Here is a 56257-nt window from a genome sequence, read left to right as displayed (position 1 = left end):
AGGTAGGCGACGAACGCCGAGGTGGCCAGGCCCGAACTGAAGTTGTCGAGCGAAATGGTCACCACCAGCATCTTCAGGTTCGGTCCCATGTCGGCCAGCATCACGAACAGCAGGTTGGTGGCTGCCGAGGCGGCGCCACCGACGAACAGGATCGGCAGGATGCCGAAGCGCACGATCAGCAGGCCACCGGCACCGGCGCCGACCAAGGTCATGATCAGCCCGAAGATCTTGCTGACACTGGCGATCTCGTCCTTGGTGAAGCCCATGTCGATGTAGAACACGTTGGCCATCACGCCCATCACCGTGTCCGACATGCGATAGGTGGCGATCAGCCCGAGCAGCAGCAACGCCTGCCAGCGGTAGCGGGTGATGAAGTCGTTGATCGGCGTCAGTACCGGGGCCAGGCCGCGACGGCCCATGCCCGACAGGCACGCCCAGGTCAGCGATACGTAGAGGATCAGGCGCAGGAAGGCGCGGTCCTCGAGCAGCAGGTCGAGCGGGGTGGCATCACCCGAGATGACGCTGGACCAGCCGGTGTTGAACATCTGCGTGAAGCTGGCAGGCACCGATACCAGCAGGATGATCAGCACGAACACCGACGCCATCTGGTGCACCAGGCCGTAGCGCGCCGCCGAGATCTGGGTACGCATCGGCACGTCGGGTTCGCGCATGACCAGGGTGGTGAACAGCGCGGGCAGCATCATCACGCCAAACAGCATGTAAGTCCCGGCCCAGGCCTTGTGCAGGTAGGCGAAGCCCGTGGAGCCGAACCATTCGGCGAAGAACAAGGCACCGGCAGTGGCGAGCAGGGCAGCGATCCGGTAGCCAGCCATGTAGCTGGCGGCCAGGGCAGCCTGGCGTTGATCGTCGGCGATTTCCAGGCGATAGGCATCGACCGCGATGTCCTGGGTGGCCGAGGCGAAGGCCACCAGTACCGCCAGGGCGATCAGCCAAGACAGGTGCTGCTGCGGGTCGCACAGGCTCATGCCGAGCAGCCCCAGCACCACCAGCGCCTGCGATAGCAACAGCCACGAGCGGCGCCGGCCGAGACGGCCAAGCAGCGGCAGGCGCCATTGGTCGAGCAGTGGCGACCACACCCACTTGAAGGCGTAGGCCAGGCCGATCAGGCTGGCGTAGCCGATGGTCTCGCGGGCCACCCCGGCCTCGCGCAGCCACACCGACAGGGTCGAGAACACCAGCATGTAGGGCAAGCCGGCGGCAAAGCCGAGCAGCAGAAGCACCAGGGTTGACGGGCTGGCATAGGCGGCGAGCGCAGCGCGCCAGGTTTTACGGGGCATGGGCCAACATCTGCCTCAAGTTTACGAAAACAAAGCGCGCACTCTAACCGCTGTGCTCCATTGGGCGCCAGCCATGGCGGGTCATATCCACACGATTATTGGCCACATTCACACCTTCTGCGCGCAGCCGCGCACGCTGTTCGTCGCCGCCTGGGGTACCCAGCGCCAAGCTCAGGCGGCCACCGGCGCCGAGCACGCGGTGCCAAGGCAGACGGGTATCGGCTGGTAGTTGGCTAAGGGTGCGGCCCACCCAGCGCGCGGCACGCCCCAGCCCCGCCAACTCGGCCAGTTGGCCATAGCTCACCACCTTGCCGGCAGGCACTTGGCCGAGTACCGAGTACAGCGCCGTTCGTCGGGCTTCGGGCGTTTCAAGTGCGGCGTGAAAATCATCGGACATCAGGGCCCCCCTGGGCTGAGGATGAAACCGGACGAGCGGTTGGGCAAATGAGAGTTGAACTCAACAGCAGGGTCGTGGGTCTGTCCTTGCTCTGGTCGTCGGTATCTGGATAATGCCCGGCTTTTTTCGTCAAATCGAACCTGTAGTCCGCTTATGTATTCTAGATTCCTGCTGTCCCTGCTAGCTGTTTCCGTGTGTGCCGCCCCTGCGTTCGCCGATACCGTCTGGATGAAGAACGGTGACAAGCTGAGCGGCACGATCAAGGTCTTCGATGGTGGCAAACTGGTGCTCGACACCCCATACGGGGGCACCATCTCGCTGGACTGGAAGCAGGTTCAGACCCTCGAAAGCGACCAGGAATTGCTGGTCAAGCAAGACGCCTACACGGGTGAGAAGGCCAAGTCGCTCAGCGCCGCAGAGGCGGGCAAGGTGACGCTGGCCAATGGCGAGGCGCCCAAGACCGTCGACCTGGCCAGCATCCAGCAGATCCTCAAGCCCAAGCCGCTGGTCGAGGACTTCTCCTGGAAAGGCAACGTCGACGTGGCCATGGACTACAAGCGCGCCGAGACCGATACCGACGACTACGACATCAGTTTCAAGACCACCGCCCGCCACGGTCGCTGGCGGCACAATGCCGAAGGCGAATACAACCGCGAGAACCAGGACGACGTCACCACCACCGACAACTGGAGTGCCGAGTATGCCCTCGATCGCTTCATCACCGAGAAGTGGTTCTGGCAGGGGCGGGCGGAGTACAAGCGTGACAAGATCGAAGACCTGGCCCGCCAGCGTACCGTCGGTACCGGCCCTGGCTACCAGTTCTGGGACGACGAGCTGGGCGCGTTCTCGCTGGGCTCGCTGATCAACCGTACCGACTTCGAGTACCAGGACGGGGCCAAGGACAACTTCTATTCGGCGGCGGTGAAGTGGGACTACACCCGTTACCTGATCGGCAAGAACGTCCAGCTGTTCACCAATGGCGAATTCGCCAAGCCGTTGGGTGGCGCCGCCGATTACTCGGTGGATGCCGAGGTCGGTCTGCGCTACAAGGTCACCGAATGGGCCTCGCTCAACCTCAAGGCAGAGAAGGACATCATCAGCGGCACGCGTGACAGCGATCTGGACAAGACCCGCTATACCGCAGGCTTCGGCGTGACCTGGTAAATCTTTGGGGGGCGCAAAGCGCCCCATTGGCACTGGCGGGTGATAATGCTTATCTTGTCAGCCATCCAGTCCGTCGCCAGGAGCACCCTTCGTGAGTACCAACGCCCTTCGCCCCGCCCGGGAACTGCTGCTCAAGGAATACCGCGGCGTGCTCTCGACCCATTCCAAATCGATGCCCGGCTTCCCGTTCGGCTCGGTGGTGCCGTATTGCCTGGACGCCCAGGGCAACCCGCTGATCCTCATCAGCCGGATCGCCCAGCACACCCATAACCTGCACAAGGACCCCAAGTGCTCGCTGCTGGTCGGCGAGCGCGAGGCCGAGGACGTGCAGGCCGTCGGCCGCCTGACGGTGATGGCCGAGGCACACAAGCTCGAGACGCCGGAGGCCATCGAAGCCGCAGCCGAGCGCTACTACCGCTACTTCCCCGACGCGTCCAACTACCACAAGGCCCACGACTTCGACTTCTGGGTGCTGCAGCCGGTGCGCCATCGCTACATCGGCGGTTTCGGCGCAATTCACTGGCTCGACCAGGTCACCCTGGCCAACCCCTTCGCCGGCAAGGCCGAGGCGAGCATGATCGAGCACATGAACGCCGACCACGCCAATGCCATCGGCCACTATGTGGAGCTCACGGGCCTGCCGCGCCATGCGCCGGCCGAAATGGTCGGCATCGACAGCGAAGGGATGCACCTGCGCATTGGCCAGGGCATCTACTGGCTGCCGTTCCCGGCGGCTTGCAACACACCGACACAAATCCGTGAAGCCCTGGTTTTGCTGGCCCGCGCCGACCAGTGGCCGGCCGCTGAGGCTGCCGAGGCTTGAAATCCGGAGCGCGCGCATCCATCTGAGGTCTTATTGGAAGGTTCTCTTCCGTCGAGGAATCCTTGATGCGTGCTTTTCTACTGCTGTTTCTGATTTTTCCGGTGCTGGAGTTGTTCGTCTTCGTCAAAGTCAGCGCCGCCATCGGTTTCTTCCCGGCGCTGCTGCTGATCATCGCCGGCTCCGCACTGGGTGTGCTGGTGCTGCGCGTGGCCGGCCTGGCCACCGCCCTGCGTGCCCGTGAAAGCCTGCAACGTGGCGAACTGCCTGCCGAAGACATGTTCCAGGGCATGATGATGGCCGTCGGCGGTGGCCTGCTGCTGCTGCCGGGTTTCATCAGCGACGTGCTGGGCGTGCTGTGCCTGCTGCCGTTCACCCGCCACCTGGCCGCGCGCAAGATGCGCCAGCGCGCCGAGGAGCAGGCCATGCGTCAGCGGGCGTTCCAGGATGACCCGCTCCAGGCCCAGCCGCGCGATGCTGGCCATCGGCCTAATGTCATCGAGGGCGAGTACGAGCGCCGCGACAAGTGACCATTCCGTTGCAAACGGCCCCGTGAGGGGCCGTTTTTCGTTGAGCCTGTCGTGGGTGAAACGTTTCGATGAAAAATTTTATATTCAAGACCTTGTAATCGTTTCGGGCGACCTCATGTATGTGGTCACCGCAAGGTTTCTGGTGGCGACACCAGACATGACACAAGTGGCTCGCCCGTCGCGGGCCACTTCCCGGCAACGCCGGACCGCATCAACCCGCCGGTGTCGATACCGGCCGATGAAAACCACAATTTGGGAGAGATCGACAATGAAGCTTCGTCCTCTGCATGACCGCGTAGTCATCCGTCGCAGCGAAGAAGAATCGAAAACCGCTGGCGGTATCGTCCTGCCGGGTTCGGCCGCTGAAAAACCAAACCGCGGCGAAGTCGTCGCCGTTGGCACCGGTCGCATCCTGGACAACGGCGAAGTACGTGCGCTGGCCGTCAAAGTGGGTGACAAAGTGGTTTTCGGCCCTTACTCGGGCAGCAACACCGTGAAAGTCGACGGCGAAGACCTGCTGGTAATGAGCGAGAACGAAATCCTCGCCGTTGTCGAAGGCTGATTTTCCCGACTTCCCGTTACTCCAAAGAATTTCAAGGATTAAACGATCATGGCTGCTAAAGACGTAAAATTCGGCGATTCCGCTCGTAAGAAAATGCTGGTTGGTGTCAACGTTCTGGCTGACGCGGTAAAAGCGACCCTCGGCCCGAAAGGCCGTAACGTGGTTCTGGCCAAGAGCTTCGGCGCGCCGACCATCACCAAGGACGGCGTTTCCGTCGCCAAGGAAATCGAGCTGAAAGACGCCTTCGAGAACATGGGCGCCCAGTTGGTCAAGGAAGTCGCTTCCAAGGCCAACGATGCTGCCGGTGACGGCACCACCACCGCTACCGTCCTGGCCCAGGCCATCGTCAACGAAGGCCTGAAGGCCGTTGCCGCCGGCATGAACCCGATGGACCTGAAGCGCGGTATCGACAAGGCCACCGCCGCGGTCGTCGCCGAGCTGAAGAACCTGTCCAAGCCATGCGCCGACTCCAAGGCCATCGCCCAGGTAGGCACCATCTCCGCCAACTCCGACAACTCCATCGGTGAAATCATCGCCGAAGCCATGGAAAAAGTCGGTAAAGAAGGCGTGATCACCGTTGAAGAAGGCTCGGGCCTGGAAAACGAACTGTCCGTCGTAGAGGGCATGCAGTTCGACCGTGGCTACCTGTCGCCTTACTTCGTCAACAAGCCGGACACCATGGTTGCCGAGCTGGAAGGCCCGCTGCTGCTGCTGGTCGACAAGAAGATCTCCAACATCCGCGAACTGCTGCCAGTTCTGGAAGCCGTTGCCAAGGCCGGCCGTCCGCTGCTGATCGTTGCCGAGGACGTCGAAGGCGAAGCCCTGGCCACCCTGGTGGTCAACAACATGCGCGGCATCGTCAAGGTCGCTGCAGTCAAGGCCCCGGGCTTCGGCGATCGCCGCAAGGCCATGCTGCAGGACATCGCTGTCCTGACCGGCGGCCAGGTCATCTCCGAGGAAATCGGCCTGACCCTGGAAACCACCACCCTGGAGCACCTGGGTAACGCCAAGCGCGTCATCCTGTCCAAGGAAAACACCACCATCATCGACGGTGCTGGCGTCGACGCCGACATCGAAGCACGCGTCAAGCAGATCCGTGCCCAGATCGAAGAAACTTCCTCGGACTACGACCGTGAGAAGCTGCAAGAGCGTCTGGCCAAGCTGGCTGGCGGTGTTGCCGTGATCAAGGTCGGTGCTGGCACCGAAGTTGAAATGAAAGAGAAGAAAGCCCGCGTCGAAGACGCCCTGCACGCTACCCGTGCAGCCGTCGAAGAAGGCGTGGTGCCTGGCGGTGGCGTTGCCCTGGTTCGTGCCCTGGCTGCCATCACCGACCTCAAGGGTGACAACGAAGACCAGAACGTCGGTATCGCCCTGCTGCGTCGCTCGGTCGAAGCCCCGCTGCGCCAGATCACTGCCAACGCCGGCGACGAGCCAAGCGTTGTGGCTGACAAGGTCAAGCAAGGTTCGGGCAACTACGGCTACAACGCTGCTACCGGCGAATACGGCGACATGATCGAGATGGGTATCCTCGACCCAGCCAAGGTCACCCGTTCGGCCCTGCAAGCAGCTGCTTCGATCGGCGGTCTGATGATCACCACCGAAGCGATGATCGCTGATGCTCCGAGCGAAGCCCCAGCTGGCGGCGGTATGCCAGACATGGGCGGCATGGGTGGCATGGGCGGCATGATGTAAGCCAGCCTTACCCCCTGCTCCATGAAGAAGCCCCGGTTCGCGAGAACCGGGGCTTTTTCGTGACTGTGGTCTTACCCAACTCCTGGAATCCAGCGCAACTCCCTGTGGGAGCGGGCTTGCCCGCGAATCAGGCGACGCTGCGCTCGCCGGCTGGCACTTCAGCCATGCCCCTGCGATACAGCACCAGGTAATACGACCCCAAGCCGATCAACCAGCAGAACACCCCTGTCCACACGTTATGCGACAGGAAGTGCGCACCCTGTAGCATTCGCCCGAACCCCAGGGCTGAACCCGCCACCAACGCCACCACGAACGCCAACCGCGCCAGACGCGGGCGCCGGTCGCGCAGCATGAAGAACAGCCCGAACAGGCAGAACCCGGTTGCCGCGTGGCCGCCCGGCCAGCACAAGCCTGGCTTGTCGGTGGCCGGGCGCGGCTCGAGCAACTTGCTGTAGGTTTCCTTGCCGCCGAACTGGGTCAGGCTCCATGGGCACTGCACCTGGGTGACCTTTTTCAGGGGTGTGACGAACGCCGTGGACAAGCCCAGTGCCAGCACCAGGCAACCTAGCTCGCGGCGCCAGCCGAACAGCCTTTTCCAGAAGAAGCTCAGGGCGAACACCACCAGTGCCAGCACGCCGAGCAGGATCACCCCCTGCTTGACCCGATCATGCAGGATGTTCTCCAGCCAGTAGCTGTGGCGGCCGATGAAGGCGCCGGCCACCGGGTCGTAGAACAGCTTGGCGATGTCCATGTCGACCGAGGTCAGCTCCAGCAGGATCAACGCCACGGCAGTCGCGACAGGTATGCCCAGGTACAGCCAGAGGTTGATCGGACGGGGGCGAATAGGCGTTTGCATGACAGCTCCAGGGCACGGTTGAGACCGCGCATTGTCGAGTGGCCGCTATGCTGGGTGCGTGAAGGATGAGTGAAAAAACCGTCAAGGCCGGCGTTTTTCCCTCAGGGCTGGCACCATGCAGGCAATGGCCTTAAGCTGCGCCTGCCGCGCACCACTGCGAAGCGCCGCACAGGAGACCTCGATGCGCATTCTTTTGGTTGAAGACAACCGCGATATCCTCGCCAACCTGGCCGACTACCTCGGCATGAAAGGCTACACCGTCGACTGCGCCCAGGATGGCTTGTCCGGCCTACACCTGGCAGCCACCGAGCACTACGACCTGATCGTGCTCGACATCATGCTCCCGGGCATCGATGGCTATACCCTGTGCAAACGCCTGCGCGAAGATGCCCGGCGCGATACCCCGGTGATCATGCTCACCGCCCGTGACCAGCTGGACGACCGCCTGCAAGGCTTCCGTTCGGGGGCCGACGATTACCTGCTCAAGCCGTTCGCCCTGTCCGAACTGGCCGCGCGCATCGAAGCGGTGCTGCGCCGGGCACAGGGAGGAGGGCGGCGGACCCTGCAGGTCGCCGACCTGAGCTACGACCTCGATACCCTCGAAGTGACCCGCCAGGGCCGCCTGCTCAAGCTCAACCCGGTCGGGCTCAAGCTATTGGCGGTACTGATGCAGAAAAGCCCGCACGTACTGCGCCGCGAGGTGCTCGAAGAAGCCCTCTGGGGCGATGACTGCCCCGACAGCGACAGCCTGCGCAGCCACGTTCACCAGCTGCGCCAGGTGATCGACAAGCCCTTCGAGAAACCCTTGCTGCATACCGTCCATGGCGTCGGCTATCGCCTCGCCGAGGGCCGCGATGGAGTTTAAGCAAAGCCTTGCCCAGCGCATCATCATCGCCTTCGCGTTGATGAGCGCCCTGGTGGCCGGCGCCTTCGCCTTCGGCATCGTCGGTACCGTGCACCTGGTCGAGGAACGGCTGATCTCCTCGGTGCTCGGCGGCGACTTGCAGCGCCTGCTGCGCATGGACAGCATCAGCGACTGGAGCCACCGGCCACGCCCTGACCAGCTGTTCTACTTCAGTGGCGGGCGTGACGACTTCGAACTGCCCAAGGACCTGCGTCACCTCGACGAGGGCTTCCACGAGGTGTTCCGCGACCAGCTGTCGTACCATGCCATGGTCGAGATCGTCGATGGCCGGCGCTATGTATTGCTGCAGGACCAGAGCGACTTCGAGGAACGCGAGCGGGTGCTGTTCGCCGTGGTGGTGGTGGGCTTCGTGCTCAGCCTGGCGCTGGCGGTGATTCTCGGCTGGCTGCTGGCCCGCCGGGTGATGGCACCGGTCATCCGCCTGGCCCGCCAGGTACGCCACCGCGACCAGTTGCTCGGCCTGGCCCCGCCCTTGGCGCCAGACTACGCGGCCGACGAAGTCGGTCAGCTGGCGGTGGCCTTCGACGACACGCTAGGCCGCCTGCGCGATGCCCTGACCCGCGAGCGTCTGTTCACCAGCGATGTCAGCCACGAACTGCGTACGCCGCTGATGGTGCTGGCCACCTCCTGCGAGCTGTTGATGGAAAACCCGGGGCTGGACAGCCGCTCGCGCAACCAGGTCGAGCGCATCGCCCGGGCCACCGAAGAGATGCGCGAGCTGGTCAAGACCTTCCTGATGCTGGCCCGCGCCCAGCGCGACGAGGGCGCGGTGGCCTCACGCGCGACCTTGCGCGAGGTGGCCGACGAACTCATCGGAGTGTGGCGCGACACCATCGAGCAGAAGGGCCTGGCCCTGTATTTCGACGGCCGCGTCAGCGCCAGCCCGGTGCTGTACAACGCTACCTTCCTGCAGTCGGTGATGGGCAACCTGCTGCGCAATGCCGCGCACTACACCGACAGTGGGTATATCCGCCTGAGCCTGGAAGCCACTGGTTTCAGTGTCGAGGACAGTGGGGTGGGCATTCCCGAGGAGCAGCGCGAGGCGATGTTCCAACCGTTCGTGCGCGGCAACGAGCGCCGCGGCGAAGGCTTGGGGCTGGGGCTGTCGCTGGTGCAGCGGATCTGCGATGACCAGGGTTGGCGCGTGACCCTCACGGCCACCTCGCCCCATGGTTGCCGCTTTCAGGTGGACTTGAGCCAGGGCGCGGCACAGCCCGACCGAGGCGGCCCAGCGGAGTAACACTTGGCAACATACCGTGGGGCACATGACGGAATTTTCACACGCGCATGACCTGATTCCTACGCCCACCTGCCTAAGGTGAGCGCCATTGGAGTCAGGAGATGCGTAATGCCAACCCCCATCAAGCTCGAATTTTCCGACAAGTATGACCAGCAGCACGCCCGCGAGTATTTCATCAAGCACCAGGATGGCCTGGCCCGGCGCCTGTCCCACAAGCGCGATGAACAGCTGGCGCGGCGCGCCCTGGCCCTGGCTGGCGAGCCGGGGCTGGTGCTCGACCTGCCCTGCGGCGCCGGTCGTTTCTGGCCATTGCTGGCGGAAAAGCCGAATCGGGTGATCATCGGCGCCGACAACTCCGAAGCCATGATCCAGACCGCCTGTGCCTCGCAACCGCGCGAAGTGGTGGAGCGGGTACGCCCCTTGCAGACGTCTGCATTCGCCATCGACCTGCCGGACAACGCGGTGGACAGCATTTTCTGCATGCGTTTGTTCCATCACATTGGCGAAGCGGCCCATCGTAGGACTATTCTGTCGGAGTTTCAGAGAGTTAGCCGCGACAGTGTGATTTTGTCGCTATGGGTCGATGGAAATTTCAAAGCCTGGCGCCGGCGTAAGCTCGAGCAGCGGCGCAGCGCCAAGGCCCAACAGGACAGTTACCAGAACCGCTTCGTGTTACCGGCGGAAACTGTCGAGCAGGAGTTCGTTGACGCGGGCTTTCGCATTCAGGAGCGGCTGGATTTCCTGCCGTTCTATGCCATGTGGCGAGTCTACGTATTGCGCAAGGGGTAGTGTTTGATGGCGGTAGCCCACAGAGGGGAGTCCCAGTTCGATCATTACTGGGCTCAGCAAGGCGAATGGGTCGAGGAACCCAACCAGCGGCGCGGTGGCGAGAGTGGCGTGCAGCGTTTGAACGACGACAACGGGCTGACGCTATATGCCAAGCGTCAGGTCGGGCACATCTATCGCAGCCTGCGGCACCCGTTCGGGCGGCCCACCGTGCTGCGCGAACTGGATGCGCTGCACAGTTTCGAGCAGCTCGGCGTGCGCGTGCCACGCATCGTGTTCGCCGGTGTCCAGCGCGATGCCGATCACCAGTGGAGGGCCTTGCTGGTCAGCGAGGCCCTGGACGGTTTCGTCGACCTCGACACGTGGATGGCCGAGGGCGCCTGGGAGCGCTACCCACAGGCTGTGCACGAGCGCATGCTCAAGGACCTCGCCGACAACCTGGCGCGCATGCACCTGGGCCACTGGCAGCACGGCTGCCTGTACGGCAAGCATGTGTTCGTCAAGGTGACCGGTGATGGTGAACAAGCCAGGGCCGAAGTCGCCTTGCTCGACCTGGAAAAGTGCCGCCGGCGCATCAGTTGCCAGCGCGCGGCCGGCAATGACCTGCGTCAGTTGCGCCGCCACTCGTCGTTGAATGAAGCGCAATGGCATTCACTGCTCTACTTTTACCAGATGGCGTTTGGCAGCGCTGTCAAAGGGTTAGAGTGATGAAACTAGAAATCGCACGAGCTTTGTTTCTGTTGGCCGGTCTGGCGGTGACCACCGTGGCGGTGGCGGCCTGGGAAGAACCGCGGCCAGTGGTGTTCAGCAAGGCGGCGATGGCCGAGCAGTGCCCGGTGCCTCGGGTGGTGAAGGAGCAGGTGCAGGCCCAGCCTGACCATGATCTGTTGCTGTTCCTGTTCGGGTTGCGTCAGGGGTTGCGGCCGGTTGGCTGAATGACTGTGCGAAAGGTGCGGGGCCCGGTGATTGCCGGGCCTTTGCTTTTGTGGTGCCTGAGCGGGCCTCTTCGCGGGTAAACCCGCTCCTACAGGATCTTTACCTTTTTCGGAAATGGTGAGGCCCCTGTAGGAGCGGGTTTACCCGCGAAGAGGCCCCCTCAGGCCACCGCTGTCTCCCTGCTTGGCGCCTTGTGCGCCAAAAGGGTGTAGAAGCATGGCAACACGAACAAGGTGAACAGCGTCCCGATCGACATCCCGGTGGCGATCACCGTGCCGATGTCGAAGCGGCTCACCGCGCCGGCCCCGGTCGCCAGGATCAGCGGCACCATGCCGAACACCATCGCCGCCGTGGTCATCAGTACCGGCCGCAGGCGGATCGCCGCCGCCTGTTCCACCGCCTCGCGTGCCGTCAGCTGCTGCTCCTCGCGCAACTGGTTGGCGAACTCGACGATCAGGATGCCGTGCTTGGTGATCAAGCCGATCAGCGTCACCAGCCCCACCTGGGTGTAGATGTTCATGCTCGATATCCCGAGGAACAACGGCAACAGTGCGCCGCAGATCGACAGCGGCACCGTCACCAGTATCACCAGTGGGTCACGGAAGCTCTCGAACTGCGCCGCCAGCACCAGGAAAATGATCGCCAGTGCCAGCCCGAAGGTCACCCACAAGGCATTGCCTTCCTGCACGAACTGGCGCGCCTGGCCTGCGTAGTCGAATGAAAAGCCTTCCGCCGCCTCTTCCCGGGCGATATCGCTAATGGTCTGCAAGGCCTCGCCCATGCTCACCATCGGCACGCCCTGGATGATCGCCGAGTTGAGCTGCTGGAACTGGTTGAGCTGGCGCGGCCGGGCGCGGTCGCTGAGGGTGATCAGGGTCGATAGCGGCAGCAACTGCCCCTGCTCGTTCTTCACGTAGTAGTTGTTCAGCCAGCCTGGGTTGTCGCGATAGGGACGCTCCACCTGGGCGATCACCTTGTAACTGCGGCCTTCGAGGGTGAAGCGGTTGATCTCGGCCTCGCCGAGCAGGGTGGCCAGGGTGCCGCCCAGGGTGTCCATCGATACACCCATCTGCGCGGCCTTGGCTCGGTCGATGTCGACCACCACCTCGGGTTTGTCGAAGGCCAGGTCGATGTCGAGGAAGGCGAACTTGCCCGTGGCCTGGGCGCGCTCCTTGACCCGCTGGGCCACTTCCAGCAGTGCCGGGTAGTCGCCAGCGGTGTTGATCACGAACTGGAACGGCAGGCCCTCGCCGGTGCCGGGCAACGACGGCAGGTTGAAGCCGAAGATCTGCAGGCCGCTGATTTCCTCGAGCTTGGCCTGTACCTGGGGCAGCAGCTCCATCTGTGTCCGCTCGCGTTCGTTCCAGGGCTTGAGCAGGAAGCCGCCGATGCCGGTCTGCACGCCGTTGAAGCCGTTGATCTGGAACGACGAATAGTATTCCGGAAAGGTCTTGAACAGTGGCGTGAACTGGTCGGTGTAGGCGTTGAGGTAGTCGAGGTTGGCTGGCTGCGGTGCGCTGCTCATCATGAAGATCACCCCCTGGTCCTCGTTGGGCGCCAGTTCGTTCTGGGTAAACTTGAGCAGCACCGGGATCAGGCACAGCACCAACACGGCGAACACCAGCACTACAGGTCGGCTGTCGAGGGTGGTATGCAGCAAGCGCTGGTAGCGCACCTTGAGGCCGTCGAACGCTTTGTCGAGGCGATGGGCCAGGCCACTGGCGTTTTGTTCGGGGCGCAGCAGCAGCGCGCACATCATCGGTGACAAGGTCAGGGCGACGATGCCCGAGATCACCACCGCACCGGCCAGGGTCAGGGCGAACTCCTTGAACAGCGCACCGGTCAGCCCGGTCAGGAAGCCGATGGGCGCATACACCGCGGCCAGGGTGATGGTCATCGACACGACCGGCATGGCGATCTCGCGGGCACCTTCGAGCGCCGCGTCGAACGGCGACTTGCCTTCCTCCATGTGGCGGTGGATGTTTTCCACCACGACGATGGCATCGTCCACCACCAGGCCGATGGCCAATACCATCGCCAGCAAGGTCAGCAGGTTCAGTGAATAGCCCATCATCTGCATGAAGAACAGCACGCCGATCATCGACAGCGGGATGGTCACCACCGGGATCAGCACCGAGCGCAAGGCACCGAGGAACAGGAACACCACGACGATGACGATCAGCACCGCTTCGCCCAGGGTCTTGATCACCTCGTCGATGGAGGCCTGGATGAACAGCGTGGCGTCGTAGGCGATCGACGCCTTCAAGGCCGAGGGCAGCTGGCTTTCCAGCTCGGGCATGATCTTGCGCACTTCCTTGATCACGTCCAGCGGGTTGGCGGCGGGGGTGGCCTTGATGCCGATGTACACCGAGGGGATGCCGTCGAACGAGCTGACCGTGTCGTAGTTTTCCGCGCCCATCTCGATCCGGGCCACATCGCCGAGCAGTACCCGGGTATCACCGGAAGTCTTCACCGGCAGTGCCGCGAAGGCCTCCGCCGACTTGAGCTCGGTGCTGGCGTTGATGCTGGTGACCACGTACTCGCCCTTCACCTCACCGGCGGCGGCGAGGAAGTTGTAGCGGCGTACGGCACTGGTCACGTCGGTCGCCGAGAGGCCGAACCCGGCCAGTTTCACTGGGTCGATCCAGATGCGCATGGCGAACACCTGGTTGCCGAGGATCTCGGCCTCGGCCATACCCGGCAGGGTCGCAAGCTTGGGCTGGATCACCCGCGACAGATAGTCGGTGATCTGCGGGTTGCTCATCTGCTGGCTGTAGAAACTGATGTACATCAGCGCCGAGGCGTCGGCAGCTTCTTTGGCCAACACCGGGTCCTCGGAATCCTGGGGCAACTGGTTGCGCACCTCGTTGGCCTTGGCCAGCAGTTCGGTGAACAGGCGGTCGCTGTCAGCGCCGATGCGCGCATAGATGGAAATGATCGAGAAGTTCTGCCGGCTCACCGAGGTCATGTAGTCGATGCCTTCGGCGCTGGCCAGGCTCTGTTGCAGCGGCTGGGTGATATAGCCCTGGATGGTCTCGGCGTTGGCGCCGGGGTAGGCGGTGGTCACCGTGATCAGGGCGTTTTCCATTTGCGGGTACTGGCGGATCTGCAGCTTGCTCCAGGCCTGCAGCCCCAGCAGCAGGATCAGCAGACTGACCACGCAGGCCAGCACCGGGCGGCGGATGAACGGGTCGGTGAGCGCCATGCCTGCCTCCTGTCAGTCCTTTGCCGGCGAGCGTTGCTGGAGTTCGAGGGCCTGGTCCTTGCCGATGCGGATGGCCGCGCCGGGGGACAGCTTGAGCTGCCCGGCGGTGACCACCTGCTCGCCCGCGCGCAGCCCTTCGCTGACCACCACCAGGCCATCGCGACGCTCGCCAGTGCGTACCGTGCGCTGCTCGGCGGTCAGCTGTGGTCGGTCTTGGTCATCCTGCTCGGGCTGGCCTTCCTTGTTCTGCTTCGGCGTGGCGACATACACCGAGTTGCCATACAGGGTGTAGGTAATCGCACTTTCCGGCACCACCACCCGCGGCTGGGGGTTGGGCAGCAGCAGCAACAGGCTGGCGAACATACCGGGCAGCAACTTGCCCTCCGGGTTGGCCAGGGTCGCGCGTACCAGCAGGTTGCGCGTGGCTTCGTCGACCTTGGGGTTGATCGCGCTGAGGCTGGCAGGGAAGGTCTGGCCGGGGTAGGCCGCCACCTGCACCAGCACCTGCTGGCCCAGGCTCAGGTTCGGCAGGGCCTGTTCGGGCACGTTGAAGTCGACGTAGAGGCTGGACAGGTCTTGCAGGGTGGCGACCACCGTGCCGCTGGCCAGATAGTCGCCGACATCCACCTGGCGAATGCCGATGGTGCCACTGAAGGGGGCGCTGATGCTCTTCTTGGCCAGCGAGGCCTTGAGCTGATCGACCACCGCCTGGTTGCGCCGGTACTGGGCGGTGAGGCGGTCGAACTCACCCTTGGAGATGGCCGAATCGCCCACCAGCTGGCTGCCGCGGCCATAGTCGACCTTGGCCAGGCCGAGGTCGGCCACGGCGGTGCCGAGCAGGGCGGCTTCCTGGTCGCTGTCCAGTTCCAGCAGCAACTGGCCGACCTTCACCCGTTGCCCGGAATCGAAATGCAGGCGCTTCACCGTGCCAGCCTGTTCCAGGCTCAGCTCGACGCCTTGCAGGGCCTTGAGGCTGCCGACGGCGGGCAGGCGTTCCTGCCACAGGCGCTCCTCGGCCGGGCTGGCCGCGACGGTGATGGGCGGCTTGGGGGCTGTGAACACCTGGATCTGCTGGTAGATCGAGAAGGCCTTGTAGCCCCCCAGTGCGAGCACGATCAGCAGAACGACGGCCAACATGATGAGCATGCGGCGGCGCAACATAGGGCCCGATTCCTTCGGTTAGGTTGTTATTGGTTTGGCATGACGACGGGCGATCCTGCCCACATGCTGAGTAGAGCAAGTATTGACTGGTTTTGGCGTTAGGGGGAGTGCATTGCCTGAGCGGGCCTATTCGCGGGTGAACCCGCTCCTACAGGGGGCGCCACTCCTGTAGGAGCGGGTTCACCCGCGAATAGGCCCGCCCAGGCAGACGAAAAATCAGACCAGATGCAGGTGGTTGTCCCAGAACCCGGAAGGCAAATCCATCGGCTGGCCGACCGGGTCCGCCTTGCGGCAGTCGTAGTAACGGCAACGACCCTGCCCGGACGTGACCACGAAACCATCCTTGACCGCCCCGACCCCGGCGCAATCGGGCATCGGCGCGTCGAGCCGCACCGCGCCGCTGTCCAGGTCCCAGACGAACAGGCGGTTGGCCCGTGGCGCGGTCAGCGCTACCAGGCGCAGGTCGCTGTGGATGGCGACGCTGGCGGTGTACTGGGCCATCGACTGCAATTGCCGCTCCGGCACCGGGAAGGCCTTGAACGGCTCGCCCGGGCGCTTGATCGCCAGCAGCTCGGCGGTGGTGTCGGCATCGCCCATGAACTGCTGGCAGGCGGCGATGGTGCCGTCCGTGCCCACCGCCAAGTGGCGCACGCTGTTCATCTGCTGGGCCAGGGTCTCCTTGCTCAGCAGGGTGCCGTCGCGCTGCATCAGCACCAGGCTCGGCTCCATGGCATCGAGGTTCATCTCGACACGGCTCTCGGCCTCGGTGCGGATACCGCCATTGGCCACGATCAGTGTCTCGCCATCGGGCAGCCAGGCGACTTCGTGGGGACCAATGCCGTGGGTCGGTATTTCGCCGCTGTAGACCAGGCGTTCGCCCTCGAAACGGTACACGCCGAGCACGCCACGCCCTGGGTCGGAGGTGTCGTTCTCGGTGGTGTATAGCCACTCGCCGCCCTTGTGGATCACCGCATGACCGTAGAAGTGGCGGTTCGGCTGCGACGCCACGGTCTGCAGCAGGCGCCCGTCGCACAGGTCGATCAGGTAGCTTTCGGTGCCTGGGCGACGAGCGACGAACAAGGCGATCGGCAGCTCGGGATGGTTGATGATGGCATGGCAACGCTGGCCCACCTGGGTGCTGAACACCTGGGTGCCGTCCAGGCGAAACCCGACCGCATAGTGCTTGCCGTCGCCGTCGTCACGCGCCGACAGCAGCAAGGGTTCGCTGCCTTTGTTGCGCAACAGGCTCCAGCCGCCCAGGGTCGGGGCGCTGAGCAGGACACTACCGAGTTTGAGGGCCTGGCGTCGCAGCATGATCAGTCACCGTCGTTGGCATTGAAGCCCAGCTGGATGTTCAACGCCTTGGCCAGTTCGCCTTCGTGCAGGCGATGGACGACGTTGAGGCTGTCGTAGATCTGGTTGAGGGTCTGCATGCCGGCGTCGTCGGCCAGCAGCTCGCCGAGGGTCTTGTGGTTGTCGGCCAGCAACTTGAGCGAAGTAGCGTAGGCGTCGTCGATCTTCTGTGCCAGGGCTTTCTGATCGCTGGGCAGCAAGCCGCGCAGGCCCTGATTGTCGACCCCGACCCAGACCGTCTGGGCGGCCTTGAGGGTGGCCTCGATGCTCTTGATCGAGGAATGGCTGCGCCAGGCTTCGGCCTGCAGCGGCTGGGCGATGCCCTTGCTCTGGCGGCCCATGGGGGCGCCGAGCTTCTTCTTGAGGGTATCGAGCGCCGTCACCTGCGAGCGCAGCAGGTCGGCGATCGCCTCGTGGGAGTCGGCGTAGCGCTGGTTGGGGAACTTGGTCATCTGCGAGAGCATGCCGTCGGTGCTGTTCCAGCCCTTGAGAATCTCTTCGGCCAGGGTCTTCTGGTGCTCGGCGATGGCCACCAGCAGCGGGCAGTAGCGCGCCTTCTGCTCGGCCGTGGCGACATCCGGCTTGCTGTCGAAGAGGATGTACTCATAGGCGGACAGGCCGCGCACCACGACACTGGACTTGCCCAGGCTCTCGGCGTCGACCGGCTTGTCGGCGTTGACCAGTTGCTCGACCTGACGGCCCACCAGGTTCTTCTTGTCGGGCCAGAACTGTACCTGCCAGGCACGGTTGCCTTCGGCCAGTGGGCCGACCAGGAGCGGTTGCAGCTCGGCCCAGGCTTTTTGCGCATTCAGGAAGTCGGCGCGGGCGGTATCCAGGCTCTGCTTGCCTTCGCAGAAGGCCAGGGCGCTGGCGGCGAGTGCGCGGTCGGCTTCGACCCAGCGGCTGTAGGTAGGCAGGATCACCTGCTTGGCGATCGCCGCCGAGGTCACAGCCTGCTGGTCCTGCGGCGAGCAGGCGCCGAGGGCGAGTGCGGCGAGGCTGGTGAACAACAGTTTGGGTCGGAACATGCCCGGCTCCTTGCGCGTTTAAAGTGAGTTCAGGAAGGCCAGCAACGCGGTGCGCTGCTCGGCATTGAAAGCCAGTACGTGGTCGCGCGCCGCTTGGGCTTCGCCACCGTGCCAGAGCACGGCCTCGAGCAGGTTGCGGGCACGGCCGTCGTGCAGGTATTGGGTGTGGCCGCTGACGGTTTCGGTCAGGCCGATGCCCCACAGCGGGGGCGTGCGCCAGTCCTGGCCATTGGCAGCGAATTCGCTGCGCTCGTCGGCCAGGCCTGGGCCCATGTCATGCAACAGCAGGTCACTGTAGGGGCGGATCAGCTGGTTCGCCAGCGCCGGCTCGGCAGCCTGGCTGGAGGTGGTGAATTGCGGCGTGTGGCAACCCTGGCACCCGGCCTGGTGGAACAGGTTCTTGCCGGCCAGCACCTGCGGCGAGTCGACGTCGCGCCGCGCTGGCACGGCCAGGTTGCGGGTATAGAAGGTGACCAGGCGCAGGATATTGTCGCTGACTTCCTTCTCGCCACCGGCGCCGTCGCCGTTGGGCGCGGCCAGGCATTCGGGCTGCGCTGCAGTGCAGTCGTCCTTGGGCTGCAGGGTGCTGGTCAGGCCCATGTCGCCGACGAAGGCGTGCACGTTCTGCTGGTTGACGTTGGGCTGCCCGGCCTTCCAGCCAAAGCGGCCGATCACGGTCTTGCCCAAGGCATCGTCCCAGACCCGGTTGGCGCGGCCGCGAATGCCATCGTGGTTGTGGTCGTCCGGGTCTTCGCCGGCGAGGATATCGGCGTCGGGGATGGCTTCGAGCAGGCCGAGGCCGATCATCGGCGGTGCCACGCGGGCGGAAAAACGTGTGTCGGGGTGCAGCGGCCCGTAGCCTAGCTGGGTGATCTGCAGGGTCGGGCGGCGCAGTTCAACCTGGTAGCCGTCGGCAAAGCGCACCGGCACCGGGTCATAGGTCATGCGCACCTTGCCCTCCGGCGCCACGCCGGGCACGGCCATGTCCTGCAACTGGGTGCCATAGGTCGGTTCCGGCACCACGCCGAGCTGTTCGATGACCTTGGCGTAATACGGCTGGTCGGGGATCGACAGGCGCACCAGCATCGACACCGCGTTGTTGCCATCGGCCTCCGGCGGATGGCCGCGGCCATCGCGGATGTGGCAGTTCTGGCAGGCGTTGGTGTTGAACAGCGGGCCCAGGCCGTCACGCGCGGTGGTGGTGGAGGGGGCGATCACCCAGGGGTTGCGGAAGAAACTGTTGCCCACGGCAAAATCCACCCGCTGCTCGGGCGACAGGTTGGCCGAGGGCATGGAAAAGGCGTTGCGATCGCTGCGCTTGACCGTGGCCTGGCCACCTGACAGCGCTTCGCCGGGCTCGGCCTGGGTGAAACGCGGGGCGTCGTCACAGGCGGCGAGGGCGAGGGCCAGCAGCAGGCAGGGGAGTCGGGGCAGCGACGAGGACATCTACGATCCTGGGCGTGGGCTAAAAAACCGGCGAACAAGCTTAGCAAAGTGGGAAAGATTGAATAAGAGCAATTTGCAACTGCTGGATGAAAATGGTGTCAGGGGGCGTGTGGGGATGGCTTGGGTTATGTGCTGTGGCATAGATCGAGCGCCGCACCGCACCCCCACGACGGACACAAAAAAGGCGGCCCTAAGGCCGCCTCTCTCATCCCCGCAGCTACACCAATCAGAACTCGTGGTCGGCGTTGTCCGGGTTCAGGCTGTCGATACCCAGCTTGCTCGCGGCCTGCTCGATCGAACCGGTCTGCTTGACCAGGGCGGCGATGGCATCACGCACGATCTGGTTGCCGGCCGCGTTGTCTGGGGCGATCAGCTGGTCGTAGTGCTCGCCTTTGAGAGCGTGATCGACCATCACCTGGATCTTCGCCTCGGTCGACTCGAGGTCGGCCTTGAGCGTGGCGTCGGCGGCCGGATCGGCCTTGGCCACCAGCGACGACAGGCTCGGGCCGGTCATCTTGGTGCCGTCGGTGCGGGTGTACTCGCCCAGGTAGACGTTACGGATGCCCTTGGCGTCGTAGAAGTGCGAGTAGTGGGTGTTGTCGCTGAAGCAGTCCTGCTCGTCTTCCGGCGAGTTGGCTTCCAGCGAAACCTTCATGCGCTCGCCGGCCAGTTCGCCCAGCGACAGGCTACCCATGCCGAACAGCATCTTGCGCAGGCCGTCCTTGACAGGCTCGGCTTCCAGCTTGGCGCGGTAGTTGTCGGCGACGTTCGGTGCCCAGTTGCCGACCATCTCCTCGAGATCCTGCACCAGCAGGTCGGTGACGGCCTTCAGGTAGGCACGACGACGCTCGTTGTGGCCACCGGTGGCGCCTTTGCCTTCCAGGTAGTCGGAAACAGGACGGGCGCCGGCGCCTGGGCCGGTGCCGTTGAGGTCCTGGCCCCAGAGCAGGAACTCGATGGCGTGGTAGCCGGTGGCGACGTTGGCCTCGGAGCCGCCCAGCTCATTCAGGCTGGCGAGCTTCTCGGGGGTGATGTCCTTGACGTCGACCTTCTCTTCGCCGACCTGGATCTCGGTGTTGGCGATGATGTTGGCGCTCGCGGCCGGGTTGCCCAGGGCGTGCTCGTAGCTCTTGTCGACGTAGTCGATCAGGCCTTCGTCCAGGGGCCAGGCGTTCACCTGGCCTTCCCAGTCGTCGATGATGGTGTTGCCGAAGCGGAACGCCTCGCTCTGCAGGTACGGGACGCGGGCTGCGGCCCAGGCGGTCTTGGCGGCCTTCAGGGTGTCGTCGTTGGGGTTGGCCAGGAACGCGTCGACCGCGCTCTGCAGGGCCTTGGCGGTGCTCAGCGAGTCGCTGTACACGGCGTAGACCATCTCGGCGTAATGCTTGACCACGGCCTTGCCGGCCGCTTCGTCGACAGCGCCGGGCGCAGCGGCGGCGGTGCTGGCAGCAGCAGGGGCCTGAGCTTGCGGAGCGGCTGCCTTGTCGTCCTTGCCCTCGCCGCAACCGGCAAGAGCGATGGCGATGGCCAGCAGACTGGCGGAGGCCAGAGGCATTCGAATCATTGTTGGTTTTCCTGCGTCGTGTGGTTGGACTTGTGTGCCGTGGGCATGCGAAACCGCAACATCATGCGAAAGATTTGCATTTGCTGTAAAGGGGGCCGGGCGCATATTCGTGTAAATGCCGGTCATGCGACGTAACCGGTCGTGCGCGGCTACAGCATCGAGGCGTGGTTGCGCTGCGCCTGCTTGAGGTAGTGGGTCACTTCGCGCGCCGACAGCGGCTTGCTGTAGTGGTAGCCCTGACCCTCGTGGCAGCCCTGGGCAACGATGTAGGCCTCCTGCTCGGCGGTTTCCACGCCCTCGGCGATCACCTGCATGCCCAGGCTCTTGCCCAGCTGGATGATGGCGCGAACGATGGTGGCGTCGTCATCGTCGTCGAGCAGGTCTTGGACGAAGCTCTTGTCGATCTTGATCTTGTCCAGCGGCAGCGACTTCAGGTAGCTGAGCGAGGAGTAGCCGGTGCCAAAGTCGTCGATGGCGATCATCGCCCCGGAGCGGCGCAGGCTGAGCAGGTGCTGGGCGGCGGTGCTGATATCTTCCATCAGGCCGGTCTCGGTGACTTCCAGTTCCAGGCTGCGCGGTGGCAGGCGGTAGGCCTGCAACAGGTTGTTGACCACCCGTGGCAACTCGCTGTGGTGCAGTTGCACGGTCGACAGGTTGACTGCCATGCGCAGTTCGCAGAAGCCCAGGTCGTGCCATTCGCGCAATTGCCGACAGGCTTGGTCGAGTACCCATTCGCCGATGGCGATGATGCTGCCGTTCTGTTCGGCCAGGGGGATGAACTGGTCGGGCGGGACCATGCCCAGCTGCGGATGCTGCCAGCGCAGCAGGGCCTCGACGCCGACCACACGCTGGTCGCGGTAGCTGACCTGGGGCTGGTACACCAGGTACAGCTGGTTGCGTGGCAGCGCTTCGCGCAGGTCCTTTTCCAGCTCGCGGCGCCGGCGCATCTCGCTGTCGACGCTGGCGATATAGAACTGATAACGGTTGCGCGAGCGAGCCTTGGCCAGGGTCATGGTCTGCTCGGCCTTTTGCAGGAGCTTCTCGGTGCTGTCGCCGTCCTCGGGGAACAGGGTGATGCCGATGGTGGCACGCAGGCGGATTTCCTGTTGGTCGACGGCGAACGGCGCTTCCAGGTCGTCGAGAATGCTTTGCGCGAGTTCCGCGGCCTCGTAGGGCTGTTCGATGTTGGCCTGGACCAGGGCGAACTGGTCGCCGCCGAGCCGTGCGAGGGCGCCCAAACGGCCACTGTGGGCACGCAGGCGGTCGGCCAGGGCCAGCAACAGTTGGTCACCCACCTGGTAGCTGAACTGCTCGTTGATGCCCTTGAAGTCGTCCAGACCCACGCACAGCACCGCCACCCGGTGCTGCAGGCGGCCACCGTCGACGAGGATCTTGTCCAGTTGCTCCTGCAGTTGCTGGCGGTTGGGCAGGCCGGTGAGGAAATCGTACTGGGCCATGCGCTGCAGGCTGTTCTCCGCCTCGTGCCGCAGGTGGGTGTTGCGCTCGATCGAGGCCAGCAACTGGTTGGCCGTATCGACCCAGATGCCCAGTTCGTTCTTCTCGTGGCCCTTGAGCTGCGGGATCTGGTGCTGGCTGGGGCGGTCGGGGTTGATCTGCGTGAGGTGCTCGATGATCTTCGAGAGCGGCTTGGTCAGTAGCCAGTGATACACCAGGTACAGCACCAGGCCCATGGCCAGGGCGCGCAGCACGCCGGAAACGAAGATGATCACTGCGTTGATCAGGAAGTCTTCACCATAGTCGGCGGTGTCGAGGGTGATGCTCAGGTCGCCGTAGTACTCGCTGTACGGGCCGCGGCCGACCAGGTCGATGCTGTAGGTGCGTTCCTGGCCCAGCAGCAGGTCGGTCAGCCAGCGCATGGACATGTCTCGCAGGGGGCGGGATTTTTCCGCGAGCATGGTCTCGTGGGGGTGGCCGATGGACGCCATGCGCACCGACTCGTCCTGGAACAGGCCTTCCATCACCTGCATGCCCATTTCCCGATCGAGGCTGTACACCGCCTGGGTGGATGGATCGCGGAACATGTCGAGGATGCGCTGGGCATCGTTGTCGACGGTCTGGCGGGTCTTGTAGGTGTCGTAGACGATCTGCGCGCAGCTGAGCACGACGCCGACCGCCAGCGCCGAAAGGAGCACGACCCTGAGCAACTTGATCGATAGGCTGTCCCGCAATTCCAGCTTCAATGGGGTTTCCTTAATCCATGCGCATGGCAGCATTTTGCCATTATCCAAGGCAATACACTATCGACCGGTGCCCCTGGCCAGCACGAAGGTTCGAGCTCGCCTTGACAGTGTATCGGTCGCCAACGCCTGCGACTTGAGGGCGCTGTTTCCACTTTCCCGAAGCTTGATGTTAGCGCGCTATCGGGGGGGAGCAAGAGCCAGGGGGAAATCCGTTGACGGAGGTGAAGCGTTGACGCAGCACGCTTGCGCAGGGATTAAAAAACCCGGCGCGGGGCCGGGTTTTTCGCTCAAGGCTGGTGATCAGGCCTTGAAGGTCTTGCCTTCGAACTGCTCGGCGACGAACGCCCAGTTGACCAGGTTCCAGAACGCCTCGACGTACTTCGGACGCAGGTTGCGGTAGTCGATGTAGTAGGCGTGCTCCCAGACGTCGCAGGTCAGCAGTGGGGTGTCGCCGCTGGTCAGCGGGCAGCCAGCGCCGATGGTGCTGGCCAGGGCCAGGGAGCCGTCGGCTTTCTTCACCAGCCAGCCCCAGCCGGAACCGAAGGTACCGACCGAAGTCTTGGTGAACTCTTCCTTGAATTTGTCGAAGGAACCGAAAGCGGCGTTGATGGCGTCAGCCAGGGCACCGGTGGGCTGGCCGCCGCCGTTTGGCGACAGGCAGTTCCAGTAGAAGGTGTGGTTCCAGACTTGAGCGGCGTTGTTGAAGATGCCGCCCGAAGAGCTCTTGACGATCTCTTCCAGGGTCTTGCCTTCGAATTCGGTGCCTGGAACCAGGTTGTTCAGGTTCACGACGTAGGTGTTGTGGTGCTTGTCGTGGTGATACTCCAGGGTTTCCTTGGAGATGTGCGGCTGCAAGGCATCGTGGGCGTACGGCAGCGGCGGCAATTCAAAAGCCATGGTGGATCTCCTGATTCAGGTCTGTTTGCGGTTTGCGCAAGGCCGATCACGGGCGGCCCGATGTGCGTCGGCGAGTTTGTACTCTTTTTGCGACGCAAGGGCTGGATCATAGCACCGGCCCCGGCGCATAACCACGCAACAAAGATAGGGAATAGAGGTTCCAGAGCGGTTCGTGGTTGTCGATCGACGGCGAAGGATCAGTTGAAGATCAACTGCGCCGCTACCGCGAACATCATCACCGCGACCATCAGGTCGAGCATCCGCCAAGTGGCGGGGCGGGCCAGCCACGGAGCCAGCCAGGCGGCGCCGAGGGCCAGGGTCGAGAACCACACCAGCGAGGCGCTCGCCGCCCCCGCCACGTAGGCCCCGGGCACGCTCTGCTGGGCGCCGAGCGAGCCGATCAACAGCACGGTGTCGAGGTACACGTGGGGGTTGAGCAGGGTGACCGCCAAGGCACTGAGCAATACCGCCCGGCGCGAGCGCATGCCCTGGCCCTGCTGGTGCTGCAGGCTCTGCTTGGAACAGGCGCTGCGCAGGGCCTTGGCGCCGTACCAGATGAGGAACACCGCGCCGCCCCAGCGGGCGATGGCCAGCAACGTCGGGTTGTGCGCCAGCACCGTGGCCAGGCCGAATACCCCCGCTGCCACCAGGATGGCGTCACAGACGATGCACAGGGCAGCCACCGGCAGATGATGTTCGCGACGCAGGCTCTGGGCGAGAACGAAGGCGTTTTGCGCGCCGATGGCCATGATCAGGCCGAAGGCGACCAGCATGCCGTTGAGATAGCTTTGCCACATGGCGTGCGCTCCAGGATGAAATACGTCGGAAGAAGCTGGTCATTCTGGCGAGTCGGCATGTATAAGAAAAACAAATAGTGCTGATCTGTCATTAGGGAAATCGATGTTCGACTACAAGCTGCTCGCCGCCCTCGCGGCGGTGATCGAACAGGCCGGCTTCGAGCGCGCCGCCCAGGTGCTGGGGTTGTCGCAATCGGCGGTCTCCCAGCGCATCAAGCTGCTCGAGGCGCGGGTCGGGCAACCGGTGTTGGTGCGTGCCACGCCGCCGAGCCCCACCGAGGTCGGGCGGCAATTGCTCAACCATGTGCAGCAGGTGCGCCTGCTCGAACGCGACCTGCAGCGCCAGGTGCCGGCGCTGGATGAAGAGGGCGTGCCGGAGCGCCTGCGCATCGCCCTCAACGCCGACAGCCTGGCGACTTGGTGGGCCGCTGCCGTGGGCGGGTTCTGCGCCGAGCACCAGTTGCTGACCGACCTGGTGGTGGAAGACCAGGACGTTGGCCTCAAGCGCATGCGTGCCGGCGAAGTCGCTGCCTGCCTGTGCGGCAGCGAGCGGCCGGTGGCCGGGGCGCGTTGCCTGGCGCTGGGCGCCATGCGCTATCGGGCGCTGGCCAGCCCGCAATTCATGGCGCGCTACTTCCCCCAGGGCTTCGTGGCCGAGCGCCTGGCCAGGACGCCCGCGATCGTCTACGGGCCGGACGACTTCCTGCAGCACCGCTATCTGGCATCGCTGGGCATCCAGGAGGGTTTCCTGCATCACCTGTGCCCCTCGTCCGAAGGCTTCCTGCGCATGGCCGAGGCGGGCCTGGGCTGGGGCCTGGTGCCCGAGCTGCAGGCGCGCGAGCAGCTGGCGAGTGGGCAACTGGTGGAAATTAGCCCCGATACGCCCATCGATGTGCCGTTGTACTGGCATCATTGGCGCAGTGGCGGGCAGTTGCTCGCGCAACTGACCGAGCACCTGCGGCAGACCGCAGGGCAGTGGCTGGTGCCGTTGTAGGCGCGGCTGGCGTCTGTTGCATCTGAAATCTGGCAAGGCAGGGTCTTACATGCGAATTCTGGTTACCGGGGCAAGCGGTTTCATCGGCGGTCGCTTTGCGCGCTTCGCCCTGGAGCAGGGCCTGGAGGTGCGGGTCAACGGCCGCCGCGCAGAGGGCGTCGAGCACCTGGTCAAGCGAGGCGCGCAGTTCATTCCCGGTGATCTGGGCGATGCCGAGCTGACCCGGCGCCTGTGCCAGGGTGTCGACACCGTGGTGCATTGCGCGGGCGCGGTGGGCAACTGGGGGCGTTACCAGGATTTTCACCAGGCCAACGTGGTGGTCACCGAAAACGTCGTCGAAGGCTGCCTGAAAGAGCATGTGCGGCGCCTGGTGCACCTGTCTTCGCCGTCGATCTATTTCGATGGCCGTTCGCACCTGGGCCTGCGCGAGGACCAGGTGCCGCGACGCTTCCATGACCACTACGCCCGCACCAAGTACCTGGCCGAGCAGAAGGTCTTCGGTGCCCAGGAGTTCGGCCTGGAAGTGCTCGCGCTGCGTCCACGCTTCGTCACCGGGGCGGGCGACGCGAGCCTCTTCCCGCGGCTGATGCAGATGCAGCGCAAGCAGCGCGTGGCGATCATCGGCAATGGTCTGAACAAGGTCGATTTCACCAGTGTGCACAACCTCAACGAGGCACTGCTCAGTGCCCTGTTCGCCGAGGATCGCGCGCTGGGCCAGGCCTACAACATCAGCAACGGCGCGCCGATACCGCTATGGGACGTGGTCAACTACGTGATGCGCCAGATGCAGTTGCCGCAGGTCACCCGCTATCGCGGCTATGGCCTGGCCTATAGCCTGGCGGCGTTGAACGAGGCCGCCTGCCTGTTGTGGCCCGGCAGGCCGCAGCCGACCCTGTCGCGCCTGGGCATGCAGGTCATGAGCCGCGATTTCACCCTGGATATCAGCCGCGCCCGGCATTATCTGGGGTATGAGCCCAAGGTCAGCCTGTGGACGGCGCTGGATGAATTCTGCGCCTGGTGGAAGCATCAGCCCCCAGGCCAGTGAACCTGATCGGCCGATGATGGTCATCAGTGCGCCGCGCAAGCGGTTTATACTCATGTCCCTTTGCTACTACCGCGGTTGAATGCACCCATGCGTAACGATGCCCGTGATGATTTCGATGACGTACCCACCTTGCGTGCCGGTACCCCGGATGACGATGAACTGCTGCCGGCGCACGTGGCGCGCAGCCGCCAGAAAGCTGTGCGGCCTGCCAGCACGGGGCCGCTGTGGGCGCTGCTGGTGGCGGCGTTCATCGCCCTGGCTGGCCTGGGCTGGTGGAGTTTCCAGCAGATCTCGCTGATGGAGCAGCAATTGGTGGCCACCCAGGAAAGCTTCGCCCGCATCAGCGAAGAAGCCGCCGGGCGCCTGCAGGCGATCAGCGGCAAGGTCGCGGCCAGCGAGTCGTCGAGCACCACCGGCAGCGAGGCGCTGAAGTTGCAGATCCGCCAGTTGCAGGCCAGCCTGGCCGAGCAAGGCAAGCAACAGCAGGGCGTGGCTGGCCAGGCCGGCGACCTGGGCAAGCGCCTGGAGCAGGTGCTGGCCGATACCCGTGAACAGCAGAAGGCGGTGACCGAGCTGCAGGCCCAGTTGCAGGCCCAGCTCAAGGCAGTGAACGCAGAGCTGGCGGCGTTGAAGTCGGGACAGGTCGACGGCGGCAAGCTCGATGGCCAGCTCAAGACGCTGAGCAACGATGTAGCGGCGTTGAAGAAGCAGGGCAACCCGAGCGCGGCCATCGAAAGCCTCGAGCAGGATGTGCTGGTGCTCAAGAGCCAGGTGGAAAACCGCCCAGCGGCCGCTTCCAGCGGGGCTTCGGTACAGGAGTTCGATGCGTTCCGTGGGCAGACCACGCGTAACCTGAATACCTTGCAGAGCCAGATCCAGAACCTGCAGCAGCAGATCAACGCGCGGCCCTGAGAGCACCTCAGCCTTCTTCGCGGGTAAACCCGCTCCTACAGCCAAGATCGTGTAGGAGCGGGTTTACCCGCGAATGGCCCTTGAATCAGAGGCGCGGGTAGTCGATGTAGCCCACCGGCCCCTTGCCATAGAAGGTTTCCGGATGCGCCTGATTCAACGGCGCATCGGCCTCCAGCCGCGCAGGCAGGTCCGGGTTGGCGATGAACGGCACGCCGAATGCCACCGCGTCTGCCCTGCCGCTGGCCAGGGCGGCCGTGGCACTGGCCTTGTCGAACCGTTCGTTGACGATGTACGGGCCGCCGAAGGCTTCCTTGATCAGCGGGCCGAGGCTGTCGTCGGCTTCTTTCTCCCGCGAGCAGATGAACGCGATGCCACGCTTGCCGAGCTCCCGCGCCACGTAGGTGAAGGTTTCGGCGCGGTTGGCGTCGCCCATGTCATGGGAGTCGGCACGCGGCGCCAGGTGCACGCCGACGCGGCCGGCGCCCCACACCTCGATGGCGGCATCGGTGACTTCCAGCAACAAGCGTGCGCGGTTTTCCAGCGAGCCGCCGTAGCGGTCGCTGCGCTGGTTGGTGCTGCTCTGCAGGAACTGGTCGAGCAGGTAGCCATTGGCGCCGTGGATCTCCACCCCATCGAAGCCCGCAGCCTTGGCGTTTTCCGCCGCGTTGCGGTAGGCCTCGACGACGTCGGCGATCTCTTCGGTCTCCAATGCACGCGGGGTCGGGAAGTCGCTCAGCGGGCGCACCAGGCTGACATGGCCCTTGGGCTGAATAGCGCTCGGCGCCACCGGCAATTCGCCGTTCAGGTAGTTGGGGTGGGAGATACGCCCGACGTGCCACAGTTGCAGGAAGATGCGCCCGCCGGCAGCGTGCACGGCGCGGGTGACGTTGGTCCAGCCGCGCACCTGTTCGTCGTTCCAGACGCCTGGAGTGTCCGGGTAACCGACGCCCATCGGCGTGACCGAGGTCGCTTCGCTGAGGATCAGCCCGGCGCTGGCGCGTTGCACGTAGTACTCGGCCATCAGGGCGTTGGGCACGCGGCCCTCGTCGGCGCGGCAGCGGGTCAGCGGCGCCATGATGATGCGGTTGGGCAATTGCAGGTCGCCCAGGGTGATCGGATCGAAAAGCGTGGTCATGTCGTTTACCTGCCTTGTCAAAGCGTTTGCCGCAGTTGTTCGAGAAACGCCTGGATGGTGTCCTCGTTGCGTTTGAAGAAGTGCCACTGGCCGACCTTCTGGCTGCTGATCAGGCCGGCACGCTGCAGCGTCGCCAGGTGGGCCGAAACCGTCGATTGCGACAGGCCGCAGCGCTGGTCGATCTGCCCGGCACAGATGCCGTTCTCGGTGCTGTGGTACTGGTCGGGAAATTGCGTAGCCGGGTCCTTCAGCCAACTGAGGATTTCTCGCCTGACCGGATGGGCCAGCGCTTTTATGATTTCGTCGAGGTCGAGTGGCATGACGGTGGGGCTCGTGTCGTAGCGGTATATCGCGATAGGACGAAATGTAAATCGTGGGTGGGCGATATACAAATATGAAGAAGTTCTGAGCCGTGCAGAAATCGATATATCGCGTTATTACGATATACCAGCATGCGGTGCTAGACTGCGCTCATGAACTATCTCGCACACCTGCACCTCGGCGGCTCGGCGCCGGATCAACTGCTTGGCAGCTTGTACGGCGACTTCGTCAAAGGCTCGCTGGAGGGGCGTTTCGCTCCAGAGCTGGAGGCGGCGATCCGCTTGCATCGGCACATCGACAGCTATACCGACCGGCACCCGCTGGTGCTGGCGGCGCTGGCGCGTTTTCCGCAAGCGCGGCGGCGTTTTGCCGGGATCGTTCTGGATGTGTTCTTCGACCACTGCCTGGCCCGGCACTGGGGCGACTATGCCGAGCAGCCGCTGGAGCAGTTCACCGGTGATTTCTATCGGGTGCTGTTGGCGCAGCCGGAGCTGCCGGGGCGTTTGGCGCGGATCGCGCCGTTCATGGCGGCGGACGACTGGTTGGGCGCCTACAGCGATTTCGCCACCCTCAAGCAGGTGTTCGACGGCATCGCCCGGCGCTTGTCGCGGCCGGAGGGCATGGACGGGGTGATGGATGAGCTGGTGCGGTTGTATGAGCCGCTGATGGCGGATTTTCGGGAGTTCTATCCGCAGTTGCAGGCGTTTGCGGCGGCGGGGAGGGTGCAAGTCAGATAATTCTGCGTTGTCGCGTCTGGCCCTTTCGCGGGTGAACCCGCTCCTACAGGAATATCTGCGGTTCCGATGACGGCGCTGCACCCGCGAAAGGACCGGTCATGCTGCCCGTGCTTGGCGCCGTGGCAACTGCTCGACTTCCTCGACCCCGAACAACGCCAGGTGAATCGCCTGCTGCGCTTGAAACGCCAGCGCTGCCCGTTCCTTGCCCACGCTGCCGATCGGTTGCAGCAGTTGTATGTGCACCTGCCCCCTCGGCTCGGCGAACAAGCGCAGCAGGTGCGAGACCAGGTCGTCGTCGCCAATGAACGGCGCGATCGGGTCGGCTTCGCCACTACGCAGGTATTGGATGGCCACCGGCTGCACCGCCATACCGCGGTCGATGGCGCCGGCCAGCAGGCGGCCATGGAAGGTGCGCAGCTGGCGCCCGTCGGTGGTGGTGCCCTCAGGGAAGATCAGCAGCGGCCGGGCCAGGCCAAGCTGCTCGCCGATCTGCTCGCGCAGGCGTTGGCTGTCGCCGCCGCCCCGGCGAATGAACAGGGTGCCGGCCTTTTCCGCCAGCCAGCCGGCCAGCGGCCAGTGGCGCACTTCGGCCTTGGACAGGAACGATAGCGGCAGCAGCATGCCGAGCAGCGGGATATCGGTCCACGATACATGGTTGCTGACCCACAGCATCGGCCGTTGCGGCAGCTCGCCACTGACCCGCACCTCGAAAGGCAGGGCGGCGACCAGGCGTTTCATGAACAGGCAGGTCCAGCGCTGGCGGCGCGCGACCGAGGCGTTCAGCCCCAGGCGTTCGCCAAGGGCGATGAGGCTGGCCAGGCACAGGCCCAGCAGCAGGACCAGGCACAACCGGGCGAGGCGGGCGAACACCCGCAGCTTGGGCATCAGACCGCCGCCTTGAAGTGACGGGCGTAGCGCGGGCAGAGGTCGTCGCGCTTGAGCAGGATGAACACATCGGCCACCTGGAAGTCCTCGTCCCAGCAAGGCTCGCCGCAGATCTTCGCGCCCAGGCGCATATAGGCCTTGAGCAGTGGCGGCATCTCGGCGATGACGTTGCCGGGCAGGGCCAGGCTAGGTAATGGTTTCTTCGGCTCGGCGCGCAGGTGCTCGGTGCACAGGTAGCGTTCACGCAGGCGTTGCATGACCGCGTGGGCCTGCACGCCGCCGTCCTGCATGGGAATGCTGGCGCAGCCCATCAGGTAGCTGTAGCGGCCTTCGTTGAGCACTTCGGCCAGTTCACCCCAGAGCACGGCAATGGTGCCGCCGTTGCGGTAGTCGGGCGCCACGCAGGTACGGCCCAGTTCGAGGATCGGGCCTTGCAACTGCAGCAGCCCGTGCAGGCTGAATTCCTCTTCGCTGTAGAAGCGACCCAGGCTGCTGGCGGCCTGGTGATCGAGCAGGCGGGTGGTGGCAACCAGTTCGCCGGTGTTCAAGTCGCGAACCCCGATGTGGCGGCAGTGCACGTCGTAGTCATCCATGTCCAGGCCCAGTTCGGCACCTTTGAGCTTGGCCTTGAATTCCGCGCTGAACACCTTGTAGCGCAATGCCTGGGCTTCCTGCAGGGCGGTGGCCCCGACCAGGCGTTCGGCTTGCAGGCGGCGTGCGCTGCTGTTGTCGCCAGAGTGAGCGATCCGAGTCATTGCGTGTCTCCCTAAGCCAGCCAAGAGGGTTGCGGCCGGTCGGCTTTGTTGTGCAAAGTCAGCCTAGGTAGATGCGGTGTCACCCCTGTGAACCTTTGGTGATGCTTGCATGACACCCCGCGAGCCCCACAAGCCCCAGTGAGAGGAGCGTTCCATGGCCTGGTTGCAACGTCTCAACGATCCCCTTCGTCATCCCCTCGCCGCGACCCTGGGCGAGACCTACGCTGCCCTGGGCGAGCGCCTGGGTGCCGTTGCACCCTTCGAACTGGCGGTGCTAGGCGGGCGCGCCATGGCGACGCCAGGGCTGGCGTTCCTGGTCGGCTATCAGGCTGCTTTGCGCGTGCTCTGGCCCAGCGCCCCTGCAGGCCTCGGCGCGCTGTGCGCCACCGAGCGGCGCAGCGTGCGACCCGCCGACATGCAAGTGCGCCTGGAAGGGCTGCGCCTGACGGGCGACAAGGACTTCGTCACCGCCGGGCTGGACGCCGAATGGCTGCTGGTGGCGGCGCGCAGCGAAGGGCAGGGTGAGGCGCCGCGCTTGAGCCTGGCGGTGGTTTATCCGGGGGAGCCAGGTGTCACCCTCGAGGCCTTGCCGACCCTGCCCTTGATGCCCGAGGTCGGGCATGGCCGCGTGCGCTTGCAGCAAGCGGCGTGCGAGTTGCTCGCCGGGGATGGCTGGGATGCCTATGTGAAACCCTTTCGCGCGCTGGAGGATTTGTACGTGCTCGCGGCACTGACGGCCTGGCTATATGGCGTGGGCCAGGAATGCGCCTGGCCGCAGGAACTGCGTCTGCGTCTGATGGCGTTGCTGGCCGGCTGCGCGCAGGGCAGTCAGCAGTGTGCCGACAGCGTGGCCTGCCACTTGTTGCTGGGCGGTTTGTTCTCGCAGTTCCAGGAGTTGCGCGGGGCCATCGACAAGGCCCTGCTGGCAGGGCCGGAGCCGTGGGCGCAGTTGTGGCAGCGCGACCAGGGCGTGCTGGCGTTGGCCACTGCGGCGCGGGAGAAGCGTCTGGCCAAGGCCTGGGTGGCTGCAGGATTGTCATGAAGGCCTGGGATGCTGGTGTGATCCGTTGACCCCTGGGCCGCGTTGCGGCCCTTCGCGGGTGAACCCGCTCCTACAGGTACGTGCAATCTGTGTAGGAGCGGGTTTACCCGCGATGGGCTGCAAGGCAGCCCCAACCGGCTCCCCGCCATGCTCAAGACCCTGCTAGCGATCATCAGCCTGTTCACCCTGCCTGCCTGGGCCGAGGACTGGCCAGTCGATACCCCCGCCATCGACTGGCAAGCGGTCGACGCCTACGCCTTCCCTCAGCGCAACGCCAGCGATCGCAGCGGCATCCGCACCGATGCCCTGTTGATCATCCGCGACGGCCAGATCATCCACGAACGCTATACCGCGCCGACCACCGCCAACACTGCGCACCTGACCTGGTCGATCAGCAAGAGTGTGCTCGCTACCTTGTTGGGTGTGGCCCAGGGCGAGGGCCGCTTCCAACTGCAAGACCGCGCCGCACGCTTCTACCCACCCATGCAGGCTCACCCGCAGGTATCCCTGGCCGATCTGCTGCACTGGGCCAGTGGCCTGGACTGGCAGGAAGACTACGAATACGCGCCGTTGAAGTCCTCGGTGGTGGCGATGCTCTACACCCGCGGGCGCCACGACATGGCTGCCTACACTGCGGCGCGGCCTGCTGCCGAAGCCCCCGGCAGGCGCTTTCTCTACTCCAGCGGCGACAGCAACGTGCTGGCGGCGACCCTGCGCGGCATGCTCGGCGCCGAGGCCTATGCCGGGTACCCTTGGCAAGCGTTGTTCGAGCCATTGGGTATCACCAGCGCCACCTGGGAACGCGACGGCAGCGGCACCTACGTCGGTTCTTCCTATCTCTACCTGAGTGCCCGTGACCTGGCGCGCATCGGCCTACTGATGCAGCGTGGCGGGCGTTGGGGTGACCGCCAGCTGTTGCCGGCGAGCTGGGTCGCGTTCAATACCACGCTGTTCGAACGGGCCCAGGCTACTCCCGGAGAAGCCAACCCTGGTGGCCACTGGTGGCTCAACCAGCCACTGGCTGGCAGTCAGACGCCTTGGCCCGACGTGCCGACCACTTCCTACGCGGCACTCGGCCACTGGGGACAGGCGTTGTATGTGCTACCCGCGCAGAAGCTGGTGATCGTGCGCTACGCCGACGACCGGGATGCCCGCTACAGCCACAACGAACTGCTCAAGCGCGTGCTGGCCGCAGTGGCCGGGGAGGGGCGATGAAACGCTTGCTGCTGCTGGTGCTGCTCGCCCTGCTTGGCTGGGCCTGGCATGAACGCCAGGCACTGGCGGACTTCCCCGGGATTCTCTCGGCCTACTCGGCCAAGGAATACTGCTCGTGCCGCTTCGTCATGGGCTTCGACGCGGCGTATTGCCGCGGCTACGTGAAGCAATGGCTGCCCTTGGGGTTGCTCGAGGAAGACGGCGCACAACGCCGGGTGACCGCCGAGGGCCTCGGCCGGCGCAACCAGGCCCAGTGGCAGGGCGCGCGTGAGGGCTGCAGCTTGCTGCCGTGAAGGCGGGCGGGTAAGGTTGGCGGCTTGGCTTCACGAGATTCGTCATGTTCAAACTGTCCCGCCTGCTCCCCGCATTGCTGCTGGCCCTGTGCCTGCCAGCCCACGCCAACTGGCACCTCGATGGCGAGTCGTCACGCCTGTCGTTCGTCGCCGGCAAGAACGGCGACACCGCCGAGGTGCATCGCTTCCTGGTGCTGCACGGCAGTGTCGACGGCAAAGGTACGGCCAACCTGCGCATCGAGATGGACTCGGTGAGCAGCGGCATCCCCCTGCGTGACGAGCGCATGCGCGACGAGCTGTTCGAGGTCAGGCAGTTCGCCGAGGCCACGGTCAAGGCACAGATCGACCTGCGCCCGCTCAACGACCTCGCCGATGGTGCGCAGATCGAGCTGCGCCTGCCGCTGACGGTCACCCTGCATGGCCAATCGCACAGCTACAACGCGTTGCTGCTGGCCACCCGCCTGGACCAGCGGCGCTTCCAGGTGGTCACGCTCGAGCCCTTGGTGCTGCGCGCCGAGGACTACGGCCTGATGCCGGGCCTGGAGAGCCTGCGCAAGTTCGCCAAGCTCAAGTCCATCAACCCGACGGTGCCGGTCAACGCGGTGCTGATCTTCAACGCGCGCTGACATGCCGGGGCCGGTCTTTCCCTGGCGTGAAGGCAACCAGTTCGAGTTGTTGATCGACGGCCCCGAGTTCTTTCCACGCATGCTCCAGGCCATCGAGCAGGCGCAGTATCAAGTCGATCTGGAGCTGTACCTGGTCGAGGCCGGCGATTGCGCGAACGCGGTGGTCGAGGTGCTTGAGCGCGCGGCGCGGCGCGGGGTACGGATACGCTGCCTGTTCGACGACTACGGCTCGCTGGCCTTCGGTACGGCGTTGCGCGCGCGCCTGAGCGAGGCTGGCGTCTACCTGCGTTTCTACAACCGCCTGCGCTGGCGCCGGGGGTTTCGCAACCTCTACCGCGATCACCGCAAGCTGTTGCTGGTCGACGAGCGCTGGGCGGTGGTCGGTGGCACCGGCGTCACCGACGAGTTCTGGACACCGGGCGAGCCGCGATCGGAGTGGCACGAGGTGATGGTGCACATGCAGGGGCCGGTGGTGGTCGACTGGCAACTGCTGTTCGACCGCCAATGGCATGCCAACAACCGCCGCACCGCCTGGCGCCCGGCCGAGGGTTTCGGCCTGCCACGGCTGCCCAAGGTTCCGGCCCAGGGCCAGGGCATGGGCCGGGTGGCCTATGCCGACGCCCGTCAGCACCAGGACATCCTGCATTCGCTGGTGCGTGCGCTGAACAGCGGCAAGCAGCGGGTGTGGCTGGCCACGCCGTACTTCCTGCCGACCTGGAGCGTGCGCCGATCATTGCGCCGGGCGGCTGGCAAGGGTGTCGACGTACGCCTGCTGCTGACCGGCCCGCGTACCGACCACCCTTCGGTGCGCTACGCCGGGCATCGCTACTACCCGCGGCTGTTACGCGCGGGGGTGCGGATCTTCGAGTACCAGCCGTGCTTCCTGCACCTGAAGATGGTCTTGGTGGATGACTGGGTCAGCATCGGCTCGTGCAACTTCGACCACTGGAACCTGCGCTTCAACCTGGAGGCCAACGTCGAGGCGCTAGACCCGGCGTTGACCGCCGCCGTGCTGGCCAGTTTCGAGCGTGACTTCGCCCTGAGCGAGGAAGTCGACCTCGATCACTGGAACGCGAGGCCGCTCTGGCGGCGGGTGAAGCAGCGGGTGTGGGGGTGGTTGGACCGACTGGTGGTCAATCTGCTCGACCGTCGCAACTGAGAGCGACTATCTTGCATGGACTGTTCCCAGGCCCTGCAAGGAGTGGATGCGATGACGGCGAAGAAGATTCTCATGTTGGTGGGTGATTACGTCGAGGACTACGAAGCGATGGTGCCGTTCCAGGCCCTGACCATGGTCGGCCACACCGTGCATGCAGTGTGCCCGGAGAAGGTCGCCGGGCAGACGGTGCGCACCGCCATCCATGATTTCGAGGGCGAGCAGACCTACAGCGAGAAACCGGGGCACAACTTTGCCCTGAATCAGGACTTCGTTCAGGTCCGTGCCGAAAGCTACGATGCCTTGCTCATCCCTGGCGGCCGGGCGCCGGAGTACCTGCGCCTGGACGAGCGGGTGCTGGCGCTGGTCAAGGCCTTCGACCAGGCTGGCAAGCCGATCGCCGCAGTGTGTCACGGCGCCCAGCTGCTGGCGGCGGCTGGGGTGCTGGAAGGGCGTGAGTGCAGTGCTTACCCGGCCTGCGCACCGGAAGTGCGCCTGGCCGGTGGCACGTTCATCGATATTGCCGTGGACCAGGCGCATGTCGATGGCAACCTGGTCACCGCACCCGCCTGGCCGGCGCATCCGGCGTGGCTTGCAGCGTTTCTCAGGGTATTGGGCACCCGTATTGCCTGATCTGGCCCTTCGCGGGGCAAGCCCGCTCCTACACGGGATTGGGTAGTGGGAGCGGGCTTGTCCCGCGAAGAGGCCGATACAGGTCCACTCGACCTGCCCGATAGCGGTCACGGAACAATACCTGTCGTGGAGGGAAAAGGCGGCGTGTAGGCGCGGATGATAGGGTTTCCCCTCAAGCCCGGTTTAGCCGAGCGCGTCATCCACCACGACACAACGACCGCCAAGCATGGAAATCCGCCTGTTGCACGGCGCCGCTATCGCGCCTTACATCGATGACCTCGCTCGCCTGCGCCTGACGGTGTTCCGCGAGTTTCCCTACCTTTACGACGGCACGCTGGAAGCCGAGGCCGAATACTTCGCAACCTACGCCAGCTCAGGTCGCAGCCTGGTGGTGTTGGCGCTGTACGACGGCCAGGTGGTCGGCGCCTCGACGGGGCTGCCCCTGATGGATGTGGCCCCGGCCTTTCAGCAACCCTTTCTGGTCCAGGGGCGCGATCCTGCCAGCGTCTATTACTTTGCCGATTCGATGGTGCTGCCGCAGTACCGGGGGCAGGGCCTGGGTGTGCGCTTTTTCATCGAGCGCGAGTCGTATGCACACAAGCTGGCCGAGTTCGACTGCTGTGCCTTTTGCGCAGTGGAAAGGCCGGGCGCGCATCCGCGTCGGCCTTCGCACTACAAACCGCTGCATGGGTTCTGGCGCAACCGTGGCTTCCTGCATGACCCGTCGCTGCGCACCCAGTATGCGTGGCGTGACGTGGACGAACAGGCAAGCTCCGACAAGATCCTGTCGTTCTGGCTGAAGGGCCTATCGGCATGATCAAATGACTGGGCGCACTCAGGCAACGAAGGACCGCGGCACGAATATCCTTGATTGAGCGGGAACCGCTTGGGCACTTCGCCCAGAAATAAGATCCAGAACGCTTCGCGGTCCTGCCTGCAGTGGGATGTTCAAAGCACCATTGGGTGCTACAAGGCTCATGGACTCCATGGGGCTGTTGACGAAAATCGCTTGTTTGAAGGCGGTGACCGGGCGGTTTGTTACATCTGCAACGATTTGTGCAGCCCCTGACTCTGCGGCGTGACAGGCTATCAGGGTGAAGGGTTCGCCCTCAGGTCGATTGGCGTCCAGCCAAGCTTTGGCTCTGTATCCTACTTTTTGTGGTTTGACCATCGCGCCGGTGGTATCCATCAAAAGTCCGGTGGTCGACCCATGCGTTTCGAATGCGGCAGTACCGCCACCGAGATAGTTGGGGTGGAACGCGACATCCGCTGAACCGCCGCCTTTCGAGTACAGCGTTACTGGTGCTGAAACTTTGTTTGGCGCAATGAGATTGTTCGAGATGTTGCCGGGAAGCCCTGGTTTCGCCACAGCCGTTGTTTTGCTTGACTTAACGGCTGCCCTTCCTATTGCACGTGCTTTCGTCGCCAAAGCAGTAGCTGCTTTAGGCGCGATCTCCAACGCGCTACCTGCCAAGCCAGTTCCCAATGAGATCCACCCCAGGATACCCGCGGCTTTCGAGTCCTTGTCGACTGCCCCGAGCGTTGTCGAAGCGATACCGGTGCCCAATGAAACAGCGCCCAGCGTTGCCCCGGTGATGGCCGCAGCACCACTGGCTGTCAATGCGCCAAGCCCGCTGGCGGCCACTGCGGCGAAAGCCGGCGCCGCTGCGCCAAAGCTGGCGACCGTGGCGACGGCGCCAAGCACGATGCCGATCCCGGTCACCAACCACTTCCACCAGGAGTGGCCGTCGGGGTCGACGCGGTTGACCGGATCACCTCCACAGTACGCGTAGGTATTCAACCCCCCACGGCCGAACGGGCTTTCGCTGTCGGGGGCGAGGAAGATCATCAGCAGTGGATCGTAGGGGCGATAGCCGGCGGGAATGTACCAGCCGGTCAGCGGCTCGCGGCGCTCGCCGGTAAATCCAAACGGGTTGTCCGCCTTGCCTGACGTGCCCGGCTCAGCGCCATGGGCGGTGTAGTGGCGGTTGCGCACGGCGTTATCGGCCTCGACACGCACGCTGCCCTGGGCATCGCAGCCCAGCAAGGTGACGTTGCCTTGGCGCACGCCCGCGCTGAGGCGGTCGAGGGCAAACAGCTGGCCAGCATCGGCGGCCAAGCGTATGACTTCATCGCCGCGTTGCTCATGGGTCAACTGGCCTGCACTGTGGAAACTGCGGCTCAGCACATTATCGACGCGCCGATCGCTCAGGTTGCCGCTGGGGTCATACGCATATTCGCAGACTCGGCCTTGGTAGGCGACGCGCGTGACCCGGTCCTGGGTATCCCAGGTCAGCGTGCGCCCGAGGCTGTCGGCACACAATCGACCACAGGCGTCGTAGTGTAGGGCGATGATGGCGGGCCAGGCAGGGTGGGTGTGGGTAATACGGCTGACCTGGCAGGGATCTTCGATGTTGTCGTAGTGATATTCGGACTCATCGCGACGCCCATCGGCAAACGTCGTCAGGATCTTTTCGTAGCCGTCGAGCACATTGAAAACGAAGTGTTGCTCGACCACGCGGTTGCCGAAGGGGTCCTCAGGCGCTACGGCAGGGTCGGCGCGATAGTGGATCAAACGGCCACGCAGGTCGTAGCCGAAGTGCTCGCTGCCCTCCCGCTCGTCGTCTTGCCAGCGGCGGGTCACGACCTGGTCGAGGTCGTTGTAGGTCAAGGTCTGGGTTTGCCTGCGGGTCACTTCGGCGAGCGTGGCGACGAAGGTACGGCTCTGCTCACGTCCAAGGCTGTCGTAGGTGAGTGTTTGCAGCAGTCGGTTGCCGCTGGCCGGGTCGAGGGTGCTGTAGCTGAGCGGTCGCGAGAACGCGTCGTAGCCGATAGTGCAGGTCACGTCGCCGACAACCACCTGGCGCAGCCGCCCGAAGGTGTCCAGGTGGCGTTCATGGTTCACCTGGTTGGCATCCTCGAAACCCAGGAGCAGGCCGCCGAGGCTGTGGCGCCAGGTGGTGGTGTGATCGGCGCCGTTGACGGACCAGACGTCGGTGCGGGGCTTGCCGCTGGGGCCGTAGATCATGTGCTGAGTGCCAAGGGCGCCGGTGGCGGAGCTTATTTGCGCGAGCCCCGGGTCGTAGGTGAAGTCATTGGCGGGTTCGCCATCCGCTTGGATGCGTTGCAGCAGGTTGTCCAGTGCGGCGATGTAAGCAAATCGGACACAGCTGCCATCGGCCAGGGTATTGGCGCTGGGTGGCAGTTGTCCGGCCAGATAGTGGTGGAGGGTGGTACGTCCGCCAGTACTCACACTGAGCTGGCGGCCCAGGCCGTCGAAGCTTTGACGACCGAGCAGGTGATAAAGCGATAGGTCAGTCATACGTAGGGCTCGGAATGTTGCAGGCTGATGGAGGTCGGGTGAGGGCCATCGCTGTGGGCGGCGTAGGTCGTGACGATATGTGTGCCATCCTCGCGGGTCAGGCGTTCGACACGGCCATAGGCGTCGTAGCGACGTCGAGTGATGCGCGGCGCTGCTGGCTGGTCGCTGGTCAACACACGCTCTTCGATGATGCGGTCCAGGCCATCACGCACCCAGTGCGTGGTACGGACCAGGCGTGCCTGCTGATCGAAAAGATCCTGGCAAACCGGGCTGCCCGCGACATTGACCATGGCCACCTGCTTCGCGCTGGTCTGGCCTGATGGGCTCTGTTGCCAACTTTCGGTCCGCATGGCGGTCGGGTCCTGGCGAGTGATCGTCAACAGGCCAGTGGGTGCGCTGTGGGTTTGGGTATGGCCCGAGGCGTCGTACGAGGTAGTGCTGGTCAGTTCGAGTGGTTGGGCTTGGCCTGGGAACCAGTCCCACGCGGTACTGGCAGTCGTGCGCCCCAGTGCATCGAAATGGGTACAGCCGACGATGCGGAACGTGCTGGCTGTATCGTCGCGATCCTCCAGTTGCACCGCCACCGCACGGCCCGCGCCATCGAGCCAGGTCCGTTTGCGGTGGCCGGTGGCGTCAGTCTCCTCCAGGCAGGCGCGTGGGCGGAACCCCCGTGTGAGTTCAGGGGCATTGGCGTGTATGAAGGCATCGTCCAGGTGATAGGCACAGCTGCGGCTGGCTTGGTACTCGCTGTCTGCTGCCAGTACGGTGCGGACGATGCGACCCAGCAGGTCATAGTAGTAAGCGGTGCGACTACCCGCAGTGCTTTCTTCCCACGCAGTCAGGCCGCTCAGGGAGCAGCGTGCCAGCTGGCTGCTGGAGCGGTTGACTGCGTCGCCTTCGAAGCCCTGGACCACGGTGGTGGTGCACAGCAGACCGTGCTCCAGTCGATGATGGTATTCGGTGGTGGTGGTGATGTCGTTCAAGGTGGTGCTGGCGCGGATCAACTCACCGTAATGCGCACCGACAGTGCGCTCGTAGGCCTGGACAGTACACTCGAGCTGTTTGCCGGCCGACAGATCGTGAAGTGTTTCGCTGATGACCACGGCATGCGCAGGATCATTGGCGATGATCGATGGCAGGAGTTCGTAGCGATAGCAGGTACGCAGGGTTGGCGCCCCACCGTGAGTGCCGTCGGGCAGCGTTGCGGGCGTGACGGTTTTGCTGGCCATGTAGCGGACCATGCCGCTGCTGTCCGGTGGACACTCGTCCCCCAGGCCTTTTGCGGGGAAATACGAATACTCTTCGCGCACGCCAGTGGGGAATGTCGTCGACAGCATGTTGCCGTAGTCATCATAGGTGTAGGCCGTGGTTTCAGTCCGAGCCTCGCCGCTATCCAATTGCCGGTAGGTGACAGTGACCGAGTGCGGCAGCTGGCTTGCCGCATTCTGCTGCTCCCAGGTTTTGTCAGGATCGATGCCATAGGTGTTTACCGTCTCCATCTCGAAGCGTCCTCGGACCGTGGTCTCTCGGGTCAGCAGGTGGAACCGATCCCATTGACGGGTGATGGTGGCGAGGGTCTGGCCCTGGTGGTCAGTTTGAGTTTCGATGACGCTGTAGCGATAGTCCTTGTTCACCTGGTACAGGTTGTCGCGGCCGGTCACCCAATCGAACCTGCCGATGCTGCCATAGCCCAGGAAGTTGGTCTGGCCGACCCAGCGGTAGGTGCGGTGCAGCACGGCCTGGGAGGCGCCAGTGCCGTGCGTCCAGCCGGTCACGCGTGGCAAGTATTCGAATGGGCCGCCTTGAGGAACCCGATGTGCCTGGCGGCTGGACCAGTGGACGGTATCGGTAGCGCCCAACGGCCCCTCGACCGACCGAGGGAATAGCAATTGCGTGTGGTTGCCGACGCCCAGTTGTCGGTAGGCGAAGGTGAAGGGTTTGTCGATCAGCGGCACCTGCACGCTGCTCAGGCGTTGGTTGCTGGTTCTGAAGCGCACCGTGCTGGGACGATCGTCCGGGTCGAGTCGAACCTGCACGTCGCCCGCGCTGCGCTCGAACCGGACCAGGGTACGCCGTTCGTCCCTGATCTCGGCGAGGAAGTCCGACTGTCGGCTGGAGCGCCATTGCAGGTGCAGGCGGCGGCCTTCCGGCGAACGCAATTCAGTCAACACGTAGCGGTTGCTGCGACCGGCTTGCGTGAGAATCTCGGTTTCGCCGTTCTTGTGGTAGATACGATATTGGCGAGCGTTCAGGCGGGTCACCTGCATGGCCTTGAGTTTGTAGTCGTGGAAGGCCAAGGTACCGCCGTTGGACCAGTCGGACTTTCTGTTATCAACTGCGAAAGTCTCACCTGTGCGCAGTTGCAAGGATGAGGCGACCTGGTTCACGACCAGGCGGGTCATCAGCAGCGACCAGCCCAGCCCATAACCCAGGTTGCTTTGCGAGGCCAGTGAACTGAACGCCCAGCTCAGCTGCAGGGCAGGGCCGGCCAGGTTATTGGCCAGTAGCGAGGGAAGACTGATGCTCAGGTCGAACTGTCCGGTTCGGTCGTTGACCGCAGATTGGACAACGCCAAGAAAGTTGTTCGCCTGAGAATGGATTTCAGCAGGGTTTGAGGACGTCATGGTTGAATTCACCGGATGTTTTTTGATTGCCCACTGCCTGGCAACCGCCCCGGACCCGAAGGTCGCGGAACGGTTGACGCATCAAGATGGAGTCAAAACCAGAAAGAAGTGATCAACTTTCGTCTCGGTCGGAGACTTTAAGCCGGTTGCCGCCATCAATGGGGTTCAGCCAAAGCGGATGGCGGTTACCGAATTGGTCGACGTAGGTAACTTTGGTCGAGCCGTTTCGTTTCGGCGACGGTGGTCCCAGGCGGGTGCGCAGGCGAACGGCATGGGCGACGCCTCGCGGGGTATTGATCGGAAACTCGATTCTTCGATTGGTGATGGTCAAGTACGGGTAGATGATTTCCCGGGTCTCATTCACTTCATAAGCGGCTTGTTGATAAAAGCCACGAGACTCACGACGGTAATGCCAGTCGTTTCGGTGAGAGGGTGTGTGCTCACTGGAGCGGATCTGATAACTAGGGTCGGTGAACCTGAGTTCGTAACGGTCGAGGTCCCAGTTGTCGCCGTTTTTCAAATCGACCCTTTCCACGCTGAAACGGTCGGCCCTGAACGTATAGTCCTGGGAAATCCCGTGCAATGACGCAGAACTGTTTGAGCGACCATTGGAAACATCGCCGCCAGGGGCGGTCGCGCGATCATTGGTGCGGTACGTCCGACCGCCATAGGTGAGCCTGGCGCCAAGTTTGATCGTCCCGACGGCCTTGGTGGAAAGGTAGAACGTCTTGCTGCTTCCTTGCCCCGGGAAGTTGGCGCTACGCGAGGTAAAGTTGGAGGGGTGATAGTCGAATCTGGGGTTTCTGTCCGTGGCAATACTGTACTGGCTGGATGACAGGCGGGCACCGGTGTTGTAATCGATGAATTCGACCTGCTGAAAAATTTCATCAGGCACCTCGATTATCTCACCGCGACTGTTACGAGCGCGCAGTAATACGGTGATCGGCGTCTGCTGATAGCCGTTTGCGTAGAGCGTGCATGGGGTGTTGTCCTGATCTCTGTTCAGGCCGCGTATCTGGAAGAAATCCAGGGTGCCCCCCGATATGGACCTCGCCCTCATAGCTTGCCGGGTGGTGACCCGCAGATCGACGCGTTGTGTGCCTTCGAAGCCGATATCGAGATAGTGGGAGTTACCGTGCCGGTCCACAGCGTGCAGCGTGCAGGGCCCTTCTCGGTCTGGCGCTCCCGAGCGGTACGGAATATTGTGATCGCCTTGGGCCAATACCACGACCTGGCGGTCGGAAACATATGCGACATGGTGCAGTTTTCGATTCTCGACAAAGTCACCTTGTAAGCCAAGCGTTTCATCGTAGTGCACCTGTGTGTCGCCCGGCAGGGCGATGCCAACGTGGGTGGCAAAGTGCTCGCCAAAGGCCCGCTCATGCCAGCGAATCATGCCGCGCCTGTCGTTTCTCAAGAACTCGGCATAGGCAAAACCAACAGTGCGTGGCGACAATGCCCATTCATGAATGAAGGTGCCACTGGCAACCGAACCCTCATCGCGCACCTGTTCGAATATATAGTCTTGGGGGAAAGACGAAGTCGGTGCGGCCATAGCCGTCAGTTTAAGGGAAGAGTCGAACGGGATGCTGTCCGTATAGTAATGGACGCCCGGTGAGTGGGTGATTCGGGCGCGCAGGTCCAGTTGGCTCCCCGCTGTGGCACGGCTCGACACGTAAAAGGAAACTGTCTTCGGCGCATCGAATGACAGGCGAGCGACGGCGGATGTGTCTGTGAACGCCCTGGTCAATGTCGGGTAGTGGTCGAATCGAGGGTCATGGTCTTTCGAATAGAACCACGCCTGGTTGGGGTCGGTCGAAAGCGGCGTATAGCTACCGTCCGCTTGTTTCACGACCAAGGTAATACTATCGAGTTGCTCAGGCGTGATCGCCAGGCCGGTATGTTCATTGGCTTGGACTTCGACGTTCACTTTGATTTGTTGCCGGCCATTATTGAAAGCCAGCGGCGCCGACGACCCCAGTGTCACTTCGAAATCCCACAGCCACGCATTCACGGAGCTGGGAAGAGTTGGTACATCGTTCATCGCGTTCACCTAGCGGTACTGAATAGAAAGGCCACGGTAAACAACCGGCCATTCGGGGAGTACTGGCAGACCCGCTAGGGAAGTGATCGCAGAAGGGGAGTATTTCCTCGTGAATTATTGCTTATCGCCAATATGAAAAACCCGGCTTGCGCCGGGTTTTTCATGTGCATGATGCTTACTTGACTTCGACCGCCAGGCTCTCGGCAATCTTGCTCTGCCACAGGGCCGGCCCGGTGATGTGCACCGACTCGCCATTGCTGTCGACCGCGACGGTGACCGGCATGTCCTTGACCTCGAACTCGTAGATCGCTTCCATGCCCAGTTCGGCGAAGGCCAGGACCTTCGACTTGCGAATGGCCTGGGCCACCAGGTAGGCGGCGCCGCCGACGGCCATCAGGTACACGGCCTTGTTGTCCTTGATCGCCTCGATGGCGGTCGGGCCACGTTCGGACTTGCCGATCATGCCCAGCAGGCCGGTCTGCTCGAGGATCTGGCGGGTGAACTTGTCCATGCGGGTCGCGGTGGTCGGGCCGGCTGGGCCGACCACTTCGTCACCGACCGGGTCGACCGGACCGACGTAGTAGATGAAGCGGCCCTTGAGGTCGACCGGCAGCTCTTCGCCGCGGTTGAGCATCTCGACCATGCGCTTGTGCGCGGCGTCGCGACCGGTGAGCATCTTGCCGTTGAGCAGGATGGTCTCGCCCGGCTTCCAGCTGGCGACTTCTTCCGGGGTGATGTCGTCGAGGTTGACGCGACGGGCGCTCGGGCCGGCTTCCCAGACGATTTCCGGATAGGCGTCCAGCGACGGCGCTTCCAGCTCGGCAGGGCCGGAGCCGTCGAGCACGAAGTGGGCGTGGCGGGTGGCGGCGCAGTTCGGGATCATGCACACAGGCAGCGAGGCGGCGTGGGTCGGGTAGTCCATGATCTTGACGTCGAGCACGGTGGTCAGGCCGCCCAGGCCCTGGGCGCCGATGCCCAGCTGGTTGACCTTCTCGAACAGCTCCAGGCGGATTTCCTCGAGGCGGTTCTGCGGGCCACGGGCTTTCAGCTCATGAATGTCGATGGACTCCATCAACACTTCCTTGGCCATCACCGCGGCCTTCTCGGCGGTACCGCCGATGCCGATGCCGAGCATGCCAGGCGGGCACCAGCCAGCGCCCATGGTCGGGACGGTCTTGAGCACCCAGTCGACGATCGAGTCGGAAGGGTTGAGCATGGCCATCTTCGACTTGTTCTCCGAGCCGCCGCCCTTGGCTGCGACATCGACCTCGACCTTGTCGCCGGGGACGATGGAGTAGTGGATGACCGCCGGGGTGTTGTCCTTGGTGTTCTTGCGAGCACCGGCCGGGTCGGCCAGGATCGAGGCGCGCAGGACGTTCTCGGGCAGGTTGTAGGCGCGACGCACACCTTCGTTGATCATGTCGTCGACGCTCAGGGTGGCGCCGTCCCAGCGCACGTCCATGCCCACGCGCACGAACACGGTGACGATACCGGTATCCTGGCAGATCGGGCGGTGGCCGGTGGCGCACATGCGCGAGTTGATCAGGATCTGGGCGATCGAGTCGCGTGCAGCAGGCGATTCTTCACGCAGGTAGGCTTCGTGCATCGCCTGGATGAAGTCGACGGGGTGGTAGTACGAGATGAATTGCAGGGCGTCGGCGACGCTCTGAATCAGGTCGTCTTGCTTGATCACGGTCATGCAGCGCGCTCCTCTTAAAGACGGGAACATTCAAAAAGACGCTCGACGGTGCCGACCAGCGTGTCGAAACGCCTTGCAAGGCGTCGGCAGGTCAGGCCGACTTAAATAAAAAGGCGCGGCAGTATAGCGCGGCTCAACGAGCGAAACACCTGCGTGTGATCAGGACCATGGTCGGGCGGGGAGCGGGCATCCTTTTTGCTGGCAGGTTACGCGTCAGGCCGTAGAATCGTTTGGCGCGCTGAGTGCCCCCGCTCACATCACTCATAGGGAGAACCCTCGACAATGCCCGAACTCTGCGTGGGCGAGCGCCGCTGGACGGTGCCGGCCGGCAGCAACCTGCTCGATGCCCTGAATGCGGCAGGCCTGAACGTGCCTTATAGCTGCCGTGCCGGCAGCTGCCATGCCTGCCTGGTGCGCTGCGAAGCCGGTCAGCCGGTGGACGCCCTGCCCGAGGCCCTGGCCTTGGACAAGCATGCCCAGGGCTGGCGCCTGGCCTGCCAGTGCCGGGTGGTCGAGGATCTGCGTGTGGCGGTATTCGACCCCCTGCACGATGGCGTGCCGGCCCAGGTCAGTGCGGTGGACTGGTTCGGTGAGGTGTTGCGCCTGCGCCTGCGGCCGGAGCGCGCCTTGCGCTACCAGGCCGGGCAGCATGTGGTGCTGTGGCTGGGCGAGGTGGCACGTCCCTATTCGTTGGCCAGCTTGCCGGGCGAGGACGATTTTCTCGAGTTTCACATCGACTGCCAGCGACCCGGTGCCTTTTGCGACCAGGTGCGCGGGGTAGAGGTGGGCGACGTGTTGCGCCTGGGGGAACTACGCGGCGGGGCCCTGCATTACGACGCGGATTGGCAGGAGCGGCCGCTCTGGTTGCTGGCGGCGGGCACCGGGCTGGCGCCATTGTGGGGCATCCTGCGCGAGGCCTTGCGCCAAGGGCATCGAGGGGAAATCAAGGTGTTGCACGTGGCGCGCGAGCGGGCAGGGCACTACCTCGCCGAGCCGTTGCAGGCGCTGGCGGGGGTTACAGTGGAACTGGTACTGGCCGACCAGTTGGAGGAGGCGCTGGCGCAGTTGCGGCCGTCATCGCGGCAGACGGTGGCGCTGCTGTGTGGGGCGCCGGGGAGTGTCGGGCGGTTCGCGCGGCGGCTGTTCATTGCCGGCGTGCCGCGGGGGCAGGTGTTTGCCGATGTGTTCGTCGAGCATGCCTGAATCAAGAGGGGAGGGCTTTGCCCTCCATTCGCGGCACAAGGCCGCTCCTACAGGTACAGCGCAAGCCTGAGGGGCCGCGTCAGTCCTGTAGGAGCGGCCTTGCGCCGCGAAAGGGCCGCAAAGCGGCCCGGGCTCATCAACCGACCAGCGGATCACCCACGTGCAGGATCTTCATGCCGTTGGTACCACCGATGGTGTGGTAGCTGTCGCCTTTGGTCAGGATCACCCAGTCGCCTTGCTCGACCAGCCCGCGCTTGAGCAACTCGTCGACCGCTGCCTGGCTGACCTTGTCGGCCGGCAGCGAAGCCGGGTCGAAGGCAATCGGGTAGACGCCGCGGAACATGTTGGCACGTGCCTGGGTGGCGCGGTGCGGCGACAGCGCGAAGATCGGTACGTGCGAGCGCAGGCGCGACATGATCAGCGGGGTATAGCCACTTTCGGTCAGGGCGATGATCGCCTTCACGCCTGGGAAGTGGTTGGCGGTGTACATCGCCGCCAGGGCGATGCTTTCGTCGCAGCGCTCGAAGGTGGTGTGCAGACGGTGGCTGGACTTCTGGCTGGTCGGGTGCTTCTCGGCACCCAGGCAGATACGGGCCATGGCCTGGACCGCTTCGATCGGGTAGGCACCGGCGGCGCTTTCGGCCGACAGCATCACCGCGTCGGTGTTGTCCAGCACGGCGTTGGCCACGTCGGACACTTCGGCACGGGTCGGCATCGGGTTCTGGATCATCGACTCCATCATCTGGGTCGCCACGATCACCGCCTTGTTGTTGCGGCGGGCGTGCTGGATGATCTTCTTCTGGATGGCGATCAGCTCGGCATCGCCGATTTCCACACCCAGGTCGCCACGGGCGACCATCACCGCGTCGGAGGCGGCGATCAGTTGGTCGAGGGTCTCGTCGTCGGCCACGGCCTCGGCACGTTCGATCTTGGCCACCAGCCAGGCGCTGCCGCCGGCTTCGTCGCGCAGTTTGCGGGCGTATTCCATGTCGCTGGCGTCACGCGGGAACGAAACGGCCAGGTAGTCCAGGTCCATTTCCGCGGCCAGCTTGATGTCGGCCTTGTCTTTCTCGGTCAGGGCCGGAGCGGTCAGGCCGCCACCTTTGCGGTTGATGCCCTTGTGGTCCGACAGCGGGCCTCCGATGATCACCACGCAGTGCAGGGCATCGGCGGTGGCGGTTTCGACGCGCATGACCACGCGGCCATCGTCGAGCAGCAGTTCGTCACCGACGCCGCAGTCCTTGACCAGGTCCGGGTAGTCGATACCGACGATGTCCTGGTTGCCTTCGGTCAGCGGGTGCGCGGTGGAGAAGGTGAATTTGTCACCGACTTTCAGTTCGATGCGCTTGTTGCCGAATTTGGCGATGCGGATCTTCGGACCCTGCAGATCGCCCAGCAATGCGACATGGCGGCCGTTCTTGGCGGCGATGTCACGGATCAGGCGCGCACGCGCCTTGTGCTCGTCCGGGGTGCCGTGGGAGAAGTTCAGGCGTGCCACGTCCAGGCCGGCGAGGATCAGTTGCTCGATCACTTCCGGCGAGTTGCTGGCGGGGCCAAGGGTGGCGACGATTTTGGTACGGCGGATGGTCATGCACAGACTCCTATAGTGAAGCGCAGCGAAAGGCTACTCCTGAATCGCGCTGTAGTCATTGTTCCGTTGCACTACCTGTGAACGGCGCAGGGTGGCGTTTGAACGGCCGGGGTATCCTTGCAAAACGCTGTGAAGATTTGTCGGCAAAGGCCGATACCCTGGCATCAAAGGAGATTTCCCATGCGAGCCCTGATTGTTTTGGCACTGGCGGTCAGCACCGTCGGCTGCACCCGCTGGTCCATGGACCACCACTTGAACAACGCCTACCGCGCCTACGACCGTGGTGACTGCCAGCGGGTGATGCTGGAACTGTCGCAGGTCGATCGCACCAGCCGCGCGCGCCCGTTCATCCACCCCGAGGTGTCGCTGTTGCGCGGCCAGTGCCTGGAGCGCCAGAAGCTCTACGTCGATGCGGCCAAGACCTACGAGTACCTAATGCAGCAGTACCCGCACAACGAATATGCCTACCGCGCCCAGGCGCGCCTGCAGACCCTGGAGAAGCTCGGGCACTACCGCCGTGGCGAACCTGCCGTGGCCAGCCCGGTGACGACCTCGCCTTGGCGTTAACACCAAGGTGTCTTTTATTTAATGGGATTTGCCATCCAGCCTGGAGTAACCTGTAAGCCAGATGTAACGACAACCGCCAGTTCCTCGTATTCCTGGCATCGGATACGGACTGCACTTGTGATCATGTTCATCCAACGCCATATCGAACGACACCAGCTCCCTTGCGTGCTCAAGGTGTACAACCGCTTCACCGATCAGCCGATCGGCCAGTTGGGTAATGCCTCCGAGGACGGGTTGATGCTGATCAGCCAGTTGCCGGTGCTGGTGGGCCCGGACTACGAGCTGCAGTTGCGTCTGCCGCTGCCCGGCGGCGGCCTGCAATTGGTCGACCTCACCGCCAGTTGCCTGTGGTGCCGCGAAGACCAGACCCCCGGCCATTACGATTCCGGCTTCATGCTGTTGCACGCGCCGCGCGAGTACGAGGATTTCGTCCGCTCGCTGCGCGACTATTTCAGTTTCAAGCCGGCCAACGCTTCCGCCTGAAAGTCCGTGGGTTAGAATCGGGGCGACCTCGATACAGGACGACCCCGTGAGCTCCAGCATTTTCTGGCACGACTACGAAACCACCGGCATCAACCCGCGCTGTGATCGCCCCTTGCAGGTGGCCGGCGTGCGCACCGATCTCGAGTTGAACGAGATCGAAGCGCCGATCAACTTCTATTGCCAGCCTTCCGACGACATCCTGCCGCACCCTATGGCTTGCCTGGTCACCGGCATCACCCCGGCGCAACTGGCCAACCAGGGCCTGTGTGAAGCCGAATTCATGACCCGGGTACACGCCGAACTGGCGCGCCCCGGTACCTGCGCAGCGGGCTACAACACCCTGCGCTTCGACGACGAAGTCACCCGCTACAGCCTCTACCGCAACTTCTTCGACCCCTATGCCCGTGAATGGCAAGGCGGCAACAGCCGCTGGGACCTGATCGACGTGGTGCGTACCGCCTACGCGCTGCGCCCCGACGGCATCAACTGGCCGCAACAGGACGGACGCACCAGCCTGCGCCTGGAGCTGCTCAGCCAGGCCAACGGCATCGAACACGGCCACGCCCACGAAGCACTTTCCGACGTGCGTGCGACCATTGCCCTGGCCCGGCTGATTCGCCAGCGCCAACCGAAATTGTATGACTGGTTGTTCCAATTGCGCAGTAAGCACAAAGTCATGGAGCAGGTGCGCTTGTTGCAGCCGCTGGTACATATATCCGGACGGTTTTCCGCGGCGCGTCATTATCTGGGCGTGGTGTTGCCACTGGCCTGGCACCCGCGTAACCGCAATGCATTGATTGTCTGTGACCTGCAGCAGGAAACCTTACCCTTGTTGCGGGAAAGTGCCGAAGTGCTGCGCAAGCGGTTGTACACGCGGCGCGAAGACTTGGCCGAAGGTGAATTACCGGTACCGCTGAAGTTGGTTCAGATCAACCGGTGCCCGGTACTGGCGCCACTCTCGGTATTGCGTCCAGCCGATCAACAACGTCTTGCCGTGGATATGACATTGTTGCAATCCCGTGGTGAACAGCTGGCCAATCAACAGGCGCAATGGCAAGACAAGCTGGAACACATCTATGGCCCGGAAGCATTCGCGCCCAGCGAGGATCCGGAACAGCAGTTATACGACGGCTTCATTGGCGACCGTGATCGCCGTCTGTGCGAGCAAGTTCGCACACTGGAGCCTGCGCAATTAGGCCATGGGCACTGGATGTTCGATGACCCGCGCCTGCCGGAGTTGTTATTCCGGTATCGGGCTCGCAACTTCCCGGAGACACTCAATGGCGAGGAGCGGCAACGCTGGTTCGCGTTCTGCCAGCAGCGTTTGTCCGACCCGCAGTGGGGGGCGCCGAATACGCTGGGTGATTTCGAGCAGGCCAGGCAGGCCGCCTGGGCCGGTGCCGATGAGGTGGGCCGGCGGATACTGGATGCCTGGCAGGTACATGCCCAGGCATTGCGTGAGCAATTCGCTATTACTGCCTGAATGTAGAAACGACAACGCCGGCATCAGGCCGGCGTTGTCAGGGTGAAGCGGCGAATTGTCGCGGGGCTGTCGATTGCCAGCGTGTTCCGCTATCAGTCCAGCAGGGTTGCCCAGCTTTCAACCACATCGCCACCCCACTTGGCTTTCCACTCTTTCAGGGTCTTGTGGTTGCCGCCTTTGGTTTCGATCACTTCACCGTTGTGCGGGTTCTTGTATTGCTTGACCTTGCGTGCACGCTTGGTGCTGACAGGTTTGCCGGCGCCACGTGGGGCTTTGCTCAGTTTCGATTCCGGGTCGAGCAGGGCAATCACGTCGCGCAGCGACTTGGAGTATTCACCCATCAGCGTGCGCAGTTTGCCTTCGAACTCCAGTTCTTTTTTCAGCTTGTCATCCTGCGACAGGTTGGCCAGGCGGGCCTGAAGTTCCTTGATGGCTTCTTCGGTGGCGCGGTATTCGTTGATCAGGGACATGGAGGGGTCCTTAGTGCGAGTTCGGGAAATGTGAGGCCAATAATAGACAGGCGATACTCGCAAGTAAACCTATAAATAAGCGCTACTCTCTTAATTACTAGGCAACAACATGTTTCCCAGGTTAAGAAAAATTTACTTTCGATCCTACATTTCGTCATGACTCGTAACAGATGCGTGTGTGCGGTCCTGTGGGCACCCTGCACGCTGCGAGCACCGCCGCTCGGCACAATGATTACTGCGCTTTTCACTGCAGGCCGCTAGAATAGGCGCCTTTGCGAAGTTCTGGAGTTTCATTCATGCGCACCTATCGTCTGGTGATCGCCTGCCCCGACCGTGTTGGCATCGTGGCGAAAGTCAGTAATTTCCTGGCCTTGTACAACGGCTGGATCAACGAAGCCAGCCACCACTCGGACGAGCAGAGTGGTTGGTTCTTCATGCGCCATGAAATCCGCGCAGAATCCCTGCCGTTCGGTATCGAGGCCTTCCGTGAAGCCTTCGCGCCGATCGCCGAGGAGTTCTCCATGACCTGGCGCGTCACCGATTCGGCGCAGAAGAAACGTGTGGTCTTGATGGCCAGCCGCGAATCGCACTGCCTGGCCGACCTGCTGCACCGCTGGCACACCGATGAACTGGACTGCGAGATCCCGTGCGTGGTGTCCAACCACAACGACCTGCGCAGCATGGTGGAGTGGCACGGTATTCCATTCTTCCACGTACCGGTCGACCCGAAGGACAAGGCGCCGGCGTTCGCCGAAGTGTCGCGACTGGTCCAGGAGCACGCCGCCGACGTGGTGGTGCTTGCCCGCTACATGCAGATCCTGCCGCCGCAGTTGTGCCAGGACTACGCGGAAAAGGTCATCAACATCCACCACAGCTTCCTGCCGTCGTTCGTCGGCGCCAAGCCCTACCACCAGGCAGCGCTACGCGGCGTGAAGCTGATCGGCGCAACCTGCCACTACGTCACCGAAGAGCTGGATGCCGGCCCGATCATCGAGCAGGACGTGGTGCGCGTGAACCACGCCGACAGCATCGAGGACATGGTGCGCTTTGGCCGTGACGTCGAAAAGATGGTGCTGGCGCGTGGCTTGCGTTATCACCTCGAGGACCGCGTGCTGGTGCACGGCAACAAGACCGTGGTGTTCGACTGATTCAACCCGCCTGACGCCCGCGGCGCTCCAGCAGTGGACGCGCCACCAGGCAGACGAACACCGGCCCACCGGCCAGCAGGTAGAAGTAGTAGGTGACCGCCCGCCAGATCAGGATCGCCGCGGCCGCCGTCGAACTGCCGACCAGGGGCGTCAGCAGGCTGGCCGAGGTCAGCTCGGCCGCTCCCGCCCCGCCTGGTAGCAGACTGAACTGGCCCGCGCTCAATGACAGCATCTGCACCAGGAAGCTGGGAATCCACGACAGTTCTACCCCCAACCCACGCAGAACCAGGTACAGCACGCTGTAGCGCAGGCTCCAGTGTGCGCAGGTGAGGGCGAACACCAAGGCCAGGGTGCGCTTGGGCAGGCGCCAGGTCTGCGCCAGGGCGTGGATGAAGCGCAGCAGCTTGCGCGCCCAGCGGCGCCTGCGCCGTGGCGACATGCCCAGGCGGCGCAACAGTCGACCGTTGAAGCGCATCACGCCATGCCGATAGCGCAGCAGTGCACCGATCATCAGCAGCGCCGAGCACAGCAGCAAGGCACTGCCCAGCAGCATGCCCTGCTGGCTGCGGCCCAGGCTGTGGAACAGGGCATAGCCGGCAATCGCCAGCATGGCGCAGAAGAAGAACAGCAGGTCGTTGAGCTGATCCATGGCGAATACGGCACCGCTGCGTGCGGCGCCGATGCGGTCGCGGGCCAGCAGGGCCATCAGGGTCAGCGGGCCGCCACTGCCGCCCGGGGTGGTGCAGATAGCGAACTCGGTGGCCATCACCACGCCCAGGCTGCGCACCCGGCCAAGCTGCGCCCCATGCTGGCCGAGCAACAGGCGCAGGCGCACGGCGTTGATCACCCAGCACAACAGGATCATGCCCAGCAGGGTTGTCAGCAGGCCGCCGTCGAACGCCTTGAGCCGCGGCAACAGTTCATCGCCGCCGAGCAGGGCCGGCACCGACACCGCGAACAGCAGGGTCAGGCCCAGCCAGCCCAGGCGGTTCATGCACTGGCCTGGCGCTGCAGCCAGGCGGCCTTGGTCAAGGGCTGGCGACCCTGGGCCAGCAAGGCTTCGAGCGTATCGAGCCAGTACTCCCGCGAGCTGCGATGACGCATATCCACCGGGTGCAGGCCCAGCCGTAGGGTGTCGGCCTCGCGCCAGCGTTTGCGCTGCCATTCGCAGAGCGCTCTGGACAACCCGCGCCGCCATGCGCTGCGGGCGCTCCACACCAGGCCGGGCGCCTCGATGGCGGTGAATTCCGGCAAGCGGTAGAGGTGCTGTGGCGTGCTCGTGTAGCGCAGTGGCAGGCGACGCAGAGCCTGGCGCGTGCCTTCGCTCATCAGCCAGGCTGGGGCGACGAAGCCCTGCACCGGCCAGGCGTGCCGTGCGAATACCTCGAGGCCAGCCTCCAGGCGTTGCAGGGCCTGGGCCTGGTCGAGGGCGAAGAACTCGCCTTCGTGGGTGTACACGCGGCGCATGAAGAACTCCGCCGGGGTTCGCGCAGGTGGGCCATCGTCGCTGTGATAGAAACCATGCAAGGCCAGTTCGTCGCCACGCTCCAGTCGCTGTTCCAGGAGCCGGCAAAAGGCCGGGTCGCCGATCAGCGGGTTGCGGTGGTGGAAGTCCGGCACCACCAGCCAGGTCATCGGCACGTTGCCCAAGGCATCGACGGCCTCGACGAAGGGCCGGTAGTCCGCCCAGGTCTCGGGCGCCACGTCGTGCAGCACCAGCATCAGGCTGCGCGGGCCGCTGGCATGCTCAACCATGGGCGCGCACCTGCGGCTGATGGCCGAGCACGGCCTGGTAGTGCAGCAGCAGGCCACTGACCACGTTGTCCCACGAATAATGTTGCTCTACGTGCCGGCGGGCCTGCATGCCCAGCTTGCGCACGCCGGCCTCGAATGTCTCGCGCACGGTCTGAGCCATGGCCTGGGCGTCGTTGGCCCGGCACAGGCGCCCACACTGCTCGTTGACCAGTTCGCCAAAGGCACCGGCGTGTACCGCCACCACTGGCGTGGCACTGGCCATGGCTTCGAGGATCACCAGGCCGAAGGTTTCCTGGTCGCCGGCGTGCAGCAGCAGGTCGGCACTGGCCATCAGCCGCGCCACCTCATGGGGCGGGCAGAAGTGGTCGATGACGCTGACGTTCTCGGGCACTGCGGCGGGCATGTTCGAACCCACCAGCAATAGATGGTAGGGGCGGCCCAGGTGCTTCATGCAGTCGAGCAGCACTGGCAGGTTCTTTTCCCGGGAGCCGCGTCCGGCGTAGATCAGCAGGCGGCTGGTGTCGGGGATGCCAAGCTGGGCGCGCAGATGCGGGTCGCGGTGCTCGGGATGGAAGGTGGCCAGGTCGACGCCCAGGCGCTGTACGTGTACGTCGCGCACGCCCAGGCGGCGCAGCTTGTCGGCCATGACCTGGCTGGGCGCCAGGACCCGGTCGAAGTTGCCGTAGAGCTTGCTGACATAGGCCTCGACGTTGGGCGTGAACCAATTGCCCATGCGGTTGCTCACCAGCAGTGGCAGGTCGGAGTGGTAGAAGCCGATTACCGGCACATCCAGTTGCCGTCGCGCTTCCAGTGCGGCCCAGGCGGTCAGGTAGGGGTCGCCGACCTCGATCAGATCGGGTTGCAACTGGCGCAGCACGTTGCACCAGGGCGCCAGGCGTACCGGGAAGCGATAGCCTTTGCCGAAGGGCAGGGGTGGGGCGGGGACCTGGTACACGCCGTCGTCATGGCTGGCATTGCGGCCAGGGATCAACAGGCTGTGGCGTACGCCCGGGATGGCGTCAAGGCGGTGGTGTTTGGCATCAAGATAAGTACGTACGCCGCCGCTGGCCGGGGCGTAGAACATGGTGATGTCGGCGATGTGCACGATCAGCATCCCTCCAGGATCGTCTTCGGGTCTGTCATCCGGTTGTAATCTGCCGGCGATGACGCACCTAGAAGTTGACCTACCTGAAGGATAGTTTGTTCGATCGGGATTGGGGGGGGAGGGGCTTGGGGGGGGGGGGGGGGTGCGGGGCGGGGG

51 protein-coding genes (1 of these 51 cut by a window edge) are annotated in these 56257 nt (G+C 64.0%); 26 read left to right on the top strand and 25 right to left on the bottom strand.

The window, feature by feature from the left end:
- Both IAE37_RS22740 and IAE37_RS22735 read right to left on the bottom strand, forming a co-directional pair.
- Positions 1-1298, bottom strand: the 5' portion of a protein-coding gene (locus IAE37_RS22740; RefSeq protein WP_201177176.1) for an AmpG family muropeptide MFS transporter. The gene continues 250 nt to the left of window position 1, outside the view; only the first 1298 of its 1548 coding nucleotides appear in the window; it begins with the start codon at positions 1296-1298; its stop codon lies beyond the left edge, outside the window.
- A gap of 43 nt (positions 1299-1341) precedes the next feature.
- Positions 1342-1695, bottom strand: a complete 354-nt coding sequence (locus IAE37_RS22735) for an MGMT family protein (protein WP_201177174.1) — start codon at positions 1693-1695, stop codon at positions 1342-1344.
- 153 nt (positions 1696-1848) lie between these two features.
- Here IAE37_RS22735 and IAE37_RS22730 point away from each other — a divergent pair, with 153 nt between their 5' ends.
- From IAE37_RS22730 to groL, 5 genes are all read left to right on the top strand, one after another.
- Positions 1849-2859, top strand: coding sequence for a DUF481 domain-containing protein (locus tag IAE37_RS22730; RefSeq protein WP_201177172.1), 1011 nt, complete (start codon positions 1849-1851; stop codon positions 2857-2859).
- A 91-nt stretch (positions 2860-2950) separates the two neighbouring features.
- On the top strand, positions 2951-3682 hold the full coding sequence (locus tag IAE37_RS22725) for a HugZ family pyridoxamine 5'-phosphate oxidase (protein WP_201177170.1): 732 nt from the start codon (positions 2951-2953) through the stop codon (positions 3680-3682).
- Positions 3683-3747: 65 nt separating this feature from the next.
- Positions 3748-4209: an FxsA family protein gene (locus IAE37_RS22720; RefSeq protein WP_201177169.1), complete on the top strand. Its 462-nt coding sequence runs from the start codon at positions 3748-3750 to the stop codon at positions 4207-4209.
- 268 nt (positions 4210-4477) lie between these two features.
- On the top strand, positions 4478-4771 hold the full coding sequence (locus IAE37_RS22715; RefSeq protein WP_009395550.1) for a co-chaperone GroES: 294 nt from the start codon (positions 4478-4480) through the stop codon (positions 4769-4771).
- 48 nt (positions 4772-4819) lie between these two features.
- Positions 4820-6463 carry a chaperonin GroEL gene (gene groL / locus IAE37_RS22710; protein WP_201177168.1) on the top strand — a complete coding sequence of 548 codons (1644 nt, stop codon included), beginning with the start codon at positions 4820-4822 and terminating at the stop codon, positions 6461-6463.
- Between the two features lie 127 nt (positions 6464-6590).
- Here groL and IAE37_RS22705 read toward each other — a convergent pair whose 3' ends face one another.
- A complete protein-coding gene (locus IAE37_RS22705; RefSeq protein ID WP_201177167.1) occupies positions 6591-7319 on the bottom strand; it encodes a phosphatase PAP2 family protein in 729 nt (242 codons plus the stop codon).
- A gap of 181 nt (positions 7320-7500) precedes the next feature.
- Here IAE37_RS22705 and colR point away from each other — a divergent pair, with 181 nt between their 5' ends.
- The 5 genes from colR to IAE37_RS22680 all read left to right on the top strand — a co-directional run bounded on the left by colR (position 7501) and on the right by IAE37_RS22680 (position 11205).
- Complete coding sequence (gene colR / locus IAE37_RS22700) at positions 7501-8184, top strand: two-component system response regulator ColR (protein WP_003255215.1); 684 nt, start codon at positions 7501-7503, stop codon at positions 8182-8184.
- Positions 8174-9484 carry a sensor histidine kinase gene (locus IAE37_RS22695; protein WP_201177166.1) on the top strand — a complete coding sequence of 437 codons (1311 nt, stop codon included), beginning with the start codon at positions 8174-8176 and terminating at the stop codon, positions 9482-9484. The genes colR and IAE37_RS22695 overlap by 11 nt, the downstream gene beginning before the upstream one ends.
- A 108-nt stretch (positions 9485-9592) precedes the next feature.
- The gene (locus IAE37_RS22690; RefSeq protein ID WP_201177165.1) at positions 9593-10273 is read left to right on the top strand and encodes a class I SAM-dependent methyltransferase; all 681 of its coding nucleotides are present in this window, start codon (positions 9593-9595) and stop codon (positions 10271-10273) included.
- A gap of 6 nt (positions 10274-10279) precedes the next feature.
- Complete coding sequence (locus tag IAE37_RS22685; protein WP_201177164.1) at positions 10280-10978, top strand: lipopolysaccharide kinase InaA family protein; 699 nt, start codon at positions 10280-10282, stop codon at positions 10976-10978.
- Positions 10978-11205: a hypothetical protein gene (locus tag IAE37_RS22680; protein ID WP_201177163.1), complete on the top strand. Its 228-nt coding sequence runs from the start codon at positions 10978-10980 to the stop codon at positions 11203-11205. Before IAE37_RS22685 ends, IAE37_RS22680 begins: the two co-directional genes overlap by 1 nt.
- A gap of 161 nt (positions 11206-11366) precedes the next feature.
- Here IAE37_RS22680 and IAE37_RS22675 read toward each other — a convergent pair whose 3' ends face one another.
- From IAE37_RS22675 to IAE37_RS22635, 9 genes are all read right to left on the bottom strand, one after another.
- Complete coding sequence (locus tag IAE37_RS22675; protein ID WP_201177161.1) at positions 11367-14411, bottom strand: multidrug efflux RND transporter permease subunit; 3045 nt, start codon at positions 14409-14411, stop codon at positions 11367-11369.
- Positions 14412-14423: 12 nt separating this feature from the next.
- Complete coding sequence (locus tag IAE37_RS22670; protein WP_201177160.1) at positions 14424-15572, bottom strand: efflux RND transporter periplasmic adaptor subunit; 1149 nt, start codon at positions 15570-15572, stop codon at positions 14424-14426.
- Positions 15573-15788: 216 nt separating this feature from the next.
- On the bottom strand, positions 15789-16886 hold the full coding sequence (locus tag IAE37_RS22665; RefSeq protein ID WP_201177159.1) for a DUF1513 domain-containing protein: 1098 nt from the start codon (positions 16884-16886) through the stop codon (positions 15789-15791).
- Between the two features lie 2 nt (positions 16887-16888).
- Positions 16889-17953, bottom strand: a complete 1065-nt coding sequence (locus tag IAE37_RS22660) for an imelysin family protein (RefSeq protein WP_201177158.1) — start codon at positions 17951-17953, stop codon at positions 16889-16891.
- Between the two features lie 18 nt (positions 17954-17971).
- The gene (locus tag IAE37_RS22655) at positions 17972-19399 is read right to left on the bottom strand and encodes a di-heme oxidoreductase family protein (RefSeq protein WP_201177157.1); all 1428 of its coding nucleotides are present in this window, start codon (positions 19397-19399) and stop codon (positions 17972-17974) included.
- A 226-nt stretch (positions 19400-19625) separates the two neighbouring features.
- Positions 19626-20963 carry an imelysin family protein gene (locus IAE37_RS22650; protein ID WP_201177156.1) on the bottom strand — a complete coding sequence of 446 codons (1338 nt, stop codon included), beginning with the start codon at positions 20961-20963 and terminating at the stop codon, positions 19626-19628.
- 149 nt (positions 20964-21112) lie between these two features.
- Entirely contained in the window at positions 21113-23164 is a 2052-nt protein-coding gene (locus IAE37_RS22645; protein ID WP_201177155.1) for a putative bifunctional diguanylate cyclase/phosphodiesterase, read from the bottom strand.
- Positions 23165-23464: 300 nt separating this feature from the next.
- Positions 23465-24061, bottom strand: coding sequence for a superoxide dismutase (locus IAE37_RS22640; RefSeq protein WP_003255187.1), 597 nt, complete (start codon positions 24059-24061; stop codon positions 23465-23467).
- Positions 24062-24258: 197 nt separating this feature from the next.
- Complete coding sequence (locus IAE37_RS22635; RefSeq protein WP_201177154.1) at positions 24259-24858, bottom strand: LysE/ArgO family amino acid transporter; 600 nt, start codon at positions 24856-24858, stop codon at positions 24259-24261.
- 103 nt (positions 24859-24961) lie between these two features.
- On the opposite strand from IAE37_RS22635, the gene IAE37_RS22630 reads away from it, so the two are divergent.
- The 3 genes from IAE37_RS22630 to IAE37_RS22620 all read left to right on the top strand — a co-directional run bounded on the left by IAE37_RS22630 (position 24962) and on the right by IAE37_RS22620 (position 27809).
- A complete protein-coding gene (locus IAE37_RS22630; protein WP_201177152.1) occupies positions 24962-25852 on the top strand; it encodes a LysR family transcriptional regulator ArgP in 891 nt (296 codons plus the stop codon).
- A gap of 49 nt (positions 25853-25901) precedes the next feature.
- Positions 25902-26897, top strand: a complete 996-nt coding sequence (locus IAE37_RS22625; protein WP_201177150.1) for an NAD-dependent epimerase/dehydratase family protein — start codon at positions 25902-25904, stop codon at positions 26895-26897.
- An 87-nt stretch (positions 26898-26984) separates the two neighbouring features.
- On the top strand, positions 26985-27809 hold the full coding sequence (locus IAE37_RS22620) for an ATPase (RefSeq protein WP_201177148.1): 825 nt from the start codon (positions 26985-26987) through the stop codon (positions 27807-27809).
- Positions 27810-27894: 85 nt separating this feature from the next.
- Here IAE37_RS22620 and IAE37_RS22615 read toward each other — a convergent pair whose 3' ends face one another.
- Positions 27895-28944 (bottom strand): alkene reductase, encoded by a 1050-nt coding sequence (locus IAE37_RS22615; RefSeq protein ID WP_201177146.1) that lies wholly within the window; start codon positions 28942-28944, stop codon positions 27895-27897.
- Positions 28945-28961: 17 nt separating this feature from the next.
- Positions 28962-29264, bottom strand: coding sequence for an ArsR/SmtB family transcription factor (locus IAE37_RS22610; protein ID WP_201177145.1), 303 nt, complete (start codon positions 29262-29264; stop codon positions 28962-28964).
- 153 nt (positions 29265-29417) lie between these two features.
- Here IAE37_RS22610 and IAE37_RS22605 point away from each other — a divergent pair, with 153 nt between their 5' ends.
- Positions 29418-30002 carry an acyl carrier protein phosphodiesterase gene (locus tag IAE37_RS22605; RefSeq protein ID WP_201177144.1) on the top strand — a complete coding sequence of 195 codons (585 nt, stop codon included), beginning with the start codon at positions 29418-29420 and terminating at the stop codon, positions 30000-30002.
- 96 nt (positions 30003-30098) lie between these two features.
- Here IAE37_RS22605 and IAE37_RS22600 read toward each other — a convergent pair whose 3' ends face one another.
- Both IAE37_RS22600 and olsB read right to left on the bottom strand, forming a co-directional pair.
- Positions 30099-30887, bottom strand: coding sequence for a lysophospholipid acyltransferase family protein (locus IAE37_RS22600; protein ID WP_201177143.1), 789 nt, complete (start codon positions 30885-30887; stop codon positions 30099-30101).
- A complete protein-coding gene (gene olsB, locus IAE37_RS22595; RefSeq protein WP_201177142.1) occupies positions 30887-31642 on the bottom strand; it encodes an L-ornithine N(alpha)-acyltransferase in 756 nt (251 codons plus the stop codon). Before olsB ends, IAE37_RS22600 begins: the two co-directional genes overlap by 1 nt.
- Positions 31643-31796: 154 nt before the next feature.
- On the opposite strand from olsB, the gene IAE37_RS22590 reads away from it, so the two are divergent.
- The 7 genes from IAE37_RS22590 to IAE37_RS22560 all read left to right on the top strand — a co-directional run bounded on the left by IAE37_RS22590 (position 31797) and on the right by IAE37_RS22560 (position 37424).
- Positions 31797-32684, top strand: a complete 888-nt coding sequence (locus IAE37_RS22590) for an acyl-CoA dehydrogenase (RefSeq protein WP_201177141.1) — start codon at positions 31797-31799, stop codon at positions 32682-32684.
- A 147-nt stretch (positions 32685-32831) separates the two neighbouring features.
- Complete coding sequence (locus IAE37_RS22585) at positions 32832-33899, top strand: serine hydrolase domain-containing protein (protein WP_201177140.1); 1068 nt, start codon at positions 32832-32834, stop codon at positions 33897-33899.
- Entirely contained in the window at positions 33896-34192 is a 297-nt protein-coding gene (locus IAE37_RS22580) for an amidase (protein ID WP_201177139.1), read from the top strand. The genes IAE37_RS22585 and IAE37_RS22580 overlap by 4 nt, the downstream gene beginning before the upstream one ends.
- Positions 34193-34236: 44 nt before the next feature.
- Positions 34237-34818 carry a YceI family protein gene (locus IAE37_RS22575; RefSeq protein WP_201177138.1) on the top strand — a complete coding sequence of 194 codons (582 nt, stop codon included), beginning with the start codon at positions 34237-34239 and terminating at the stop codon, positions 34816-34818.
- Position 34819: 1 nt separating this feature from the next.
- A complete protein-coding gene (locus IAE37_RS22570) occupies positions 34820-35977 on the top strand; it encodes a phospholipase D-like domain-containing protein (protein ID WP_201177137.1) in 1158 nt (385 codons plus the stop codon).
- 51 nt (positions 35978-36028) lie between these two features.
- Entirely contained in the window at positions 36029-36607 is a 579-nt protein-coding gene (locus IAE37_RS22565) for a DJ-1/PfpI family protein (protein WP_201177135.1), read from the top strand.
- A gap of 226 nt (positions 36608-36833) precedes the next feature.
- Positions 36834-37424 carry a GNAT family N-acetyltransferase gene (locus IAE37_RS22560; protein WP_201177132.1) on the top strand — a complete coding sequence of 197 codons (591 nt, stop codon included), beginning with the start codon at positions 36834-36836 and terminating at the stop codon, positions 37422-37424.
- 18 nt (positions 37425-37442) lie between these two features.
- Here the strand turns inward: IAE37_RS22560 and IAE37_RS22555 are convergent, their stop codons facing one another.
- The 4 genes from IAE37_RS22555 to IAE37_RS22540 all read right to left on the bottom strand — a co-directional run bounded on the left by IAE37_RS22555 (position 37443) and on the right by IAE37_RS22540 (position 46296).
- On the bottom strand, positions 37443-39929 hold the full coding sequence (locus tag IAE37_RS22555; RefSeq protein WP_201177128.1) for an RHS repeat-associated core domain-containing protein: 2487 nt from the start codon (positions 39927-39929) through the stop codon (positions 37443-37445).
- The gene (locus tag IAE37_RS22550) at positions 39926-42553 is read right to left on the bottom strand and encodes an RHS repeat protein (RefSeq protein WP_201177124.1); all 2628 of its coding nucleotides are present in this window, start codon (positions 42551-42553) and stop codon (positions 39926-39928) included. The genes IAE37_RS22555 and IAE37_RS22550 overlap by 4 nt, the downstream gene beginning before the upstream one ends.
- Before the next feature lie 112 nt (positions 42554-42665).
- Complete coding sequence (locus IAE37_RS22545; RefSeq protein WP_201177122.1) at positions 42666-44597, bottom strand: hypothetical protein; 1932 nt, start codon at positions 44595-44597, stop codon at positions 42666-42668.
- Between the two features lie 175 nt (positions 44598-44772).
- The gene (locus IAE37_RS22540) at positions 44773-46296 is read right to left on the bottom strand and encodes a fumarate hydratase (RefSeq protein WP_051098439.1); all 1524 of its coding nucleotides are present in this window, start codon (positions 46294-46296) and stop codon (positions 44773-44775) included.
- Between the two features lie 282 nt (positions 46297-46578).
- Here IAE37_RS22540 and IAE37_RS22535 point away from each other — a divergent pair, with 282 nt between their 5' ends.
- Positions 46579-47499, top strand: a complete 921-nt coding sequence (locus tag IAE37_RS22535) for an iron-sulfur-binding ferredoxin reductase (protein WP_201177120.1) — start codon at positions 46579-46581, stop codon at positions 47497-47499.
- 136 nt (positions 47500-47635) lie between these two features.
- Here the strand turns inward: IAE37_RS22535 and pyk are convergent, their stop codons facing one another.
- A complete protein-coding gene (gene pyk, locus IAE37_RS22530) occupies positions 47636-49090 on the bottom strand; it encodes a pyruvate kinase (RefSeq protein ID WP_201177118.1) in 1455 nt (484 codons plus the stop codon).
- Positions 49091-49270: 180 nt separating this feature from the next.
- Between pyk and IAE37_RS22525 the strand changes: the two genes are divergently transcribed.
- The 3 genes from IAE37_RS22525 to sbcB all read left to right on the top strand — a co-directional run bounded on the left by IAE37_RS22525 (position 49271) and on the right by sbcB (position 51623).
- Complete coding sequence (locus IAE37_RS22525) at positions 49271-49657, top strand: tetratricopeptide repeat protein (RefSeq protein WP_201177116.1); 387 nt, start codon at positions 49271-49273, stop codon at positions 49655-49657.
- A gap of 123 nt (positions 49658-49780) precedes the next feature.
- Positions 49781-50140: a PilZ domain-containing protein gene (locus IAE37_RS22520; protein ID WP_201177178.1), complete on the top strand. Its 360-nt coding sequence runs from the start codon at positions 49781-49783 to the stop codon at positions 50138-50140.
- 46 nt (positions 50141-50186) lie between these two features.
- Positions 50187-51623 (top strand): exodeoxyribonuclease I, encoded by a 1437-nt coding sequence (gene sbcB / locus IAE37_RS22515; protein ID WP_201177114.1) that lies wholly within the window; start codon positions 50187-50189, stop codon positions 51621-51623.
- A gap of 92 nt (positions 51624-51715) precedes the next feature.
- Here the strand turns inward: sbcB and mvaT are convergent, their stop codons facing one another.
- On the bottom strand, positions 51716-52093 hold the full coding sequence (gene mvaT / locus IAE37_RS22510; protein WP_201177112.1) for a histone-like nucleoid-structuring protein MvaT: 378 nt from the start codon (positions 52091-52093) through the stop codon (positions 51716-51718).
- A 296-nt stretch (positions 52094-52389) separates the two neighbouring features.
- Here mvaT and purU point away from each other — a divergent pair, with 296 nt between their 5' ends.
- On the top strand, positions 52390-53241 hold the full coding sequence (gene purU, locus IAE37_RS22505) for a formyltetrahydrofolate deformylase (RefSeq protein ID WP_201177111.1): 852 nt from the start codon (positions 52390-52392) through the stop codon (positions 53239-53241).
- Between the two features lies 1 nt (position 53242).
- Here purU and IAE37_RS22500 read toward each other — a convergent pair whose 3' ends face one another.
- From IAE37_RS22500 to IAE37_RS22490, 3 genes are read right to left on the bottom strand one after another with little or no spacing between them, the layout of a single operon-like run.
- Positions 53243-54235, bottom strand: coding sequence for a lysylphosphatidylglycerol synthase transmembrane domain-containing protein (locus IAE37_RS22500; protein WP_201177110.1), 993 nt, complete (start codon positions 54233-54235; stop codon positions 53243-53245).
- On the bottom strand, positions 54232-54996 hold the full coding sequence (locus IAE37_RS22495) for a DUF2334 domain-containing protein (protein WP_201177109.1): 765 nt from the start codon (positions 54994-54996) through the stop codon (positions 54232-54234). The genes IAE37_RS22500 and IAE37_RS22495 overlap by 4 nt, the downstream gene beginning before the upstream one ends.
- Entirely contained in the window at positions 54989-56110 is a 1122-nt protein-coding gene (locus IAE37_RS22490; RefSeq protein ID WP_201177108.1) for a glycosyltransferase family 4 protein, read from the bottom strand. The genes IAE37_RS22495 and IAE37_RS22490 overlap by 8 nt, the downstream gene beginning before the upstream one ends.
- Positions 56111-56257 lie beyond the last annotated feature (147 nt).

Origin of the sequence: Pseudomonas sp. S31, from assembly GCF_016648105.1 — a bacterium.
Classification (GTDB): Bacteria; Pseudomonadota; Gammaproteobacteria; order Pseudomonadales; family Pseudomonadaceae; genus Aquipseudomonas.
The sequence above is the reverse complement of the archived record's forward strand: the minus strand, read 5'-3'. Positions and strand labels throughout refer to the sequence as shown.

What these genes read in the sequence shown, in the direction of transcription:
- IAE37_RS22715 (WP_009395550.1), top strand. Translation starts at nt 4,478, where the DNA reads ATGAAGCTTCGTCCTCTGCATGACCGCGTAGTCATCCGTCGCAGCGAA.
- IAE37_RS22500 (WP_201177110.1), bottom strand. Translation starts at nt 54,235, where the DNA reads ATGAACCGCCTGGGCTGGCTGGGCCTGACCCTGCTGTTCGCGGTGTCG.
- IAE37_RS22555 (WP_201177128.1), bottom strand. Translation starts at nt 39,929, where the DNA reads ATGACTGACCTATCGCTTTATCACCTGCTCGGTCGTCAAAGCTTCGAC.
- IAE37_RS22565 (WP_201177135.1), top strand. Translation starts at nt 36,029, where the DNA reads ATGACGGCGAAGAAGATTCTCATGTTGGTGGGTGATTACGTCGAGGAC.
- IAE37_RS22605 (WP_201177144.1), top strand. Translation starts at nt 29,418, where the DNA reads ATGAACTATCTCGCACACCTGCACCTCGGCGGCTCGGCGCCGGATCAA.
- IAE37_RS22705 (WP_201177167.1), bottom strand. Translation starts at nt 7,319, where the DNA reads ATGCAAACGCCTATTCGCCCCCGTCCGATCAACCTCTGGCTGTACCTG.
- IAE37_RS22560 (WP_201177132.1), top strand. Translation starts at nt 36,834, where the DNA reads ATGGAAATCCGCCTGTTGCACGGCGCCGCTATCGCGCCTTACATCGAT.
- IAE37_RS22585 (WP_201177140.1), top strand. Translation starts at nt 32,832, where the DNA reads ATGCTCAAGACCCTGCTAGCGATCATCAGCCTGTTCACCCTGCCTGCC.
- mvaT (WP_201177112.1), bottom strand. Translation starts at nt 52,093, where the DNA reads ATGTCCCTGATCAACGAATACCGCGCCACCGAAGAAGCCATCAAGGAA.
- IAE37_RS22615 (WP_201177146.1), bottom strand. Translation starts at nt 28,944, where the DNA reads ATGACCACGCTTTTCGATCCGATCACCCTGGGCGACCTGCAATTGCCC.
- IAE37_RS22695 (WP_201177166.1), top strand. Translation starts at nt 8,174, where the DNA reads ATGGAGTTTAAGCAAAGCCTTGCCCAGCGCATCATCATCGCCTTCGCG.
- IAE37_RS22625 (WP_201177150.1), top strand. Translation starts at nt 25,902, where the DNA reads ATGCGAATTCTGGTTACCGGGGCAAGCGGTTTCATCGGCGGTCGCTTT.
- IAE37_RS22735 (WP_201177174.1), bottom strand. Translation starts at nt 1,695, where the DNA reads ATGTCCGATGATTTTCACGCCGCACTTGAAACGCCCGAAGCCCGACGA.
- IAE37_RS22630 (WP_201177152.1), top strand. Translation starts at nt 24,962, where the DNA reads ATGTTCGACTACAAGCTGCTCGCCGCCCTCGCGGCGGTGATCGAACAG.
- IAE37_RS22610 (WP_201177145.1), bottom strand. Translation starts at nt 29,264, where the DNA reads ATGCCACTCGACCTCGACGAAATCATAAAAGCGCTGGCCCATCCGGTC.
- IAE37_RS22685 (WP_201177164.1), top strand. Translation starts at nt 10,280, where the DNA reads ATGGCGGTAGCCCACAGAGGGGAGTCCCAGTTCGATCATTACTGGGCT.
- IAE37_RS22540 (WP_051098439.1), bottom strand. Translation starts at nt 46,296, where the DNA reads ATGACCGTGATCAAGCAAGACGACCTGATTCAGAGCGTCGCCGACGCC.
- IAE37_RS22620 (WP_201177148.1), top strand. Translation starts at nt 26,985, where the DNA reads ATGCGTAACGATGCCCGTGATGATTTCGATGACGTACCCACCTTGCGT.
- IAE37_RS22650 (WP_201177156.1), bottom strand. Translation starts at nt 20,963, where the DNA reads ATGATTCGAATGCCTCTGGCCTCCGCCAGTCTGCTGGCCATCGCCATC.
- IAE37_RS22675 (WP_201177161.1), bottom strand. Translation starts at nt 14,411, where the DNA reads ATGGCGCTCACCGACCCGTTCATCCGCCGCCCGGTGCTGGCCTGCGTG.
- IAE37_RS22665 (WP_201177159.1), bottom strand. Translation starts at nt 16,886, where the DNA reads ATGCTGCGACGCCAGGCCCTCAAACTCGGTAGTGTCCTGCTCAGCGCC.
- IAE37_RS22720 (WP_201177169.1), top strand. Translation starts at nt 3,748, where the DNA reads ATGCGTGCTTTTCTACTGCTGTTTCTGATTTTTCCGGTGCTGGAGTTG.
- pyk (WP_201177118.1), bottom strand. Translation starts at nt 49,090, where the DNA reads ATGACCATCCGCCGTACCAAAATCGTCGCCACCCTTGGCCCCGCCAGC.
- IAE37_RS22600 (WP_201177143.1), bottom strand. Translation starts at nt 30,887, where the DNA reads ATGCCCAAGCTGCGGGTGTTCGCCCGCCTCGCCCGGTTGTGCCTGGTC.
- groL (WP_201177168.1), top strand. Translation starts at nt 4,820, where the DNA reads ATGGCTGCTAAAGACGTAAAATTCGGCGATTCCGCTCGTAAGAAAATG.
- IAE37_RS22730 (WP_201177172.1), top strand. Translation starts at nt 1,849, where the DNA reads ATGTATTCTAGATTCCTGCTGTCCCTGCTAGCTGTTTCCGTGTGTGCC.
- IAE37_RS22535 (WP_201177120.1), top strand. Translation starts at nt 46,579, where the DNA reads ATGCCCGAACTCTGCGTGGGCGAGCGCCGCTGGACGGTGCCGGCCGGC.
- IAE37_RS22490 (WP_201177108.1), bottom strand. Translation starts at nt 56,110, where the DNA reads ATGCTGATCGTGCACATCGCCGACATCACCATGTTCTACGCCCCGGCC.
- IAE37_RS22550 (WP_201177124.1), bottom strand. Translation starts at nt 42,553, where the DNA reads ATGACGTCCTCAAACCCTGCTGAAATCCATTCTCAGGCGAACAACTTT.
- IAE37_RS22635 (WP_201177154.1), bottom strand. Translation starts at nt 24,858, where the DNA reads ATGTGGCAAAGCTATCTCAACGGCATGCTGGTCGCCTTCGGCCTGATC.
- IAE37_RS22690 (WP_201177165.1), top strand. Translation starts at nt 9,593, where the DNA reads ATGCCAACCCCCATCAAGCTCGAATTTTCCGACAAGTATGACCAGCAG.
- IAE37_RS22660 (WP_201177158.1), bottom strand. Translation starts at nt 17,953, where the DNA reads ATGTTCCGACCCAAACTGTTGTTCACCAGCCTCGCCGCACTCGCCCTC.
- IAE37_RS22575 (WP_201177138.1), top strand. Translation starts at nt 34,237, where the DNA reads ATGTTCAAACTGTCCCGCCTGCTCCCCGCATTGCTGCTGGCCCTGTGC.
- IAE37_RS22495 (WP_201177109.1), bottom strand. Translation starts at nt 54,996, where the DNA reads ATGGTTGAGCATGCCAGCGGCCCGCGCAGCCTGATGCTGGTGCTGCAC.
- colR (WP_003255215.1), top strand. Translation starts at nt 7,501, where the DNA reads ATGCGCATTCTTTTGGTTGAAGACAACCGCGATATCCTCGCCAACCTG.
- IAE37_RS22525 (WP_201177116.1), top strand. Translation starts at nt 49,271, where the DNA reads ATGCGAGCCCTGATTGTTTTGGCACTGGCGGTCAGCACCGTCGGCTGC.
- IAE37_RS22580 (WP_201177139.1), top strand. Translation starts at nt 33,896, where the DNA reads ATGAAACGCTTGCTGCTGCTGGTGCTGCTCGCCCTGCTTGGCTGGGCC.
- purU (WP_201177111.1), top strand. Translation starts at nt 52,390, where the DNA reads ATGCGCACCTATCGTCTGGTGATCGCCTGCCCCGACCGTGTTGGCATC.
- IAE37_RS22670 (WP_201177160.1), bottom strand. Translation starts at nt 15,572, where the DNA reads ATGTTGCGCCGCCGCATGCTCATCATGTTGGCCGTCGTTCTGCTGATC.
- IAE37_RS22545 (WP_201177122.1), bottom strand. Translation starts at nt 44,597, where the DNA reads ATGAACGATGTACCAACTCTTCCCAGCTCCGTGAATGCGTGGCTGTGG.
- IAE37_RS22655 (WP_201177157.1), bottom strand. Translation starts at nt 19,399, where the DNA reads ATGTCCTCGTCGCTGCCCCGACTCCCCTGCCTGCTGCTGGCCCTCGCC.
- IAE37_RS22640 (WP_003255187.1), bottom strand. Translation starts at nt 24,061, where the DNA reads ATGGCTTTTGAATTGCCGCCGCTGCCGTACGCCCACGATGCCTTGCAG.
- IAE37_RS22590 (WP_201177141.1), top strand. Translation starts at nt 31,797, where the DNA reads ATGGCCTGGTTGCAACGTCTCAACGATCCCCTTCGTCATCCCCTCGCC.
- IAE37_RS22570 (WP_201177137.1), top strand. Translation starts at nt 34,820, where the DNA reads ATGCCGGGGCCGGTCTTTCCCTGGCGTGAAGGCAACCAGTTCGAGTTG.
- IAE37_RS22680 (WP_201177163.1), top strand. Translation starts at nt 10,978, where the DNA reads ATGAAACTAGAAATCGCACGAGCTTTGTTTCTGTTGGCCGGTCTGGCG.
- olsB (WP_201177142.1), bottom strand. Translation starts at nt 31,642, where the DNA reads ATGACTCGGATCGCTCACTCTGGCGACAACAGCAGCGCACGCCGCCTG.
- IAE37_RS22520 (WP_201177178.1), top strand. Translation starts at nt 49,781, where the DNA reads ATGTTCATCCAACGCCATATCGAACGACACCAGCTCCCTTGCGTGCTC.